Source organism: Pantoea sp. Fr-CA_6 (assembly GCF_024520895.1).
GTDB classification, from domain to species: Bacteria; Pseudomonadota; Gammaproteobacteria; order Enterobacterales; family Enterobacteriaceae; genus Pantoea; species Pantoea agglomerans.
Window position 1 is genome coordinate 1 of sequence record NZ_JALNPO010000018.1, and the last position, 53940, is coordinate 53940.

General features: G+C 56.3%; 49 protein-coding genes. 35 read left to right on the forward strand and 14 right to left on the reverse strand.

What is annotated here, in order from left to right; all coding sequences use genetic code 11:
- Positions 1-1110: 1110 nt before the first annotated feature.
- From hemY to hemC, 4 genes are read right to left on the reverse strand one after another with little or no spacing between them, the layout of a single operon-like run.
- The gene (hemY, locus tag NR201_RS20950) at positions 1111-2307 is read right to left on the reverse strand and encodes a protoheme IX biogenesis protein HemY (protein ID WP_010257339.1); all 1197 of its coding nucleotides are present in this window, start codon (positions 2305-2307) and stop codon (positions 1111-1113) included.
- Between the two features lie 2 nt (positions 2308-2309).
- A complete protein-coding gene (gene hemX / locus NR201_RS20955; protein WP_010257336.1) occupies positions 2310-3443 on the reverse strand; it encodes a uroporphyrinogen-III C-methyltransferase in 1134 nt (377 codons plus the stop codon).
- A 25-nt stretch (positions 3444-3468) separates the two neighbouring features.
- Positions 3469-4197, reverse strand: a complete 729-nt coding sequence (gene hemD / locus NR201_RS20960) for a uroporphyrinogen-III synthase (protein WP_256850131.1) — start codon at positions 4195-4197, stop codon at positions 3469-3471.
- Positions 4194-5135: a hydroxymethylbilane synthase gene (hemC, locus tag NR201_RS20965; protein WP_033780891.1), complete on the reverse strand. Its 942-nt coding sequence runs from the start codon at positions 5133-5135 to the stop codon at positions 4194-4196. The genes hemD and hemC overlap by 4 nt, the downstream gene beginning before the upstream one ends.
- Positions 5136-5450: 315 nt before the next feature.
- Between hemC and NR201_RS20970 the strand changes: the two genes are divergently transcribed.
- The 10 genes from NR201_RS20970 (at position 5451) to NR201_RS21010 (ending at position 16248) form a co-directional block, all read left to right on the forward strand.
- On the forward strand, positions 5451-8009 hold the full coding sequence (locus tag NR201_RS20970; protein WP_010257330.1) for a class I adenylate cyclase: 2559 nt from the start codon (positions 5451-5453) through the stop codon (positions 8007-8009).
- Positions 8010-8156: 147 nt separating this feature from the next.
- Positions 8157-8357 carry a lipoprotein gene (locus NR201_RS20975; RefSeq protein WP_010257328.1) on the forward strand — a complete coding sequence of 67 codons (201 nt, stop codon included), beginning with the start codon at positions 8157-8159 and terminating at the stop codon, positions 8355-8357.
- Between the two features lie 28 nt (positions 8358-8385).
- Entirely contained in the window at positions 8386-9210 is an 825-nt protein-coding gene (dapF, locus tag NR201_RS20980) for a diaminopimelate epimerase (protein WP_010257326.1), read from the forward strand.
- Complete coding sequence (locus NR201_RS20985; RefSeq protein WP_010257324.1) at positions 9207-9911, forward strand: DUF484 domain-containing protein; 705 nt, start codon at positions 9207-9209, stop codon at positions 9909-9911. Before dapF ends, NR201_RS20985 begins: the two co-directional genes overlap by 4 nt.
- Complete coding sequence (gene xerC, locus NR201_RS20990; RefSeq protein WP_010671674.1) at positions 9908-10813, forward strand: tyrosine recombinase XerC; 906 nt, start codon at positions 9908-9910, stop codon at positions 10811-10813. The genes NR201_RS20985 and xerC overlap by 4 nt, the downstream gene beginning before the upstream one ends.
- Positions 10810-11526 carry a 5-amino-6-(5-phospho-D-ribitylamino)uracil phosphatase YigB gene (gene yigB / locus NR201_RS20995; protein ID WP_033785783.1) on the forward strand — a complete coding sequence of 239 codons (717 nt, stop codon included), beginning with the start codon at positions 10810-10812 and terminating at the stop codon, positions 11524-11526. Before xerC ends, yigB begins: the two co-directional genes overlap by 4 nt.
- Before the next feature lie 155 nt (positions 11527-11681).
- Positions 11682-13844, forward strand: coding sequence for a DNA helicase II (uvrD, locus tag NR201_RS21000; RefSeq protein WP_256850132.1), 2163 nt, complete (start codon positions 11682-11684; stop codon positions 13842-13844).
- A gap of 67 nt (positions 13845-13911) precedes the next feature.
- Complete coding sequence (gene ysgD, locus NR201_RS22775) at positions 13912-13968, forward strand: YsgD/CorL family protein (RefSeq protein WP_353748370.1); 57 nt, start codon at positions 13912-13914, stop codon at positions 13966-13968.
- Between the two features lie 176 nt (positions 13969-14144).
- The gene (gene corA, locus NR201_RS21005; protein WP_003854370.1) at positions 14145-15098 is read left to right on the forward strand and encodes a magnesium/cobalt transporter CorA; all 954 of its coding nucleotides are present in this window, start codon (positions 14145-14147) and stop codon (positions 15096-15098) included.
- Positions 15099-15195: 97 nt separating this feature from the next.
- A complete protein-coding gene (locus NR201_RS21010; protein WP_256850133.1) occupies positions 15196-16248 on the forward strand; it encodes an AbrB family transcriptional regulator in 1053 nt (350 codons plus the stop codon).
- On the opposite strand, the gene rarD is transcribed toward NR201_RS21010, so the two are convergent.
- Positions 16219-17118: an EamA family transporter RarD gene (gene rarD, locus NR201_RS21015; protein ID WP_010257306.1), complete on the reverse strand. Its 900-nt coding sequence runs from the start codon at positions 17116-17118 to the stop codon at positions 16219-16221. The two genes, NR201_RS21010 and rarD, sit on opposite strands and share 30 nt — an antisense overlap.
- A 23-nt stretch (positions 17119-17141) precedes the next feature.
- Positions 17142-17612, reverse strand: coding sequence for a thioesterase family protein (locus NR201_RS21020; RefSeq protein WP_010257304.1), 471 nt, complete (start codon positions 17610-17612; stop codon positions 17142-17144).
- A gap of 194 nt (positions 17613-17806) precedes the next feature.
- On the opposite strand from NR201_RS21020, the gene pldA reads away from it, so the two are divergent.
- From pldA to NR201_RS21040, 4 genes are all read left to right on the forward strand, one after another.
- Entirely contained in the window at positions 17807-18685 is an 879-nt protein-coding gene (pldA, locus tag NR201_RS21025; RefSeq protein WP_010257301.1) for a phospholipase A, read from the forward strand.
- 24 nt (positions 18686-18709) lie between these two features.
- The gene (gene recQ, locus NR201_RS21030; RefSeq protein ID WP_064690474.1) at positions 18710-20539 is read left to right on the forward strand and encodes an ATP-dependent DNA helicase RecQ; all 1830 of its coding nucleotides are present in this window, start codon (positions 18710-18712) and stop codon (positions 20537-20539) included.
- A gap of 12 nt (positions 20540-20551) precedes the next feature.
- Positions 20552-21175: a threonine export protein RhtC gene (gene rhtC, locus NR201_RS21035; protein ID WP_010257296.1), complete on the forward strand. Its 624-nt coding sequence runs from the start codon at positions 20552-20554 to the stop codon at positions 21173-21175.
- Between the two features lie 223 nt (positions 21176-21398).
- On the forward strand, positions 21399-22208 hold the full coding sequence (locus tag NR201_RS21040) for a DUF1460 domain-containing protein (RefSeq protein WP_182505127.1): 810 nt from the start codon (positions 21399-21401) through the stop codon (positions 22206-22208).
- A gap of 53 nt (positions 22209-22261) precedes the next feature.
- On the opposite strand, the gene rhtB is transcribed toward NR201_RS21040, so the two are convergent.
- The gene (rhtB, locus tag NR201_RS21045) at positions 22262-22885 is read right to left on the reverse strand and encodes a homoserine/homoserine lactone efflux protein (protein WP_010257290.1); all 624 of its coding nucleotides are present in this window, start codon (positions 22883-22885) and stop codon (positions 22262-22264) included.
- A gap of 112 nt (positions 22886-22997) precedes the next feature.
- Between rhtB and pldB the strand changes: the two genes are divergently transcribed.
- Positions 22998-23990 (forward strand): lysophospholipase L2, encoded by a 993-nt coding sequence (pldB, locus tag NR201_RS21050; protein ID WP_010257288.1) that lies wholly within the window; start codon positions 22998-23000, stop codon positions 23988-23990.
- A 52-nt stretch (positions 23991-24042) separates the two neighbouring features.
- Positions 24043-24843 carry a sugar/pyridoxal phosphate phosphatase YigL gene (gene yigL / locus NR201_RS21055; RefSeq protein ID WP_256850134.1) on the forward strand — a complete coding sequence of 267 codons (801 nt, stop codon included), beginning with the start codon at positions 24043-24045 and terminating at the stop codon, positions 24841-24843.
- Positions 24844-24892: 49 nt separating this feature from the next.
- Here the strand turns inward: yigL and glpT are convergent, their stop codons facing one another.
- Positions 24893-26233 (reverse strand): glycerol-3-phosphate transporter, encoded by a 1341-nt coding sequence (glpT, locus tag NR201_RS21060; RefSeq protein ID WP_010257284.1) that lies wholly within the window; start codon positions 26231-26233, stop codon positions 24893-24895.
- A 373-nt stretch (positions 26234-26606) separates the two neighbouring features.
- Between glpT and NR201_RS21065 the strand changes: the two genes are divergently transcribed.
- The gene (locus NR201_RS21065) at positions 26607-27464 is read left to right on the forward strand and encodes a carboxylate/amino acid/amine transporter (RefSeq protein ID WP_033780862.1); all 858 of its coding nucleotides are present in this window, start codon (positions 26607-26609) and stop codon (positions 27462-27464) included.
- Positions 27465-27787: 323 nt separating this feature from the next.
- Here the strand turns inward: NR201_RS21065 and NR201_RS21070 are convergent, their stop codons facing one another.
- Positions 27788-28267 carry a DUF1456 family protein gene (locus tag NR201_RS21070; RefSeq protein ID WP_010257278.1) on the reverse strand — a complete coding sequence of 160 codons (480 nt, stop codon included), beginning with the start codon at positions 28265-28267 and terminating at the stop codon, positions 27788-27790.
- An 83-nt stretch (positions 28268-28350) separates the two neighbouring features.
- Entirely contained in the window at positions 28351-29277 is a 927-nt protein-coding gene (metR, locus tag NR201_RS21075) for an HTH-type transcriptional regulator MetR (protein ID WP_003854400.1), read from the reverse strand.
- Between the two features lie 144 nt (positions 29278-29421).
- Between metR and metE the strand changes: the two genes are divergently transcribed.
- Positions 29422-31692 carry a 5-methyltetrahydropteroyltriglutamate--homocysteine S-methyltransferase gene (metE, locus tag NR201_RS21080; RefSeq protein WP_191919408.1) on the forward strand — a complete coding sequence of 757 codons (2271 nt, stop codon included), beginning with the start codon at positions 29422-29424 and terminating at the stop codon, positions 31690-31692.
- 55 nt (positions 31693-31747) lie between these two features.
- Here the strand turns inward: metE and NR201_RS21085 are convergent, their stop codons facing one another.
- On the reverse strand, positions 31748-32581 hold the full coding sequence (locus NR201_RS21085; protein ID WP_167423732.1) for a dienelactone hydrolase family protein: 834 nt from the start codon (positions 32579-32581) through the stop codon (positions 31748-31750).
- A 303-nt stretch (positions 32582-32884) separates the two neighbouring features.
- Here NR201_RS21085 and udp point away from each other — a divergent pair, with 303 nt between their 5' ends.
- The 10 genes from udp to tatD all read left to right on the forward strand — a co-directional run bounded on the left by udp (position 32885) and on the right by tatD (position 42357).
- Positions 32885-33646, forward strand: coding sequence for a uridine phosphorylase (gene udp, locus NR201_RS21090; RefSeq protein WP_045140888.1), 762 nt, complete (start codon positions 32885-32887; stop codon positions 33644-33646).
- Between the two features lie 92 nt (positions 33647-33738).
- A complete protein-coding gene (locus tag NR201_RS21095; RefSeq protein WP_163640823.1) occupies positions 33739-35007 on the forward strand; it encodes a tetratricopeptide repeat protein in 1269 nt (422 codons plus the stop codon).
- 85 nt (positions 35008-35092) lie between these two features.
- Positions 35093-36592 (forward strand): DNA recombination protein RmuC, encoded by a 1500-nt coding sequence (gene rmuC / locus NR201_RS21100; RefSeq protein WP_256850135.1) that lies wholly within the window; start codon positions 35093-35095, stop codon positions 36590-36592.
- Between the two features lie 75 nt (positions 36593-36667).
- Complete coding sequence (ubiE, locus tag NR201_RS21105; RefSeq protein ID WP_008926452.1) at positions 36668-37426, forward strand: bifunctional demethylmenaquinone methyltransferase/2-methoxy-6-polyprenyl-1,4-benzoquinol methylase UbiE; 759 nt, start codon at positions 36668-36670, stop codon at positions 37424-37426.
- 11 nt (positions 37427-37437) lie between these two features.
- Positions 37438-38043 carry an SCP2 domain-containing protein gene (locus NR201_RS21110; RefSeq protein ID WP_010257253.1) on the forward strand — a complete coding sequence of 202 codons (606 nt, stop codon included), beginning with the start codon at positions 37438-37440 and terminating at the stop codon, positions 38041-38043.
- Entirely contained in the window at positions 38040-39677 is a 1638-nt protein-coding gene (gene ubiB / locus NR201_RS21115; protein WP_010257248.1) for a ubiquinone biosynthesis regulatory protein kinase UbiB, read from the forward strand. The genes NR201_RS21110 and ubiB overlap by 4 nt, the downstream gene beginning before the upstream one ends.
- 109 nt (positions 39678-39786) lie before the next feature.
- Positions 39787-40041: a Sec-independent protein translocase subunit TatA gene (tatA, locus tag NR201_RS21120; RefSeq protein WP_010257244.1), complete on the forward strand. Its 255-nt coding sequence runs from the start codon at positions 39787-39789 to the stop codon at positions 40039-40041.
- A gap of 3 nt (positions 40042-40044) precedes the next feature.
- Positions 40045-40728, forward strand: coding sequence for a Sec-independent protein translocase protein TatB (gene tatB / locus NR201_RS21125; RefSeq protein WP_256850136.1), 684 nt, complete (start codon positions 40045-40047; stop codon positions 40726-40728).
- Positions 40728-41486, forward strand: a complete 759-nt coding sequence (gene tatC / locus NR201_RS21130; protein WP_010257238.1) for a Sec-independent protein translocase subunit TatC — start codon at positions 40728-40730, stop codon at positions 41484-41486. Before tatB ends, tatC begins: the two co-directional genes overlap by 1 nt.
- 88 nt (positions 41487-41574) lie before the next feature.
- Positions 41575-42357, forward strand: a complete 783-nt coding sequence (gene tatD, locus NR201_RS21135; protein WP_010257234.1) for a 3'-5' ssDNA/RNA exonuclease TatD — start codon at positions 41575-41577, stop codon at positions 42355-42357.
- Here the strand turns inward: tatD and rfaH are convergent.
- The gene (rfaH, locus tag NR201_RS21140) at positions 42354-42842 is read right to left on the reverse strand and encodes a transcription/translation regulatory transformer protein RfaH (protein ID WP_010257230.1); all 489 of its coding nucleotides are present in this window, start codon (positions 42840-42842) and stop codon (positions 42354-42356) included. The two genes, tatD and rfaH, sit on opposite strands and share 4 nt — an antisense overlap.
- 206 nt (positions 42843-43048) lie before the next feature.
- On the opposite strand from rfaH, the gene pepE reads away from it, so the two are divergent.
- From pepE to fre, 3 genes are all read left to right on the forward strand, one after another.
- Positions 43049-43774: a dipeptidase PepE gene (gene pepE, locus NR201_RS21145; RefSeq protein ID WP_010257226.1), complete on the forward strand. Its 726-nt coding sequence runs from the start codon at positions 43049-43051 to the stop codon at positions 43772-43774.
- A gap of 80 nt (positions 43775-43854) precedes the next feature.
- The gene (gene ubiD, locus NR201_RS21150; RefSeq protein WP_256850137.1) at positions 43855-45339 is read left to right on the forward strand and encodes a 4-hydroxy-3-polyprenylbenzoate decarboxylase; all 1485 of its coding nucleotides are present in this window, start codon (positions 43855-43857) and stop codon (positions 45337-45339) included.
- Positions 45340-45380: 41 nt separating this feature from the next.
- Entirely contained in the window at positions 45381-46082 is a 702-nt protein-coding gene (gene fre, locus NR201_RS21155) for an NAD(P)H-flavin reductase (protein WP_010257219.1), read from the forward strand.
- Between the two features lie 81 nt (positions 46083-46163).
- On the opposite strand, the gene fadA is transcribed toward fre, so the two are convergent.
- A complete protein-coding gene (gene fadA, locus NR201_RS21160) occupies positions 46164-47327 on the reverse strand; it encodes an acetyl-CoA C-acyltransferase FadA (protein ID WP_010257216.1) in 1164 nt (387 codons plus the stop codon).
- Positions 47328-47337: 10 nt separating this feature from the next.
- Positions 47338-49521, reverse strand: coding sequence for a fatty acid oxidation complex subunit alpha FadB (fadB, locus tag NR201_RS21165; RefSeq protein ID WP_154210627.1), 2184 nt, complete (start codon positions 49519-49521; stop codon positions 47338-47340).
- A gap of 186 nt (positions 49522-49707) precedes the next feature.
- Between fadB and pepQ the strand changes: the two genes are divergently transcribed.
- From pepQ to hemG, 4 genes are read left to right on the forward strand one after another with little or no spacing between them, the layout of a single operon-like run.
- Complete coding sequence (pepQ, locus tag NR201_RS21170; RefSeq protein WP_256850138.1) at positions 49708-51039, forward strand: Xaa-Pro dipeptidase; 1332 nt, start codon at positions 49708-49710, stop codon at positions 51037-51039.
- Positions 51039-51656, forward strand: coding sequence for an IMPACT family protein (locus tag NR201_RS21175; RefSeq protein ID WP_010257205.1), 618 nt, complete (start codon positions 51039-51041; stop codon positions 51654-51656). The genes pepQ and NR201_RS21175 overlap by 1 nt, the downstream gene beginning before the upstream one ends.
- Before the next feature lie 32 nt (positions 51657-51688).
- Entirely contained in the window at positions 51689-53140 is a 1452-nt protein-coding gene (gene trkH / locus NR201_RS21180) for a Trk system potassium transporter TrkH (RefSeq protein WP_010257200.1), read from the forward strand.
- A 17-nt stretch (positions 53141-53157) separates the two neighbouring features.
- On the forward strand, positions 53158-53691 hold the full coding sequence (gene hemG / locus NR201_RS21185; protein WP_033773286.1) for a menaquinone-dependent protoporphyrinogen IX dehydrogenase: 534 nt from the start codon (positions 53158-53160) through the stop codon (positions 53689-53691).
- The last annotated feature ends 249 nt before the right edge of the window (positions 53692-53940 follow it).

The following is a 53940-nucleotide window of genomic DNA, read 5'->3' on the forward strand; positions in this document are numbered from 1 at the left end:
CATTTTAGAAACCTGTCTGAAAAGACAGGTTTTTTTTCGTCTGCAGAAAAGAGGATGAGGACCTCCGAAGGAGGTTTAGGTGGGTACAGCTAAATAAGTTTGCTGTAAATCCGAGCCTGCGAAGGGAACATGGTCAGATCGGAAAGTCGCTTAAGCCATCCATGGCCGCTCGGCCCACGCCGTCCCTGGCGTGGGACGCTTTCCTCTTCTGACCATGCTCCCTGCGCGTTGAGCTTATGCGCTGTCGTCAGATGCATCCGGGTTTAGATCTGTCATTTGTCTGAAGCGTCCTTGTAAGTATCAGATGCGTCTGCCATACGTGAAGCGAAGGGAGCATACGCCTGTGGTCAGAGCATCGCGCCGCCCGGATAAAAACGCCGGGAGCGTTTTTGAACAACGCAAAGCGTTGGCCCGACTACGGGCGCACCTCAGGGATGAGGTGCGTAATCGCCCGCGCTGAGGATGGCGTCTTTTGCGTCTTTGCGAAAGGCGTATGCTCCCTGAAGCCCGCACAGCAGTGAGAGCGGGCTGCTTGTTAGCTAATCCTTTGATGCCAGCTCACCCTTGATTTCGCCAGTTTTCAGATAAAGTTGCTTAAACAGTAGCAGCTGCGTCGTGAATTGCCGACAAATAAGTCATTGTTATTGTTGAGTTCACAGAGAGATTGACCTTGTTGTCTCCATTCAGAGACAGAGAAAATGCCAGCTGTCGCTGGATACCGACATTTCCCGACAGGCCTGTTGAATGAAGCTTTGAGCTAATTCTTTAACCTGCTGATTTATAGTGATTTTAAAAATAATCATAAACCTGGCACGGCTTGTGCAATACTTCTGCTGTAGATGCTCATTCCACCTCTTATGTCTGCTGATGCTACATAAACCTGGGAATGATGCAGAGCCAATTTTAGGTACCTGTTGTCTGCCTGCCTGTATCGCGAAAGCCTTACAGGGTTAACAGACACCACGTTGAGTCAGGTACCTCCCGGTTGTCTTACCGACCTGATCTTACACCTGCCACTGGCAGGTGTTTTTTTTGCCTGCGAAAGCGTGCTGCAGATTGCGGGCACAAAAAAGCCGGGCAAGCCCGGCTTTTTCAGGTATGAAAAGAGGATCAGGCGTTGGGATTGTTCTTCAAGGTGAGCAACAACCCTTCACGACGCATCTTCGCCGCTTCTTCCGGGCGACGCAGACGATCATAAACATCCGCCAGCCATGCATAATCAAACGCGTCAGGACGCTGTGCCAGCGCCTGCTGCAGTGCCTCAGCAGCCTGCTGCCATTCACCATGACGCATCAGCAACTGCCCCAGCGTACTGTGCAGCAGCGGTGTTGCGCCGTGTTGTTTGATTTGCTGGCGCAATACTTTCTCCAGCGCTTCCGGATTACCGCTTTTGATGCGAGGCATCAGCAGTACCAGACGATCGTCATAATGACGCTTGAGGCCCTCCAGCACGATCGATTGCGCGGTGTCGTGATCGTTGCATTCAATCAGATGATCCGCCATGGCCACCTGAAGCGTCGTTTCCTGACGGGTTTTGCGGCTCAGATCGTTCCACCAGCGCTTCAGCCCATCGCTGCCCTGGTCGGCCATCGCCTGATTCATCAGACCCAGCCAGGCCTGCTGCTGTAATGCATCACGATGCAGCTCATCGCCGACCTGCGCCTTCTGCATGGCGGGCAGAATATCCAGCAATGCACTCCAGGCACCAGTACGGACATACGCCTGTTCGGCCAGGCGCAGCACTTCAGGATGACGCGGTGCCACTTCCAGCAGACGGTCAATGCTATGACGCGCAGCATGATCTTCGTTACGTGCCAGCTGAATACGTGCGCGGGCAATTTCTACCGGAATGGTGTTGCTCTCCGACAGTTCTGCAGCACGTTCAAGATGCTGATTGGCACGGATTTCATCACCACGCTGTTGCGCAGCTTCTGCTGCCAGCAGGTAGTTCGCCACTGGCACATCAGCGTGATCGGCATCTTTAGAAAGCAGTTTTTCCACCTGACGGTGATCGCCTTCTGCCAGCTTCATCAGTGCCGACTGAGTATGACGCTGGGCGCGACGGCGTTTACGTCCGGTAAACCAGCCACGGGTACGCGCGCCGGTGTGCAGCACGCGGCGCAGCAGCCATTCCACGGCCAGAATCACCAGCAGGCTGAGGATGAGGATAATGACCAGGCCGGTGACGCTGGTTTCGATGTTCCAGTTATCGGTCTGAATCAGCACGTAACCCTGATGACCGGCAATCATCGGTCCCAGCACCACGCCAGCAATCAGCAGGATAAAGAGGATAAATACCTTAAGCATGCTTAGCCTCCCTGCTGATTAGCAGCGGCAGAAGGTTGCGCTAACAGGTTCCGGACGCGGGTCTGCATCAGCTGTTCCAGCAACGGCTGACTTTCCAGGTTATCCGGCAGGTCCATATTGATGTTCTGCTGGCTCAGCTCATCCAGCTGGGCAAGGAAGGCTTTGGTAGCGGCATCATTGGTGTCGTACCAGGCGCGAACCCACGCGGACACGGTGTCGATAGATTGTTTATAAATCTCATCCTGATGACGCGGTACCGCCTGAGCAGCAATCAGCAGACGCGAGCGGATATTCTCACGCAGGTAAACATCCTGATTAGGTGCCAGCAGCGGCTGGGCGGTGTTATCGCGGCGGCGGATGGTAATAAAATCATCCATAAAGTTATGCCAGCTTTTCACCAGATTCTGACGCCATTCGCGCACGGAACCTGACAGTTCACCGCCATCGCTGTCCATCGGCGCATCATCGCTGTCATTATCGGCCAGACGCAGATTATCAACGTTGTTCGACAGCTGGTTCAGTTTGAGGATCACGCCGTCATAATCGACCTGCGTAACCGAAGAGAGGTTACTGATATCCTGGGTCAGCGCACGACGCACATTCATGACGCTGGGATCGTTCATGTCGGCCAGGCTGGCATCGGCGCTTTTCAGCAGTGCAGCGGCGGTGGTGACATCCTGGTCGCTCCAGAGTTTGCGGCCAGCCAGTTTCACCAGATAGTCCGCCTGTGCCAGCAACCAGCTGCGCACGTCGTTGCCAGAAATCACGGCCACTTTTTCACGCAGGGTTTCCAGCTCTTTTGCTGACGCGTTCTGCTGTGTCTGTGCTGTCTGCAACGCGGTTTCAGCGCCGCTCAGTTGCTGAGTCAGCTGCTGTTTGTCGCTGCTGGCCTGCTGTTGCAACGCGCTTAATTGTTCGCTCAGCTTCTGATTGGTTTGTGCCTGTAAATCAGCCTGATGTTTCCCGTTAAGGTATAAACCCGCACCAATCGCCAGCGCAATGACAATCGCAACTGCACCCAACACCATGCCACCATTTTTCGCATTACGCGGTGGTGTGCTGTTGCTGGAAGGAGAGCGGTCGACCGCTGGGGTGGTTTCTTCAACCATGGCGGAGGAGTCTTTTTGTTCCGTCATATGTGGCACATCCCATTGTTAAAGTTCAGCGTAACGCGCGCAGCAGCGCATCGTTATCGGCACCATCGGCTACCTGAATATCCTGCCAACCCAATCCTGCGGCCAGGGTAGCCAAACGTTCACTGACGACAACCAGTCGGCAGTTGAGCAGCCATTCCTCGCGATCAACTGCGGGGAACAGCGAAAAAAGCTGTTGTAACATTTCACCGCTGGTCACCACCAGCACGGAGACACCGCGATCGCGCCAGCGGCGTCCTTCAACGGGTCCATCATAATACTTCTGGCAGCGCTGATAACAGGCTGCAAACGACACCTCAGCACCTCGCCGGGTTAACGTCTGTGCCAGCAACTCGCGTCCGGGATCGCCACGCAGGATCAGCGCACGTTTACCCGCAAGCTGCTGAAGGGTATTCAGCCGGATCAATTCTTCACTGGTTTCATGCGCATGAGGCCAGGTCACCTGCTGTCCGCTGGCGGTATGAAACGCCAGTGCGGTGCTGCGACCAATTGCATAATAGTCCAGCTCAGCGGGCCATGCTGTGACGGTGTGTTGTGCGTAATGTATAACCTGCTGAGAAAGGATAAAAACCAGGTCGCCAGGGCGAAGTGCGGCGAGCTTTTGTGGCAGAGAGGTGAGATCAGCGCCCGGCGCAAATTCGATCAGCGGCAGGCTCCACGCCTGTTTGCCAAGGGCATGCAGGCGTGACACCAGCTCTGCCGCTGCGGGTTCCGGGCGCGTCACCAGAATGGTCATGCCGGCGGCTGCCCCTGGTAAACTTCTTTCAGGATTTCACGCGCGCCGCCATTCAGCAGTTCATCGGCCAGTGAAATACCCATCTGTTCAGCCTGAGCGCGGGGACCACGGCGTTCGCCGCTGACCATGACCCGGCCATCCGGTGCGCCGACCATGCCGCGCAGCCAGAGGTCATCGCCTTCCAGCACCGCGAAACTGCCGATTGGCACCTGGCAGCCACCCTCTAAACGGGTATTCATGGCGCGCTCCGCTCTGACACAGACTTCGGTATCATCGTGATTCAGCGCCTGCAACAGGCCAATTAAGGTGGTGTCGTCCAGACGGCATTCAATGCCGACCGCACCCTGACCCACGGCGGGCAGGGAAACTTCGGCAGGCATCGCCTGACGAATGCGATCTTCCAGTCCCAGGCGTTTCAGCCCGGCGACAGCAAGAATAATCGCGTCATACTCTCCGGCATCAAGCTTGCCGAGGCGGGTGCCGACATTGCCCCGCAGCGAGCGGATCACCAGATCCGGACGGCGCGCACTAATCTGGCACTGACGGCGCAGGCTGGACGTGCCGACAATGGCACCCTGTGGCAGCGCGTCGATAGAGTCATAATGATGAGAAACGAACGCATCGCGCGGATCGTCGCGCTCGCAGATGGTTACCAGGCCCAGACCTTCCGGGAAATTGACCGGCACATCCTTCATCGAGTGCACCGCCATATCGGCACGGCCATCCTGCATCGCCAGCTCAAGCTCTTTGACAAACAGCCCTTTGCCACCCACTTTTGCCAGCGGCGTATCAAGGATGATGTCACCTTTCGTGACCATAGGCACCAGCTCAACGCGCAGTCCCGGATGGGCACTCATGAGTCGTTGCTGTACATAATGTGCCTGCCATAATGCGAGCGGGCTTTGTCTTGTAGCAATTCTGAAAATTTTGTCTAACATGCTGTTAACCATTTTTATCGTTCACTGAATATCCTATCATCTCTGGGTGAAGACTGTCAGTTTCAACGGATTGAAAACGGCCTGCGTGCGGTTTCAGGCCGGTTTATTAAGCCATAACGTGGGAACCAGAGCTGAAAAGGCGGGAAGCTGGTAAGAACGTGCTAAACTGTCAGGTAGCGCAACTTTCTTTACGGTCAATCTGCAGGGTGTTAGATTGATCACGTTTCCAGCAATTATCTGCCCACTTTTTTACTTTATAAGCGGCAGAGTGTGGAAACAGGGTGCTTAAACACTGGGACAATCAGGCGAAACGTCTTGTACCTCTACATTGAGACACTGAAACAGAGACTGGATGCAATCAACCAGCTGCGCGTTGATCGTGCGCTGGCTGCTATGGGACCCGCTTTTCAGCGCGTCTACAGTCTGCTGCCAACCTTATTACATTATCAACATCCGCAGATGCCGGGTTACCTTGAAGGTAGCGTTCCACATGGCATCAGCTTCTTCACGCCTGATGAAAATCAGCGTCAGCTGCTGGCCGATCTCACCGGCGACAGCGATCTGCGTCATGCCGATGCGCCGAAAGGCGAAATGCCGATTACGGCGATCTATTCTATGGGCAGCACCTCATCTGTCGGCCAGAACAGCGTCTCGGATCTCGATATCTGGGTCTGCCATCAATCCTGGCTTGATAATGAAGAGCGTCTGAATCTGCAGCGCAAATGTACGCTGCTGCAGAAGTGGTGCGTTTCAATGGGCGTAGAGGTGAGTTTCTTTCTGATTGATGAGAACCGCTTCCGCCACAACGAAAGCGGCAGTCTGGGCGGTGAAGATTGCGGTTCAACACAACACATTTTACTGCTGGATGAGTTCTACCGTACGGCAGTTCGTATGGCGGGTAAACGCATCCTGTGGAATATGGTGCCGGGCGAAGAAGAGCACAATTACGACGACTACGTAATGTCGCTCTACGCCAAAGGCGTGCTGACCCCTAATGAGTGGCTCGATCTTGGCGGCCTCGGCACGCTGTCGGCGGAAGAGTATTTCGGCGCCAGCCTGTGGCAGCTCTATAAAAGCATCGACTCCCCGTATAAAGCCGTACTGAAAACGCTGCTGCTGGAAGCCTACAGCTGGGAATACCCCAATACGCAACTGCTGGCGATGGATATTAAACAGCGCCTGCATGACGGTGAAATCATCTGCTTCGGGCTTGATCCTTACTGCATGATGCTGGAGCGCGTTACGCACTATCTGACCAGCGTTGACGATCAGCCGCGTCTTGACCTGGTGCGTCGCTGCTTCTACCTCAAAGTGTGTGAAAAGCTCAGCACCGAAGATCATCAGCACCGCACCGGCTGGCGTCGCGAAATTTTATCGCAGCTGGTCAAAGAGTGGGGCTGGAACGAAGAGAAGATTGCCATTCTGGACAACCGCGCTGAGTGGAAAATCGAGCGGGTGCGCGAAGCCCATAATGAATTGCTGGATGCGATGATGCAGAGTTATCGCAATCTGATCCGCTTTGCCCGTCGCAATAACTTAAGCGTCAGCGCCAGCCCGCAGGATATCGGTGTGTTGACCCGTAAACTGTATGCTGCGTTTGAAGCGCTGCCGGGCAAAGTGACGCTGGTGAATCCGCAGATTTCGCCCGATCTCTCCGAACCCAATCTGACCTTTATTCATGTGCCGCCTGGCCGCGCCAACCGTTCCGGCTGGTATCTCTATAACCAGGCGCCGGACATGGATTCGATTATCAGCCATCAGCCGCTGGAATATAACCGTTACCTGAACAAGCTGGTGGCGTGGGCGTGGTTCAATGGACTGCTGACCCGTAAAACCCGGCTGCATATTAAAGGCAATGAGGTTTGCGATCTGGCGCGTCTGCAGGAGCTGGTTAACGATGTTTCCAGCCACTTCCCGCTGCGTCTGCCCTCGCCGACGCCAAAAGCGCTCTACAGTCCATGTGAAATCCGGCACCTTGCGATTATTGTTAACCTTGAACACGATCCGACAGCGGCCTTCCGCAATCAGGTGGTGCACTTCGACTTCCGTAAGCTGGATGTCTTTAGTTTTGGTCAGCAGCAGCAGTGCCTGATTGGCAGCATCGATCTGCTCTATCGCAACTCCTGGAATGAGGTGCGTACGCTGCACTTCAGCGGCGAACAGGCGATGATCGAAGGGCTGAAAACCATTCTCGGCAAGATGCATCAGGATGCTGCACCGCCCGATACGGTGGAAGTGTTCTGCTACAGCCAGCATCTGCGCGGTCTGATTCGGACGCGGGTACAGCAACTGGTCTCCGAATGCATTGAGCTGCGCCTCTCCAGCACACGTCAGGAGCCGGGTCGCTTTAAAGCGCTGCGTATGGCGGGTGAGACATGGGGCCTGTTCTTTGAACGCATGAGCGTTTCGGTGCAGAAGCTGGAAAACGCGGTTGAGTTTTATGGCGCGATCTCCAACAACAAGCTGCACGGACTGTCGATCAAAGTCGAAACGAATCAGACGCCGCTGCCACCCGTGGTCAACGGTTATGCCAGCGAAGGCATTATTCAGTTCTTCTTTGAAAACACCACCGATGAGCGCGGCTTCAATATCTACATCCTCGATGAGACCAATCGGGTTGAGGTCTATCATCACTGTGAAGGCAGTAAAGAGGAGCTGGTGCGCGATGTCAGCCGGTTCTACTCCTCATCGCACGATCGCTTTACCTATGGTTCGAGCTTTATCAACTTCAACCTGCCGCAGTTCTACCAGATTGTGAACACCGGTGAGCGATTCCAGGTGATTCCGTTCCGTAGCCAGACGCTAACGCAGCTGTGTACCTCGCAGCCTGACAACGACAACAGCGACTATCAGCCACGCTATCAGGTGCACTGATGCTGACGGGCTGCCTGCGCTCTGCAGGTGGCCGCTATCTTCCCGGCTTGTCACCCGCTTCACGCTATTTGCGGGCATTTCCTGTTGCTTTTCCACCTTCAACTGCGATGATAAGCATCCAGGTAAAGGACATGAAGAGCATAAAGAATGAAGAAAGTAATAAGCCTGTTGGCCATGACACTGGCAGTAATCAGCCTTGCAGGTTGTGGTCTGAAAGGACCGCTCTACTTCCCGCCGAAGGATCAGCCGAAGAAACAACAAGCCCCAACCGACCGCCAGAAAGCGGATGCCTCTAAAGCCGATGTCGGCGGGCTGGTTACCGGCAATTCAGGCGTAAAAGCGAACTAATCTGATGGCTTATCCGGCGGAGCAAAAAATGCAGTTCTCCAAAATGCACGGTCTCGGCAACGATTTTATGGTTGTGGATGCGGTGACACAAAACGTCTTCTTTTCGCCGGAATTGATCCGCCGGCTGGCCGATCGTCATCTGGGGATCGGTTTTGATCAACTGCTGATTGTTGAACCGCCTTACGATCCCGATCTTGATTTCCACTATCGCATTTTCAACGCCGACGGCAGTGAAGTCGCACAGTGTGGCAACGGTGCGCGCTGCTTTGCCCGCTTTGTTCAGCTGAAAGGGCTGACCAACAAAAGTGACATCCGGGTCAGTACGCAGAATGGCCGCATGGTGTTGACCGTCACGCCTGACGACCAGGTGCGCGTGAACATGGGCGAGCCAAACTTTGAGCCTCAGCAGGTGCCGTTCCGTGCCAACAAAGCCGAAAATCTCTATCTGCTGCGCGTGGCCGAACAGACGGTGATGCTGGGTGCGGTGTCGATGGGCAACCCGCACTGCGTTATCCAGGTCGAAAGTGTCAAAACCGCGCAGGTTGAACTGCTGGGTCCGATTCTGGAGAGTCATGAACGCTTCCCGGATCGCGTCAATGTCGGTTTTATGGAGATCATCAATCCCGAACATATCCGCCTGCGCGTCTACGAACGCGGAGCGGGTGAAACGCAGGCGTGCGGCAGCGGCGCCTGTGCTGCCGTTGCATGTGGCATTCAGCAGGGCATTCTGGCACCCAAAGTCCGTGTCGACCTGCCTGGCGGAACGCTGCACATCACCTGGAAAGGCGCCGGTCAGCCGCTCTATATGACCGGGCCTGCGACACACGTCTACGATGGGTTTATTCATCTATGAAAAATATCGAAGAGCAGGCTGACAGTTCGGTTCTGCTGGACGATCAGGCCGTCAGTGATTATCTGCGGCAGAATCCCGATTTCTTTATCCGCAATGCCCGTGCAGTTGAACAGATGGCCGTGCCGCATCCGGTGCGTGGCAGCGTCTCTCTGGTCGAATGGCATATGGCGCGGCAACGCAACCATATTCAGCGGCTGGAAGAAGAGATCACGCTGCTGATGGAGCAGGCCAGCGCTAACCACGAACTGTTTGACCGTCTGCTGTCGCTGGAGAGCCATCTGGCCGCGGCTGACTCGCTGCAGGATATGCTCAACCGTCTGCATCGCTGGGCGCGTGAGCTGGGCCTGGCGGGTGCCAATGTGCGGCTGTTCAGTGATAAATGGCTGCTGGGCGCGCCCTCCGATTTCTTTCAGCTGAGCCTCTCGCGTCAGGCGTTTGAACCGCTGCGTATTCAGCGCTTCGGTAACCAGCATCACTATCTTGGCAACATTAACGGGCCGGAACTGCTGCTGCTGTTGCCGCAGGCCAAAGCGATCGGGTCGGTTGCCATGTCGCTGATGGGTGAGGAGGGCGATCTCGGCGTGCTGGTGTTCAGCAGTCGTGACAGCCAGCATTATCAATCGGGCATGGGGACACTGCTGTTGCAGCATCTGTCGCAGATGATGCCTGATCTGCTCTCCCGCTGGGTTGAACGCGCATGAGCAGCGCGCTGCAGGAGGCCGTCGACGGATTTCTGCGCTACCTGAAAGTGGAGCGCCAGCTCAGTCCGTTAACCCAGAGCAGCTATGCGCGCCAGCTTGCCGCGCTGGTGGCGATTGCTGATGAGATGAAGCTGAGCAGCTGGGCGCAGCTGGAACCGGCGCAGGTGCGCAGCATGGCGGCGCGCAGCCGTCGCGCCGGACTGGCCGCCAGCAGCCTCGCGTTGCGGCTCTCCGCCCTGCGCAGTTTTCTCGACTGGCAGGTGAGCCAGGGTTTGCTTTCTGCCAACCCGGCCAAAGGGGTGATGACGCCGCGTAAAGCACGCCATCTGCCTAAAAACATTGATGTTGATGAAGTAAATCAGCTGCTGGAGATCGACCTTAGCGATCCGCTGGCGGTGCGCGACCGGGCGATGCTGGAAGTGATGTATGGCGGCGGTTTGCGTCTCTCTGAACTGGTGAATATGGATTGTCGCCACGTCGATCTCGATTCAGGCGAAGTGTGGGTAGTCGGTAAGGGCAGCAAAGAGCGCCGGATACCGATTGGTCGCACGGCGGTCGCCTGGATCCAGCACTGGCTGCCGCTGCGTGAAACCTTTGGCGGCCAGGATGATGCGCTGTTTCTTTCGACGCGCGGCAACCGCATCTCGCCACGCAACGTGCAGAAACGCTTTGCCGAATGGGGCATCCGACAGGGCGTGGCCAGCCATATCCATCCGCATAAGCTACGACACTCATTTGCCACGCATCTGCTGGAATCCAGTGGTGACCTGCGCGCCGTGCAGGAGTTGCTGGGCCATGCAAACCTGTCGACGACCCAGATCTATACCCATCTCGACTTCCAGCATCTGGCTTCGGTGTATGACGCTGCGCATCCCCGCGCCAAACGAGGAAAGAACGAATGAAGTTTTATCGTCCGCTGTCGGCCATAAAAGCCATGACCTTCGACCTTGATGACACACTCTACGATAACTACCCGGTCATCCGTCGTACCACGCTGGAGTCCCATGCCGCGTTACAGGCTTTTCATCCGGCGCTGCGTGACTTCACGCCGCAGGATTATCAGCAGTTGCGCGATGAGCTGCTGCAGCGCGAACCTGATATCTATCATGATGTTTCGGAGTGGCGACGCCGTTCGGTTGAGCTGGCGATGCTGAATATCGGCCTCTCTGCCGCTGAAGCCTCCGCGGGTGCGGCAGAAGTGATGGCGGTCTTCCATCAGTGGCGGAGTCAGGTCGAGATGCCGGATGAGACGCACCAGACGCTGAAAGCCCTGGCGGAGAAAATCCCGCTGGTGGCGGTCACCAACGGCAACGCCTGCCCGGAAAAAATGGGCATTGCAGAATACTTCCGCTTCACGCTGCGGGCCGGGCCAGACGGGCGCGCCAAGCCATGGCAGGATATGTATCAGCTTGCCGCGCAACGCCTTGATATCGCGCCACACCATATTCTGCACGTGGGTGATGACCTGACCACCGACGTGGCGGGCTCACTGCGCTGCGGGCTGCAGGCCTGCTGGATTAACCTGCGGCAGGGTAACCTGATGCATATCCCGGATGCGCGCCTGTTGCCGCATGTCGAAATTTCGCGGTTGGCATCACTCACCTCACTGCTATAATGGCTGTAAATTTATCCAGTCGTCTCCTCTTTTCTGTTTTGCCGCCGTCCCTTATCCGGCGTCTGTGGCGCCGCCTGACTGGCAGCGATAATGCCTTACGGCAGGCGGAATAATCAGTGTGACGACGGCGTTTTTTTCTTTGGTAATCGGTGCTTATGGACGTTTCTGAACTGCTCGATGGTTTGAATGACAATCAGCGCGCTGCCGTTGCGGCACCGCGCAGTAACCTGCTGGTGCTGGCAGGCGCGGGCAGTGGTAAAACGCGGGTGCTGGTGCATCGCATTGCCTGGCTGATGTCGGTGGAGAACTGCTCGCCCTATTCGATTATGGCGGTGACCTTTACCAACAAAGCGGCAGCGGAGATGCGTCACCGTATCGAGCATCTGATCGGCACCAGTCAGGGCGGAATGTGGATCGGAACCTTCCACGGTCTGGCGCACCGCTTACTGCGCGCCCACCATCTTGACGCCGGTCTGCCACAGGATTTTCAGATCCTCGACAGCGAAGATCAGTTACGTCTGCTCAAGCGTTTGATCAAATCAATGAACCTTGATGACAAACAGTGGCCTGCGCGTCAGGGCATGTGGTACATCAATGGCAAAAAAGATGAAGGCCTGCGACCAAAGCATATCGAAAGCTACGGCAATCCGATTGAGCAGACATGGCTGCGCGTCTATCAGGCCTATCAGGAAGCCTGTGATCGCGCCGGTTTAGTCGACTTTGCCGAGCTGTTGCTGCGCGCCCATGAGTTATGGCTCAACAAGCCACACATTCTTAATCACTACCGCGAACGCTTTACCAACGTGCTGGTGGATGAGTTCCAGGATACCAACAACATTCAGTATGCCTGGATTCGGATGCTGGCGGGCGACAGTGGCCGGGTGATCATCGTGGGCGATGATGACCAGTCGATCTACGGCTGGCGCGGCGCACAGGTCGAGAATATTCAGCGCTTTCTGCAGGATTTCCCCGGCGCGGAAACGATCCGTCTGGAGCAGAACTACCGCTCAACCAATAACATCCTGAAAGCCGCCAACGCCCTGATCGCTAACAACAATGGTCGCCTGGGTAAAGAGCTGTGGACCGAAGGCAGCGATGGCGAACCGATCTCGATCTACTGCGCCTTTAATGAGCTGGATGAAGCACGCTTCGTGGTTAACCGCATCAAAGTCTGGATGGAGAACGGCGGCGCGCTTAACGACTGCGCCATTCTCTATCGCAGCAACGCCCAGTCGCGTGTGCTGGAAGAGGCGCTGCTGCAAAGCAGCATGCCGTACCGTATTTATGGCGGCATGCGCTTCTTCGAACGTCAGGAGATCAAAGATGCGCTCTCCTATCTGCGTCTGATGGCGAACCGCAATGACGACGCGGCATTTGAACGCGTGGTGAATACCCCGACGCGCGGCGTGGGCGATCGCACGCTCGACGTGGTGCGTCAGACGGCCCGTGAACGTCAGATGACGCTGTGGCAGGCAACGCGTGAACTGCTGCAAAGCCGTGCGCTGGCTGGCCGGGCCGCGTCTGCGCTGCAACGCTTCTGTGAACTGGTTGATTCGCTGGCAACCGAAACCGCCGAGTTACCGCTGCATGTTCAGACCGACCGGGTCATCAAAGACTCTGGCCTGTGGCTGATGTATGAGCAGGAAAAAGGTGAGAAGGGTCAGGCGCGTATCGAAAACCTTGAGGAGCTGGTGACCGCTACGCGGCAGTTCAGCTATCAGGATGAAGATGAAGATCTGATGCCGTTGCAGGCCTTTTTATCCCACGCCGCGCTGGAAGCGGGCGAAGGCCAGGCAGACAAATGGCAGGATGCAGTTCAGCTGATGACGCTCCACTCGGCAAAAGGGCTGGAGTTCAGCCAGGTGTTTATCGTCGGCATGGAAGAGGGCATGTTCCCGAGCCAGATGTCACTGGATGAAGGTGGCCGGCTGGAGGAGGAGCGTCGTCTGGCTTATGTCGGCGTGACCCGTGCGATGCTGAAACTGACGCTGACCTACGCCGAAACCCGCCGACTCTATGGTAAGGAAGTGTATCACCGCCCGTCCCGTTTTATCGGCGAACTGCCCGAAGCGTGCATAGAAGAAGTGCGTCTGCGCGCCAGCGTCAGCCGTCCGGTAAACCATCAGCGGATGGGTGCCCCGGTGACCAAAAATGACAGTGGATTCGCGCTGGGTCAGCGTGTTCATCACGCAAAATTTGGCGAAGGCACCATCATTAATCTGGAAGGCAGCGGCGAGCATAGCCGTCTTCAGGTGGCGTTTCAGGGGCAGGGAATCAAGTGGCTGGTGGCGGCTTACGCGAAGCTTGAAACGCTTTAGCGTGCGGTTGACGGCTTTTTCGTCTCAGCGTAACATGCGCCCACTATTATCATGAGAGGACAATGCCTTGGACACGCCCAGTCGATGCTGGCTCAATGACCTGGATTCCAGGAATAACATCTAAGGCTACCTCTTTACGCGGGTAGCCTTAGCGGTTATCAGCGACCTCCCTTTTTGATTCCGTCGCGAGTCAGCACTGATTTATCTCTGAAACTCTGTTTCCGTGTTCAGGCTGCCCGTTCCATGTTGAGGAACGGCGGACTGCCTTGTCCCATTTAGTCTGCAATGGGGAGTATTGCTATGCTGAGCGCATTTAAACTGGATCACAGCCGCCTGACGCGACTGGAGCTGGAAGACGAAAACGACAAACTGACGACCTCTGTCTGGGTCGATCTGATCGAGCCGGAAGAGGGCGAACGTGATCGCGTGCAATCTGAGCTGGGCCAGAGTCTGGCAACACGGCCTGAGCTGGAAGATATCGAGGCCTCGGCACGCTTCTTCGAAGATGAAGATGGTCTGCATATCCACTCCTTCTTCTTCTATGAAGACGCTGACGATCACGCCGGTAACTCCACCGTGGCGTTTACCATCCGTGAAGGCCGTCTCTACACGCTGCGCGAACGTGAGCTGCCTGCGTTCCGTCTCTATCGCATGCGCGCCCGTAATCAGACCCTGATCGACGGCAATGCCTTTGAGCTGCTGCTCGACCTGTTTGAAACCAAAATCGAGCAGCTGGCGGACGAAATCGAGAACATCTACAGCGCACTGGAGAAACTCAGCCGGGTGATCATGGAAGGTCAGCAGGGCGAAGAGTACGATCAGGCGCTGTCGCGACTAGCGGAACTGGAAGATATCGGCTGGAAGGTGCGTCTCTGTCTGATGGATACCCAGCGCGCCCTGAACTTCCTGGTACGCAAAGCACGTTTGCCGGGCAATCAGCTGGAGCAGGCGCGTGAAATTCTGCGCGATATCGAATCGCTGCTGCCGCATAACGAATCACTGTTTCAGAAGGTCAACTTCCTGATGCAGGCGGCGATGGGTTTCATCAACATCGAGCAGAACCGCATCATCAAGATCTTCTCGGTGGTCTCCGTGGTGTTTCTGCCGCCGACGCTGGTGGCCTCCAGCTACGGGATGAACTTTGAGTTTATGCCGGAACTGAAGTGGAGCTTTGGTTATCCGGCCGCGATCGGCCTGATGATTCTGGCCGGACTGGCGCCTTATCTCTATTTCAAGCGTAAAAACTGGCTTTAAAATAAGAACGGGCCATCGGAGATGGCCCGTTCTGCTGGCTCCTGTCCCCATTTCTGCGTAATCTTACCCTCCTGTTTTTACAAATTATTAACTTCTTATGGACGCTTTTTCGTTGCGCGCGCAGTGGACGCTGCTGCTGCTGATCTCGGTATTGCTGGGCGCGGTGCTGCACTATTTTCATGTGCCCGCTGCGCTGTTACTGGGACCGATGATTGTGGGTGTAGTGATGGGGCTGTCGGGTGCCACGCTGCGAATTGATAAGCGGCTGTTCCTGCTCGCTCAGGCCGTACTGGGCTGCATGATTGCGCAGAGTCTGTCGCCTTCGATTCTGGCCCCGCTGATTCAGGACTGGCCGATCGTGCTGGCGGTGCTGCTGCTGACGCTGGCGGCCAGCGGCCTGTCAGGTTTTCTGCTGGTGCGCTTCAGTCATCTGCCTGGCCCGACCGGCGCATGGGGATCGTCGCCGGGCGGTGCAACGGCCATGGTGGCGATGGCGGGTGACTTTGGCGCTGACGTACGGCTGGTCGCATTCATGCAGTATCTGCGGGTGCTGTTTGTCGCCTCGGCGGCCGCGCTGGTGGCGCGCATCGGACTGGGCGATGAGGCGCACAGCGTCTCGCTGCTCTGGTTTCCACCGCTGAATCAGGGCTTTGTTATCACCCTGGTGGTGATGCTGACGGGCGCGTGGCTGGGCACCCGACTGCGTATTCCTTCTGGCGCGCTACTGCTGCCTGCGCTGGCGGGTGCGGCACTGCACAGTAGCGACATCGCGGTGTTACAGGTGCCGGAATGGCTGCTGGCCGTGGCCTATGCAGTGATTGGCTGGAGCGTGGGATTACGTTTCACCCGCCCGATTTTTCTGCTGGCCCTGCGCACGCTGCCGCAGATGCTGGCCTCGATCTTTGGGCTGATGCTGTTGTGTGGCGGGCTGGCGTGGATGCTGACGCGAATGCTGGATATCGATCTGATGACGGCCTATCTCGCCACCAGTCCAGGCGGGCTGGACACGGTGGCGATCATTGCGGCAGGAACCCAGGTCAACATGGCGTTTGTGATGGCGTTGCAGACGTTGCGTCTGTTTACCATCCTGCTGACCGGCCCGGCTTTAGCGCGCTTTATTTCACGCTATGCGCGAACGGGAACGGAATGAAAACGCCACCGCATCGCAGACAAATACCAGCAGCGCCAGCCAGATGAAGCCAAAGGTCACCATCTTGTCTGGCGTGATGGTCTCACCGTAAAACGCGACCGCCAGCACAAACATCAGCGTCGGGCCGAGATACTGAAAGAAGCCTACGGTGGAAAGTCGCAGACGACTGCAGGCTGCCGCAAACAGCATCAGCGGAATGGTGGTCACAATGCCCGCCGCTATCAGCTTCAGGTTGAGACTCAGTGGGTTGGCGGATAAGTGGCTGGTGGCGCTGTCGGCAAAGCCAAACAGGTAAATCGCCGCCAGCGGAAACAGCCACAGAGTTTCAATCAGCATGCCGCTCTGCGCATCGACCTGAATCTTTTTACGCACCAGGCCATACAGGGCAAAACTCAGCGCCAGGCCCAGCGCGATGATCGGTAACGAGCCAAACTGCCACAGCTGCACCAGCACACCGACAGTGGCCAGCAGCACGGCGAGCCACTGCAAGCGGCGAAACCGTTCGCGCAAAAACAGCATGCCGAACACCACGTTGATCAGCGGGTTAATAAAGTAGCCCAGGCTGGCTTCCAGCATATGCTGATTGTTGACTGCCCAGATAAACAGCAGCCAGTTGCCGCCGATAGTCACGGCCGTCAGCGCCAGCAGCAGCACTTTTTTAGGCTGGCGCAACACGCTGCGAACGCCGGGCCAGCTGCGGCTCAGGGTAATCAGTAACAGCATAAACAGTGCAGACCAGATCACCCGGTGCGTCATGATTTCCGTGGCGGGAACCTGCTTTACCAGTTTGAAATAAGCGGGCGCAATGCCCCAGATAAAGTAAGCGCCCAGTGCAAAGCCAACGCCCTGGCGGGTTTGTTGCGTATCCATATGCGTTCCATTCAATGGCGTGGTTAGCCGATAAGATAGGTGGCGGTAGCCGTGGCGATATAATCGCCCTGTTGATTGTGCAGTTCCACGCGCGCCACGGCGACTTTGTTACCGGCGCGCAGCAGGCTGCTGGTGGCGGTGAAGCGTTCGCCGCGTCCGGGACGCAGATAGTCGACGCGCATATCAATGGTACCCATGCGTGACAGACGCTGGCGCAGATCCGCTTCGCTGATGCTTTCCTGACGGGTTAACGCATTACTGACGCAGACCATGCCCGCCGCCACATCCAGTACCGACGCGATAACGCCGCCGTGCAGAATCTGCTGCGCCTGGTTGCCCACCAGCATGGTTTTGTTATTGAAGCTGATCTCTGCGTAGTCTGCGTCAAGGCGCATCAGTTCCAGGCCCAGCGCCTGATTAAACGGCATGTGATAAACGAAAATTTCGCCGACCAGCTGGCGAGCGTCCTGCTGTGTCAGCACGGGTGATGACATGATGATGTGTCCTGAAAAAATCGGGCCAGAGGGGCGCGGAATATGAATGAGTTGTGTATTCTATGCCGCCTGCGAGGGTGTTTCCAGTTTAAGAAATCAGCACTCATGCTCACTGCCATTTGCGTGTAGAATGGCCTGCTTTTTACGACACCCTTTCAGTTACTTTGATACGCAGCTGCTCACCGGAGAATTTTATGCGTAAGCATCGCGCCTTGCTGGCGGCAATGTTGATATTTCCTGCGCTGGCGCAGGCGGATGAAGCCCATATTAAAGAGGTTCATGACGCGCCACAGGTTCAGGGCAGCATTATTGCTAACCTGCTGGAGAAGCATGACAACCCGTTTGTTCTCTATCCTTACGAGAACAACTATCTGCTTTATACCTATACCAGCGACCTCAATAAAGAGGCGATCTCCTCCTATAACTGGGGAGAGAATGCCCGCAAAGATGAAGTGAAATTCCAGCTCAGCCTGGCGTTTCCGCTGTGGCGCGGTATTCTGGGCGACAACTCGGTGCTGGCAGCCTCTTACACCCAGCGTTCCTGGTGGCAGCTGTCGAATAGCGCTGAGTCATCGCCATTCCGTGAGACCAACTATGAGCCGCAGATTTTCCTGGGCTGGGCGACCGACTATTCACTGGCGGGCTGGACACTGCGTGATGTCGAAGTGGGTCTGAATCACCAATCCAACGGACGAAGCGATCCCACCTCGCGCAGCTGGAACCGCGTCTATGCGCGTCTGATGGCAGAGAATGGTAACTTCCTGGCGGAAATCAAACCCTGGTATCGTATCCCTGAAGGGGCGAACAGCGATGATAATCCTGATATCACCAAATACATGGGTTACTACCGCACCCGTCTGGGCTATAAGCTCGGCGACAATATCTTCAGCGTAGAGGGCAACTATAACTGGAACAGCGGTTATGGCGGCGCGACCCTGGGCTGGAGCTACCCTATCACTGAGCACGTTCGCTTCTATACTCAGGTGTTTAGCGGTTACGGTGAATCACTGATCGATTACAACCATCGCCAGACGCGTCTGGGTGTGGGTGTAACACTTAACGACTTGTTCTAATCCATAACGTAAGACAGGAATCGCGTGGCAACCTCGGCAGTTCTTAATCAGGAAGCGCTGGCGCAGCAGGTATTGCAGGATACCTTCGGCTACCAGCATTTTCGTCCCGGTCAGCAGACGATCATCAATGAGGCGCTGAGCGGGCGCGATTGTCTGGTGGTGATGCCCACCGGCGGTGGTAAATCGCTCTGTTATCAGATCCCTGCGCTGGTGCGCGAGGGGCTGACGCTGGTGGTGTCGCCGCTGATCTCGCTGATGAAAGATCAGGTCGATCAGCTGCTGGCGAACGGCGTGGCGGCGGCGTATCTCAACTCCACCATGACGCGCGAGCAGCAGCAGACGGTGATGGCCGACTGCCGTACCGGTAGGGTTAAGCTGCTCTACATCGCCCCGGAACGCCTGATGATGGATAACTTCCTGGACAGTCTGGCGCACTGGCAACCGGCGATGCTGGCGGTGGATGAAGCGCACTGTATTTCCCAGTGGGGCCACGATTTCCGCCCGGAATATGGTGCACTCGGCAAGATGCGTCAGCGCTTCCCGGAATTACCGGTAATGGCGCTGACCGCGACCGCAGATGAAACCACCCGCAACGACATTGTTAACCTGCTGCATATGCAGGATCCGCTGATCCAGATCAGCAGCTTTGACCGCCCCAATATTCGCTACACGCTGGTGGAGAAATTTAAACCCACCGATCAGCTACTGCGTTACGTTCAGGATCAGCGCGGCAAGTGCGGCATTATCTACTGCAACAGCCGGGCGAAGGTGGAAGACACCGCCGCGCGACTGCAAAGCCGGGGGTTCAGCGTCGGGGCATACCACGCCGGTATCGACAGCGAGCAGCGTGGCCGGGTGCAGGAAGCGTTTCAGCGTGACGATCTGCAAATCGTGGTGGCGACGGTGGCCTTTGGCATGGGCATCAACAAGCCCAACGTCCGTTTTGTGGTCCACTTCGATATCCCGCGCAACATTGAGTCCTATTATCAGGAAACCGGGCGGGCCGGACGTGATGGTCTGCCTGCCGAAGCGATGATGCTTTACGACCCGGCCGATATGGCCTGGCTGCGTAAATGTCTGGAAGAGAAAGTGCCCGGGCCGCTGCAGGATATTGAGCGTCACAAACTCAACGCCATGGGCGCGTTTGCTGAAGCGCAGACCTGCCGCCGTCTGGTGCTGCTGAACTATTTTGGCGAGGGCCGCCAGCAGCCGTGCGATAACTGCGATATCTGTCTTGACCCACCTAAACGTTATGACGGCCTGGTTGAAGCGCAAAAAGCCCTCTCCGGCATCTACCGCGTGGGTCAGCGTTTTGGTATGGGCTATATCGTTGAGGTGCTGCGCGGGTCCAACAATCAGCGTATCCGTGAGCAGGGTCATGACAAACTGCCGGTCTATGGACTGGGCAAAGATCAGAGCCACGAACATTGGGTGAGCGTGTTACGTCAGCTAATCCATCTGGGGCTGGTGACGCAGAACATCGCTATGCATTCGGCTCTGCAGCTCACCGAAGCGGCGCGGCCGGTGCTGCGTGGTGAAGTGCCACTGATGCTGGCGGTGCCGCGTTTAATCACCGCAAAAACAAAAAGCAGCAGTCCGGCGAAGTTTCACGGTGGCAACTACGATCGCAAACTGTTCGCCAAGCTGCGTAAGCTGCGAAAAGCGATCGCCGATGAAGAGAATATTCCGCCTTACGTGGTGTTCAATGACGCCACACTGATAGAGATGGCAGAACAGATGCCGGTCAGCGCGTCCGAGATGCTCAGCGTCAACGGCGTGGGTCACCGCAAACTGGAGCGCTTTGGCAAACCTTTCCTGGTGATGATCAAAGAGCATCTTGATGATGAAGAGTAAAGGACACTGATTATGCTGATGTTATTCGCCACTGTGGCGCTGGTGCATCTGGTGGCGCTGATGAGCCCCGGCCCCGATTTCTTTTTCGTGTCACAGACTGCCGCCAGCCGCTCGCGCAAAGAGGCGATGATGGGTGTACTGGGCATTACGCTGGGCATTGTGGTCTGGGCGGGTGTGGCGCTGATGGGGCTGCATCTGATTCTGGAAAAAATGGCCTGGCTGCATCAGATCATCATGGTCGGCGGTGGACTTTATCTGTTGTGGATGGGCTGGCAGCTGATGTGCTCGGCACGTCAGCGTCATAAACAGCCGCAGCAGGATGAGCCGGTGGTTGCGTTGCCAAAACGCGGCATGAGCTTTCTCAAAGGCCTGCTGACGAACCTGTCGAATCCTAAAGCCATTATCTACTTCGGCAGCGTCTTCTCGCTATTTGTTGGCGACGATGTCGGTTCGGCGGAGCGCTGGGGTCTGTTCCTGCTGATTGTCGGTGAAACTTTTGCCTGGTTTACCCTGGTGGCGGCGATTTTTGCGCTGCCGTGGATCCGCGCTAAGTATCAGCGACTGGCGAAATGGGTCGATGGCATGGCCGGCGTACTGTTTGCCGGTTTTGGTATCCACCTGATTCTTTCGCGTTAAACAACGTTTCAGTCCTTATGCCGGCGTGCGCGTTGCGCCTCCGGCAGAAACCTCCCTTGCTGTCGCTTCCTCCAGAGAGTTCGCTTGTGTGACGGATGTCACATTCCAGGGCTCAGGGAGTTTTGCTGTTGCAACCGCAGATAAATCGTCACTCTTTATTAATCATTCATATCCATATCTCCATTAAAGTCGGGAAGCAGGCGCAACGTTTATGGAGAGGATGATGAGAGTGAAGTTCATATTACTGGTGTTGATGACGGCCTGTATCAGCGCCTGCGCCTCGCCTGATGCCGCCCGCAACCCTTTGCCAGCGCCGGGCCAGACCGATGAGGTCACCTCGATCCTGATGCAGACGCTGCCCGATGTCGATCAGACGCAGGGCGAAAGGATTAGCCGGATCTCTGCGACGTTTCTCGGGACACCCTATGAAGCGGATACGCTGATCGGTTCTCCCACGCGTCCGGAAGCGCTGGTGATCAATTTCAACGGTGTGGATTGTTACACGCTGCTTGATTACGTGCAGGCGCTGAGCCGCAGCCACGATCGTGCCAGCTTTGAGGCTAACCTGATTCGGACCCGCTACGCTGGCGGTGAGGTCAGCTACCGGAATCGTCGCCACTTTTTCTCCGACTGGTTTGCCGATAGCCCGCGCAATGCCGATGACGTGACCCGCACTCTTAGCCCGGATACGGTGACGGAGGTGAAGCACCTGAATCGTCAGGCCAGCGGAGCAGAACAGGTGCCAGGTCTGGGTGTGATTGCACGTCCTGTCACTTACATTCCGGCCCGGGCGATCACACCGCAGGTGCTGAACCAGATTCAGACCGGCGATTACGTGGGGGTTTACGCCACCAGTCAGAGCCTGGATGTTACGCATGTGGGGATTGCTGTCCGGCATGATGGCCGCTTGTGGTTCAGGAACGCCTCTTCGCTGGCCGTTAATCGAAAAGTTGTCGATGCGCCGTTCAGGGAATATATGCGCTCAAAGTCGGGCATCATTGTGTTGCGTGCGGTTCCACTGACAGCGCCGTAGCGGGGCCAGGGAAGAAGGGATAATCTTTCGCGCCGAATTCGGCGCGTCAGACGTTAAGCGATTTTTCTGGCGCTGGCCAGCAGCGCGCCTACTGCCATAAACAGCCCGCCAAAAATGCGGTTCATTAACTTCATCTGTTTTGGTCCCTTAATCCAGCCCGCAATCCGCGTTGCCAGCGTGGCGTAGCCAATCATCACGATGATATCGACCACAACGGTGGTGACGCCCAGCACCAGATACTGCATAAATAGCGGCTGATGCGGCTGAATAAATTGCGGGAACAGGGCGGCGAGGAAGACGATACTTTTCGGGTTGGTCAGGTTAACCAGCACGGCGCGTTTGAACAGGCGACGACGCGGCATCGCTCTGGCGACTGCATCCAGATCAATGCCACCCGCTGAGCGCCACTGCTGAATACCCAGCCAGACCAGATAGGCCGCACCGGCCCATTTCAGAATCTCAAACGCCAGCAGCGACTGAGAAAACAGCGCACCCAGACCGATGCCGACCAGCACGATATGCAGCGCCAGGCCGACCTGCAAACCGGAGATAGAGGCCACCGTGCCGCGATAGCCGTGGCTGATACCGGTACTCATGGTGTTGATTGCGCCGGAACCGGGCGACAGGCTGAGAATTGTAGTGGTAAGCAGATAGGTCAGCCACCATTCGATGGTCATGGGTCAGGCTCTCTTTAGTAGCGGAATTGTGACACAATACGCCAGAAATAAGCGCGGCGCTACGGCCTGCGCATGGCATTCAGGACTCTTTATCCGGTCATCAGGAGGGCGAATGAATCAACACAAAGCCAGCTGGCTGCGACGAGAAAAAGCCTTTGCTGCCTTTGCTACCGGGCCTCTGCTCGATTTCTGGCACAGCCGCGAAGAGCTTGAGTTTACCGGCGTGGGTAATCTGACGCTGCGCTACGTCCGCTTCACATCACCGCAACACAAGCGTGTGATCCTGATTGTGCCGGGACGCATCGAGAGTTACATAAAATATCCTGAGCTGGCGTACGATCTGTTTCACTGCGGATTTGATGTGGTGATCCTTGACCATCGCGGTCAGGGGCGTTCCGATCGCCTGCTGGAAGATTCACACCGCGGTCACGTGGCGGAATTTACCCATTATGTCGACGACCTTGAAACGCTCTATCTGAAAGAGATTATCAGCGGTCACTACCAGCAGCGCTATGCGCTGGCTCACTCCATGGGCGGCGCAATCTTAACGCTGTTTCTGGCGCGTCAGCCGCAGGCGTTTCATGCGGTCGCGCTGGTGGCGCCGATGTTTGGCATTGCTTTACCGTTGCCCTCTTTTCTGGCTCATCGGATCCTGGACTGGGCGGAGAAGCGTCCGGCCATGCGCGATGGCTATGCGCTCGGCACCGGCCGCTGGCGTGCGCATCCGTTTGGCATTAACCGGCTGACGCACAGCACCGAGCGTTACCGGCGAAACCTGCGCTTTTATGCGGACGATCCGGCGATTCGCGTTGGCGGGCCAACCTACCATTGGGTACGTGAAGGCATCCATGCAGGTCGCAACATCATCAGTCAGGTCGATAAGATCACCACGCCACTGCTACTGTTACAGGCCAGCGATGATCGGGTGGTCGACAATCGTTCGCAGGACCTTTTTTGTGCCGCGATGGCGGCGGCGGGTCATCCGTGTGAGGGCAATAAGCCACGGGTGATCGACGGTGCGCGTCATGAGATCCTGTTTGAAAAGGATGAGATGCGCGCCGAAGCACTCAATGCAGTGGTCGACTTCTTTTCCTCGCACCACTGACGTTATTTATCCGACCGGTTAAGGCCGGCAGAACCAGATACCCGAGGTTTTCATGTATCACATCGTTGCATCCGATCTGGATGGCACGCTGCTTTCTCCCGAACATCGTCTGACCCCTTTTGCGCGTGAAACGCTGCAGCAGCTGGTCGCGAAAGATATTCACTTTATATTCGCCACCGGCCGTCATCATATCGATGTCGGACAGATGCGCGACAGCCTGGCGATTCCGGCCTATATGATCACCTCAAACGGCGCGCGCGTGCACAACGCCGGGGGCGAACTGGTGTTCAGTCATAATCTGGATGAGGATATCGCCAGCGATCTGTTTGGCCTGCAATATCATCACAGCGATATCCTGACCCACGTTTACCGCGACGATGAGTGGTTTGTCAGCCGCTCAAGCCCGGCTGAGCAGGACTATTTCCGCGAGTCGGTGTTCAACTATCAGGTCTATGAGCCGGGTCTGCTGCCAACCGATAATATCAGCAAGGTCTTTTTCACCTGCGAAAATCCCGAGCATCTGATCCCGATGGAACAGGCGATTGAAGCGCGCTGGGGCGATCGGGTTAACGTCAGTTTCTCACTGCCTACCTGTCTGGAAGTGATGGCGGGCGGCGTGTCGAAAGGGCATGCGCTGGAAGCGGTCGCGAAAACGCTGGGCCATTCACTGGAAAGCTGTATCGCCTTTGGCGACGGCATGAACGATGTGGAGATGCTGAGCATGGCGGGTAAGGGCTTTATCATGCAGAACGCCCATCAGCGGTTGAAAGATACGCTGCCGGAGCTGGATGTGATCGGTTCAAATGCCGATGATGCCGTGCCGCAGACGCTGCGCACGCTCTATCTTGCTTAAGCCGTCAGCGCAAAAAAAGGGCCGGATATCCGGCCCTTTTTTATTGCCGTCAGGCAGGAGTCTTTTTATGTTTGTGTTCGCTGACCATGGTCAGTAACAGCAGGATAACCGCCAGCACACAGCCAGCAATCATCACCATGAAGCCGCCGTCCCAGCCGAAGTAATCGACGGTGTAACCGACAATGGCGCTGGCCGCCACCGATCCACCCAGATAGCCGAACAGGCCGGTGAAGCCCGCCGCCGTCCCCGCCGCTTTTTTCGGGGCCAGCTCCAGCGCGTGCAGACCAATCAGCATCACCGGACCGTAGATCAGGAAGCCAATCACAATCATACAGGCCATATCGACGCCAGGATTGCCCGCCGGGTTAAGCCAGTAGATCACGGTCGCGATGGTTACCAGCGTCATAAAGAACACCCCGGTCGCACCGCGATTACCGCGGAACACTTTGTCCGACATCCAGCCGCACAGCAGCGTTCCGGGGATCCCCGCATACTCATACAGGAAGTAAGCCCACGACGATTTATCCAGCGTGAAATGTTTTACTTCTCTGAGGTAGGTCGGCGACCAGTCGAGAATGCCGTAGCGCAGCAGATAAACAAATACGTTGGCCAGCGCGATGTACCACAGCAGCTTGTTCGGCAGTACATATTTCATGAAGATCTGTTTAGCCGTCAGCTCCTCTTCATGGCTGGCATCATAGTCGGGCGGATAGTCGTTTTTGTACTCCTCAATCGGTGGCAGACCACAGGATTGCGGCGTATCGCGCATCAGCGCAAAGGCCAGAATCGCAATGGCGATGGCGCCAAACGCCGGCATATAGAGTGCTGCTTTCCAGTCGTTGAACCATGCCATACCGAGCAGGAACAGCAGAGGCGGAATACCGCCGCCGACATTATGGGCGCAGTTCCAGACCGAAACGATCCTGCCGCGCTCCTTCTGCGACCACCAGTGAACCATGGTACGTCCACAAGGTGGCCAGCCCATGCCCTGGAACCAGCCGCAGATAAACAGCAGCACGAACATCACCATAATGCTGGAGGTAGCCCAGGGAACGAATCCCATGATCAGCATCACTGTCGCAGCCAGAATCAGGCCTGCCGGTAAGAAGACGCGCGGGTTTGAGCGGTCAGAGACCGATCCCATGATGAATTTTGAAAAGCCGTAGGCGATGGATATGCCGGATAAGGCAAAACCGAGATCGCCACGTGAAAAACCCTGCTCTACCAGGTAGGGCATGGCGAGTGCGAAGTTTTTTCTGACCAGATAGTAGGCGGCGTAACCAAAGAAGATCCCGATGAAAATTTGCCAGCGCAGACGACGGTAGAGCGGATCAACGTGATCCTCCGCCACCTGCGGCTGACGTGGTGCAGGTTTAAAAATGCTCAGCATCAGTGAGGCCCTCCAGGGCACATTATGGTTTTTAATTCCCAGCAGGTTGGGGCAGGAAAAGAGCAGAAGAAAATGGACGCAGAATGTTCCATTTCGCGCAAAGAATAGTGTTAGTTGCGCAACGTTACTGTGATGAATGACACATTTGTTACACTTTTATTACATTCTGGAGCGGAAGTGATCATGCGATGGATCATTTCGCGCATTTTATCTGGCTGAAAGATCTTTATGCAGACAGTTATGTCAGGAAGCGAAAGCCCTTTCCGATGGCTATTCTGATCGCCTGGTTTGTAATCAGATGTCAACCAGATTTCACAGCCTGATGGCAGCACATTGTTTACACTGACGGCCTGTTAATTTCGGGGTCGTCACCGTGTTTTTATTGATTATTACCACCATTCTGTGGGCCTTTTCGTTCAGTCTGATTGGCGAATACCTTGCCGGGCAGGTGGACAGTTGGTTCTCTGTACTGATGCGACTGGCGCTGGCTGCGCTGGTATTTTTACCTTTCCTGCGCTGGCGTGGTCATCGCCCTTCAACGCTGTTGCTTTACATGCTGGTCGGGATGCTGCAGCTGGGCGTGATGTATCTGCTGAGTTTCGAAGCCTATCTCTACCTTAGCGTGTCGGAATTCCTGCTGTTTACGGTGATGACGCCGCTTTATGTGACGCTGATTTACGATCTGATCAGCCGTCGTCCACTGCGCATGGGTTATATCTTCAGTGCACTGCTGGCTGTGGCAGGTGCGGCCATTATTCGCTATGACAAAGTCAGCGATCATTTCTGGTTTGGTCTGCTGTTAGTGCAACTGGCAAACATCTGCTTTGCGGCGGGAATGGTGGGCTATAAGCGTCTGCAGGAGACCCGCCCGATGCCGCAGCACACGGCCTTCTCCTGGTTCTATCTGGGTGCGGTGTTGATTGCGGTGATCGCCTGGTGTGCCTGGGGCAATCCGCAGAAGTTGCCGACCACCTCATTGCAGTGGGGCATTCTGGTCTGGCTGGGCATTGCGGCTTCCGGTCTCGGCTATTTTATGTGGAATTATGGTGCGACCCAGGTCGATGCCGGCACGCTGGGCATTATGAATAACATGCACGTTCCTGCCGGGCTGCTGGTGAATCTGGCTATCTGGCAGGAGAAACCGCACTGGCCAAGCTTTATTGCGGGCGCGCTGGTGATCCTCGCCTCGCTGTGGGTGCATAAGCGCTGGGTGGTGGGGCGCGGTGACTAATGATCAGGTGCCAGGCTATCAATAGCGGCTGTTGCATGGGTGCGGCCTCCCGGGCTGGCGCGTCCGATCGCGAAGGAATCTCACATCCCTGTGGATCGGCCGGGCCATCCCTGGCCCGGACGCTTCGCTCTTCAGACGCGCCAGCCCTGGAGACTTAACAGCATCATCGCAGTTGAACCAGGGGCTCAGAGCGAATATGAAGGAGGGGATGGCGGGTTGAGAAGTAAAGCGTCCGCCGCAAGGATGCGGCGGTCGAGGCTCCAGGGATGGATTTACGCCGTCTTTACGCAGCAACCCGCTATTTCCGACTGGATGGCACGATATCAGGCAGGCTTCTCACTCTTAGGACGCTGAATCATCGCCAGCCCTTTCAGGAAGTTACGCAGAATCTGATCGCCGCATTCGCGATAGTTCTTATGATCAGGTTTGCGGAAAATCGCACCAATCTCAGCCTGTGAAACGGTAAAATTCACGCGTTTCAGTACATCAGGAATGTCGGTGGTTTTCAGATCAAAAGCGATACGCAGCTTTCTCATGAAGATGTTATTGGTCATCTTGCGCTCAATCGACGGCGCGGGCGCATCTTCACTTTTGCCGCGACGGTAAAAGATCAGGCCATTCAGGAAATAACCCATCAGCACATCGGGGCAGGGACGGAACGCAGCATCGTCATCTTTTTTCAGCCACGCCTGAATATCCGCCAGCGGCACGTCACATTGCGCCAGCGCAAAAATCTCCACCATTTTGGCATCGCTCAGGTTGAGCATATAGCGCACGCTGCGCAGAATATCATTGTTAGTCATGGTGAAATCTTCTCGTGGTCAGTCGACAGGCTGCGCATTATAGGGGATTTTGCCCGCCTTCGCGCAGGTTTGTGCCCGCCAGATTATCGCTGCAACACCGCACCGGGCAGCGCGGCGTCGCGCACAAAAGGCAGATGCTCACAGGCGTGCTGACGGGCAAAGCGGATAAACGCTTCCAGCACCGGCTGACGTTGCTCCCCTTCGCGCACGGCCGCATAAAGACGGCTCCACAGGCCATCGCCCAGCGTGCGGGTGACCACCAGACCCTGCTTCTCAAAACTCTCCACCACCCAGTGCGGCAGCGCGGCAATCCCCATACGTGCCGAGACCATCTGAATCATCAGCAGGGTATTATCCACACTTTTCAGTGCCGGACTGACGCCTGCGGGCTGCAGGAAGTGACGCCAGATATCCAGACGCTGACGCTGCACCGGATAGATCATCAACACCTCATCGGCTAGATCTTCCGGCGAAATCTGCTCAACCTGCGCCAGCGGGTGATCCGTTGCCAGCACCAGCCGCACTTCATAATCAAACATCGGGGAGTAGAACAGACCCGAGCGCGCCAGGATATCGGAGGTCAGCACCACATCCAGCTCACCCTGTTGCAGGGCGGGTTGAGGATCAAAGGTCACGCCCGATTTGAAATCCATCACCACCTGCGGCCAGCTCTGGCGGAATTTATCCAGCGCGGGGGTCAGCCACTGGATGCAGCTATGACACTCTATCGCCACCCGCAGCGTGGTCTGATGTGGCTCATGGCAGGCCTGCAATGCCTGCTGAATCTGCGGCAGCACCTGCTCTGCCAGCTGCAGCAGAATATCGCCCTGCGGCGTAAAGCGCAGCGGCTGACTTTTACGCACGAACAGGCGGAATCCCAGCCGCTGCTCCAGATCGCTGAACTGATGAGACAACGCCGATTGCGTCTGATGAAGCTGGGCCGCCGCCGCCGCCAGCGATCCCGTATTGCGCAGAGCCTGAAGCGTCCGCAGGTGCTTGAGTTCGATCATGAGAGTCCTTCACATCGAAAATGAACATATTGCGCTTGAGCAATATACAGTACCCGCAGAGTATAGCAGTGTAAACATCTGGACGGCTAAACATCTTTGGCTGCCCATTTAAGCCAAAGTGAAAGATTATCTGGAGAACAGCACATGACTATCCTGAACCATACCCTCGGCTTTCCCCGTATTGGCCTGCGCCGTGAACTGAAAAAAGCGCTGGAGAGCTACTGGGCTGGCGACAGCACGCAGCAGGCATTACTGGCGACGGGCCGTGAGCTGCGTGCACGACACTGGCAACAACAGAAAGAGGCGGGCGTCGATCTGCTGCCGGTCGGCGATTTCGCCTGGTATGACCATGTGCTGACCACCAGCCTGATGCTGGGTAACGTGCCCGCGCGTCATCAGAACAAAGCCGGCACAGTGGATCTCGACACCCTGTTCCGCCTGGGACGCGGTCGTGCGCCGACCGGTGAGCCTGCGGCGGCGGCAGAAATGACCAAATGGTTTAACACCAACTATCACTACATGGTGCCGGAATTTACCCAGGGTCAGACGTTTAAACTGACCTGGACCCAACTGCTGGACGAGGTGGATGAGGCACTGGCGCTGGGACACAACATCAAGCCAGTGCTGCTGGGGCCGGTGACGTATCTGTGGCTGGGTAAAGTGAAGGGTGAGCCGTTTGAACGTCTGTCGCTGCTGGAGGGAATTCTGCCGGTCTATCAGCAGGTGCTGGCGGAACTGGCTAAGCGCGGCATCGAATGGGTACAGATTGATGAACCCGCTCTGGCACTGGAGCTGCCGCAGACGTGGCGCGAAGCCTTCCAGCCGGCGTATGACGCACTGCAGGGTCACAGCAAACTGCTGCTGACCACCTATTTTGACAGCATCGGTCAGAACATTGATGTGATTCGTGCGCTGCCGGTGCAGGGGCTGCATGTCGATCTGGTCCATGGTCGTGATGATATTCAGCAACTGAATCAGCAACTGCCCGCCAGCTGGCTGCTGTCGCTCGGCGTGATCAACGGACGCAACGTCTGGCGCGCCGATCTGAGCCGCTGGTTCAGCCGCTTGCAACCGCTGACCAGAGCGCGTGAACAGGTGTGGATCGGCTCCTCCTGCTCGCTGCTGCATAGCCCTATCGACCTGAGCGTCGAGACCCGTCTGGATGATGAAGTCAAAAGCTGGTTCGCCTTTGCGCTGCAGAAATGTGCCGAGCTCTCGCTGCTGAGTCAGGCACTCAACAACAACGATGCGACGGCGCTGGAAGCCTGGAGCGCACCGGTACACGCCCGTGCTCACTCCCGCCGCGTGCATAATGCGGCGGTGGGCCAGCGTCTGCAGGCCATTACCCCACAGCACAGTGAACGCCAGAGCGCTTATCCGGTGCGGGCTGTCCTGCAGCGTCAGCGTTTTAATCTGCCAGCCTGGCCTACCACCACCATCGGCTCTTTTCCGCAGACCACTGAAATTCGCGGCCTGCGCCTCGACTTTAAACAGGGCCGGCTCGACAGTAACCATTACCGCACCGGCATCGCGGAGCACATTAAGCAGGCGATTCTCGAACAGGAGCGGCTGGGGCTGGATGTGCTGGTGCACGGTGAAGCGGAACGTAACGACATGGTTGAGTACTTCGGCGAACATCTGGAGGGGTTTGTCTTCACACAGAATGGCTGGGTTCAGAGCTACGGTTCACGCTGTGTGAAACCGCCTGTCATTATTGGCGATGTCAGTCGTCCGGAGGCGATCACCGTTGAGTGGGCCAGATATGCCCAGTCGCTGACCAACAAGCCGGTAAAAGGGATGCTGACCGGTCCGGTAACCATCCTCTGCTGGTCATTCCCGCGTGAAGATGTGTCACGCGAAACCATCGCGAAACAGATCGCGCTGGCGCTGCGTGATGAAGTCGAAGACCTGGAGAATGCCGGCATCGGGATTATCCAGATTGATGAGCCTGCGCTGCGTGAAGGTCTGCCACTGCATCAGTCAGAGTGGGCCGCCTACCTGAACTGGGCGGTGGAGGCCTTCCGACTGAATGCGGCGGTGGCGCGGGATGAAACCCAGATTCACACCCATATGTGTTACTGCGAGTTCAACGACATCATGGACGCTATCGCGGCGCTGGATGCCGATGTGATCACCATCGAAACCTCGCGATCTGACATGGACCTGCTGGAGGCGTTTGAAAACTTCGACTACCCGAATGAAATCGGCCCCGGCGTCTACGACATCCATTCGCCTAACGTCCCCAGCGTGGAGTGGATAGAAGCACTGTTGCTTAAGGCGGCGAAACGTATTCCGGAAGCGCGTCTGTGGGTGAACCCGGACTGCGGTTTGAAAACACGGGGCTGGACGGAAACGCGTCAGGCGCTGGCGAACATGGTGACGGCGGCGAAGAAATTGCGTGGAGAAACGGCGTAGGGAATCGGGTCTGGTGGACGAAAAAATCAGGGGCGCATAAGCGCCCCTTTTTCATTTACTGCGATGCAACACCATACTGCCTGAACCAGGCCAGCATCCGCTGCCAGCCATCATTGGCAGATTCAGCATGGTAGCTTGCACGATAGTCAGCATTAAAGGCATGACCCGCTTCGGGATAGACGATGATCTCTGCGATTGCATTGGCGGCATGCAGTGCCTGACGCATCTGCTCGACGCTCTCCAGCGGGATACCCTCATCCTGGCCACCATACAAACCTAATACCGGCGCATTCAGGTCGACCGCAATATCAATAGGATGTTTCTGCTGCTTCAGCGTACGCTCACCGGTCAGTCGTCCATACCACGCCACGGCGGCGCGCAGTTGCGGGTTATGCGCGGCGTAGAGCCAGCTGATGCGACCACCCCAGCAAAAACCGGTGATGCCCATGCGACGAATATCGCCGCCGTTGCGTGCGGCCCAGTTGGCGGCATGATCGAGATCGGCCAGCACCTGGCTGTCAGGCACTTTGCTGACCAGCTCGCTGAACAGCGTCGGGATATCGTTATACTCAGCGGGATCGCCCTCGCGGAAATAGAGCTCAGGCGCAATCGCCAGATAGCCTTCCAGCGCCAGGCGGCGGCAGATATCCCGGATGTGTTCATGCACACCAAAGATCTCCTGCACGACCAGTACGACAGGCCATGGGCCTTCCGCGGACTGGGGTTTTGCAAAGAATGCCGGCATGTTTTCGCCCTGACTGGGCACTGAGGTTTCTCCCGCGTGAATCGCCGGGCTGTCGGTAATGATGGTGGTGGAGGCGGTGGGCTGCACGGCAGGGGCAAAGCCGCCCGTCGCCGGTTTTTGTGCCATATTATCACTGGGTTTCATTATTCTCTCCGTGCAAGCATTTGCGCAATCACGTAACTATAGCCTGGCCGGAAAGCGTATGCGCCAGGTGTCGGGTCACAGAATCAACAGCGAATAAAATCATCCTTCTCTTTAACATTGCGCTGACCCTGGCACAGCCCCACTGAGAGCTATCCGCACCAGGAAGATGCTATTGTGTGATTGTTGTCACAATTTATCTTTCGGGAAATGTAACTTTCATTTTCTTAAGTGAATGTTGTCACATATTTATTGGGCGTGCTGGCGTAGAGTGGCGCGCTACCTTCCCTTAACAGGAGTCTGAAAATGACACAGTCTGACGTTTTCCATCTTGGCCTGACCAAAGCCGATCTGCAGGGCGCCACCCTGGCGATTGTGCCGGGCGATCCGGAGCGCGTGAAGAAAATTGCCGGACTGATGGAAGATGCCACGCATCTCGCCTCACACCGTGAATTTACCTCCTGGCTGGCAAAAATTGATGGTAAGCCGGTCGTGGTCTGCTCAACCGGCATTGGCGGTCCGTCTACCTCGATTGCGGTCGAAGAGCTGGCACAGCTTGGCGTACGTACCTTCCTGCGTGTCGGTACCACGGGCGCTATCCAGCCGCATATCAATGTCGGCGATGTGCTGGTGACCACCGCATCCGTTCGCCTGGACGGGGCCAGCCTGCATTTTGCGCCGATGGAGTTTCCGGCAGTGGCTGATTTCGCCTGCACCACCGCGCTGGTTGCCGCCGCAGAAGCCTGTGGCGCGAAAACACATATTGGCATCACGGCCTCTTCTGACACCTTCTATCCGGGTCAGGAGCGCTACGACACCGTCTCGGGCCGCGTAGTCAGTCGCTTCAGGGGATCGATGAAAGAGTGGCAGGATATGGGCGTTCTCAACTATGAGATGGAATCCGCTACACTGTTAACCATGTGCGCCAGCCAGGGTCTGCGAGCCGGCATGGTGGCGGGCGTGATTGTGAACCGCACTCAGAAAGAGATCCCGGATGCGGTCACCATGAAACAGACAGAAAGTGACGCAGTGAAGATTGTGGTCGAAGCGGCGCGTCGCTTACTATAACGACCGCGTCTGGCAGCAGGTTTTTTGTCCAGACTCAAAACCTGCTGCCGGTAGTTAACGGCGCGTAATATCAGTGAAACCTGAGAGTTTTTATGCGCAATACTATTCCCGTCCGACGTCCTGCCCCTGGTGCTAATCCGGCCGCACTCAAAGCCATGCTGGAACGCAGTGCCGAACGTTTCCGTGCCGCCATGCAACAGGGCGACTATGCGCTGGCCGCTCAATGCTGTGAAGAGGTATTGCGCACGATGCCCAATCAGATGCAGGTGCTGAGCGACTACGCGCTCTGCCTGCTGCGTCTGGGTCAGTACAATAAATCGTACAAAATCTACCAGAAGATTTATCAGTCACCGCCCGCGGTGCAGGCTACCGCCTCTGAAACCTGGCTGGATGGCCTGACCGAAGTGTGTGGCTGGCTGGATAAAAAGGATGAGGTGGCGCGTCATGGGCTGGCCTCGCTGATGCGCTCTGATGCGCGTTTCAGTCAGGGGCAGCGCGCCACGTTTCCCGCTCCGCAACCGGAGCCTGTCGATCTCACTCATCCGCACCAGAATGTCATCGCTTTCTGCCTCTATGGCGATCAGCCGCGCTACTGTGAAACCTTAATCAAAAACGTTGAAGTGGCGCCTGAGCTCTATCCCGGCTGGGTCTGCCGCATCTATCTCGATGACAGCGTGCCGCAGCATGTCTGGCAGCGCCTTGACCAGCCGCACGTCCAGCTGATCGATATGTCTCACGAGAAAACGCTGTTTCCGACCCTGTGGCGTTTCCTGGTAATGGACGATCCGGGCGTGAAGCGTTTTATCGTGCGTGATGCCGACTCGCTGCTCTCGGAGCGCGAAGCGGCAGCGGTAAACGCCTGGCTGGCGTCGCCTTACTGGTTCCACCATATGCGTGACTACTTCTCCCATACTGAGCTGCTGCTGGCAGGGATGTGGGGCGGCTGTCACGGCGTCTTCCGGGATGTGGAACAGGCGATGCGCGATTTCATTGCGCAGTATCAGGGCAGCCAGCGCTTCACCGATCAATATTTCCTCAAGGTGGCGTTGTGGCCGACGGTGCGTGAAAGCCTCCTGAGCCACGATGAGTTGTTTCATTTTCATCAGGCCCAGCCGTGGCCTGACCATGCCCCCGTGCGCTGGCAGACGCCGCATTTCCATGTGGGCAGCAATGCCGGTTTTGCCAGTATGACCGGCAAATCCAGCGCCGCTGAGGGAAGCAGACAGCGCGTCGCGATCACCTCGGGCGGGACAACCTGGCACTATCTGGCGCAGGTTAAAAAGGGTGAATGGCTATTGCCCATGCCGTTTTTCCTGATTGATGAGTGGCAGGCTGGCAAGCTTACGGTGACGGCGCTGTAAGGCGCTGAATCCTGCTAAAATTATCTGGACATTCATACAGTGCGACTCTACCTTTCCCTCAGCAGCCTGAGTCGCGGGGGAAATCATGGATCAGCACATCATTATCAGCGCCTGTCTGGCGCTTGCCGGGTTAGGGATTGGCTGGATGCTGGCACAGTTACGTGCCGGCCATCAGGTCGCCAGTTTCCAGACCGAGCGCCGTCTGCAGGAAGAGGCGCAACAGCGTCAGCAGCAGCAAATCGAACAGCTTCAGCAGCAGACGCAGCAGCGTGAGCAGGAGTTTCGTCAGCTGCACGGCGCGCTGAGCGGCGCCAATGAGCGACTGCAACAGCTTGATTACTGGCGTAATGAAAGTGAGCAGCTTAATCGTGAACTGCGCAATCAGCTGGAGGTCAACAGCGCACAGGAGGCGGAGCTGCGCGAGGTGACCATTCGCCTTGAAGAGACCCGTTTCGCCGCAGAAGAGAAACAGCGCCTGCTGACCAACAGCGAACAACGCCTTAGCGCCCAGTTTGAAAACCTCGCCAACCGTATTTTCGAAAACAGCGGCCGTCGCGTCGATGAACAGAACCGGCAAAGTCTGGACGGGCTGATTGGTCCGTTGCGTGAACAGCTTGATGGCTTCCGTCGTCAGGTTCATGAAAGCTTTGGCGCAGAAGCGCGTGAGCGACATACCCTGACCCATGAAATCCGGCAGTTACAGCAGCTGAATGCGCAGATGGCGCAGGAGGCGCTTAACCTGACCAAAGCGCTGAAGGGCGATAATAAAATCCAGGGTAACTGGGGTGAAGTGGTGCTGAGCCGGGTACTGGAAGCTTCCGGACTGCGTGAAGGCTACGAATATGAAACCCAGGTGAGCATTCAGTCAGAACAGCAGGGCAGGATGCAGCCGGATGTGATTGTGCGCCTGCCGCAGGGCAAAGATGTGGTGGTGGACGCCAAAATGACGCTGGTGGCCTATGAGCGCTACTTCAATGCGGATGATGAGATCGAACGAGAGCAGGCTATTCAGGAACATGTCGCTGCCATGCGGGCGCACATCCGCCTGCTGGGACGAAAAGATTATCAACAATTGCCCGGCTTACGATCGCTGGATTATGTGCTGATGTTTATCCCGGTGGAGCCCGCCTTTTTGCTGGCCATTGACCGCCAGCCTGAGCTGATTGGTGAGGCGCTGCAGCAGAACATCATGCTGGTCAGCCCCACCACGCTGCTGGTGGCGTTGCGTACCATTAATAATCTGTGGCGCTATGAGCATCAGAGCCGCAATGCACAGCGTATTGCCGATCGGGCAACGCGGCTCTATGACAAGATGCGGCTGTTTGTCGATGACATGAGCGGCATTGGTCACAGCCTGGACAAGGCGCAGAACAGCTATCGCGAGGCGATGAAAAAGCTGTCAGAAGGGCGCGGCAACCTGATTGCGCAGACTGAAGGATTTCGTGCGCTGGGTGTGGAGATCAAACGACCAATTAATCCTCAGCTGGCCGAACGAGCCATGCCGGAAAACCGGGCGGCTGATGACGCAGATGATGACAGTGATGCGGATGAGAGTGAGATGCATGTGAGGCGCCTCCACGAATAGTATGGGCGCAGCGTGCCTGACTTCCGTGACTCTGATACACTTCGGGAAGTATTGTTTGTGGAGCAGGTAAAACCGATGGCAGATGAATCACAGCAGGAAACTACCCATTTTGGCTTTCAGACGGTTGCCAAAAGCGAAAAAGCTGACAAAGTCGCGGACGTGTTTCACTCCGTAGCGGCAAAATATGACCTGATGAACGATTTGATGTCGTTTGGCGTCCATCGTATCTGGAAGCGTTTTACCATTGACAGCAGCGGCGTACGTCGCGGTCAGCGCGTGTTGGATCTGGCGGGTGGTACCGGCGATCTGACGGCTAAGTTTTCTCGCCTGGTGGGCGAAACGGGTCAGGTTGTACTGGCCGATATCAACAGTTCCATGCTGAAGATGGGCCGCGAAAAGCTGCGCAATCAGGGCGTGGTCGGCAACGTGAGTTACGTACAGGCCAACGCCGAAGCCCTGCCTTTCCCCGATAACTATTTCGACTGCATTACCATCTCTTTTGGCCTGCGTAACGTTACGGAAAAAGAGAAGGCGCTGGCCTCTATGTTCCGGGTACTCAAGCCGGGCGGACGCCTGCTGGTGCTGGAGTTCTCTAAACCCGTTCTGGATCCGCTGAGCAAAGCGTATGACGCCTACTCGTTCCACATTCTGCCGCGTATCGGACAGCTGGTGGCGCAGGATGCAGAGAGCTATCGCTATCTGGCCGAATCGATCCGCATGCATCCCGATCAGGAGACCCTGAAAGCGATGATGAACGATGTTGGTTTTGAAAATACCACTTACTCCAATATGACCGGCGGCATTGTGGCGCTGCATCGTGGATTTAAGTTCTGAGTGAGATGGTAATGAACCTGACGCCCTTGATTACCGCGGGCCTGGAAACGGCGCTGAACCGTATTCTCTATCGCGATCGTGGCCTGAAACCGGCGCGGCAACGCCTGAATGGCAAAGTGCTGACGCTGCGCCTGAATGAGTTCTCTCATCCGCTGGTGCTGGTCTTCAGTGAACAGCAGGTCGATGTGTTGGCTGACTGGCAGGATCGCAGTGACTGCACGGTGATCACCTCGCTGAAAACCCTGCCGAAGCTGCGCGATCGCCAGCAGCTGACGCCGCTGATCCGTAGCGGTGAACTGCAGGTTGAAGGTGACCTGCAGGTGGTGCAGCAGTTCTCTGCGCTGATGGATCTGGCTGAGCTGGATCCGGCAGAATATCTGGCTCCCTGGGTCGGCGATATCGCCGCACAGGGGATCAGCCAGCGCTCACAACAGGCATTACGCTTTTTCAAAGGTGAAGTGCAGCGTCGCCAGGATTATCTCGGACAGGCCATAACCGAAGAGTGGCGTGTTGCGCCTGGCTCGCTGGAATTAGCCTGGTTTTCTGAGGAGGTCGACGCGATGGAACGTTCGCTTGAGGCGCTTGATGCGCGTCTGGCGCAGCTGGAGGCAAAATGAGTTTTGGAGAGATCCGCCGCTTATATCTGATCATGAAGGTGTTTCTGACCTATGGCCTTGATGAACTGATTCCTCAGACACGCCTCACTTTCCTGTTTCGCCTGTGGCGTCGCTCTGTTTTCTGGATCCCTAATCTGCATCAGCATGAACCGATCGGCGCACGTATGCGCATGGCGATGGAGCAGCTGGGTCCGGTCTGGATCAAGTTTGGCCAGATGCTGTCGACCCGTCGTGATCTCTTCCCGCCGCTGATTGCCGATCAACTGGCGATCCTGCAGGACCGTGTTGCGCCGTTCGATGGCGTCAAAGCCAAAGCGCAGATTGAAGCTTCAATGGGCGCGCCGATTGAAACCTGGTTTGATGATTTTGATATCAAGCCACTGGCTTCGGCATCCATTGCGCAGGTGCACACCGCCACGCTGAAATCAACTGGCAAGAAAGTGGTGATTAAAGTGATTCGCCCCGATATTTTGCCGGTGATTCGGGCGGACATGAAGCTGATCTATCGCCTGGCCCGCTGGGTCCCGCGCCTGTTGCCGGATGGCCGTCGTCTGCGTCCGGTCGAAGTGGTGCGCGATTATGAGAAAACCCTGCTTGATGAGCTGAATCTGTTACGTGAAGCGGCCAACGCCATTCAGCTGCGCCGGAATTTTGAAGATAGCCGCATGCTCTATGTGCCGGAAGTCTATTCCGACTACTGCAGCGAAACCATGATGGTGATGGAGCGCATCTACGGCATTCCGATTTCAGATGTTGCCACGCTGGAGCGTCATGGCGTTAATATGAAGCTGCTGGCAGAACGTGGCGTGCAGGTCTTCTTCACCCAGGTCTTCCGCGACAGCTTCTTCCATGCGGATATGCATCCTGGCAATATTTTTGTCAGCTATGAACATCCCGAAGATCCACAATATATCGGCATCGATTGCGGTATCGTGGGTTCACTGAACAAAGAAGATAAGCGCTATCTGGCTGAAAACTTTATCGCTTTTTTCAACCGTGACTACCGTAAGGTCGCGGAGTTGCACGTTGACTCAGGCTGGGTGCCGCCCGATACCAACGTAGAGGATTTCGAGTTTGCGATTCGTACGGTCTGCGAGCCGATTTTTGAAAAACCGCTGGCTGAAATCTCCTTCGGGCATGTGCTGCTGAACCTGTTCAACACCGCACGCCGCTTTAATATGGAAGTGCAGCCGCAGCTGGTCCTGCTGCAAAAAACGCTGCTCTATGTTGAAGGCATCGGCCGTCAGCTCTATCCGCAGCTCGACCTGTGGAAGACAGCCAAGCCCTTCCTGGAAGAGTGGATCAAAGATCAGGTGGGATTACCGGCTATTATCCGTGCGGTAAAAGAGAAAGCGCCATTCTGGGCTGAGAAACTCCCTGAGCTGCCGGAGCTGTTTTACGACAGCATGCGCCAGCACAAACTTTTGCGGCACAGCGTCGATAAATTAGTGGGCGATATGAATGCGCAGCGCGTCCGGCACCATCAGGCGCGTTACCTGTTCGGCGTCGGTGCAACGTTGCTGTTAAGCGGAACGGCTGTGCTGCTCACCCGACCGGATTGGGACTTTTTCCCGGCGGTGTTGATGGCAGCAGGAATTGTCTCCTGGTTAATCGGCTGGCGTAAGACAAACTGATTGTCACGTCCGTCTAAAAAAAGGTAATGTCGCTGGCTCAGGCCCGGTTGAAAAGGGCACTCTGTGGTGCATTACCTCATCGTTTTCACAGAATATTAGAGGCTATCTCATGGGCGGTATCAGTATCTGGCAATTGTTAATCATTGCCGTGATTGTTGTACTTCTGTTCGGTACCAACAAATTACGTAATCTGGGTTCAGATTTGGGTTCTTCGATTCGTGGCTTCAAAAAAGCCATGGGTGACGAGGACGACAAAAAGGATCAACCGAAAGAGCAGGACGCTGACTTCGCTGCCAAAACGCTGGCGGACAAACAGCAAACTTCGGCTAACAAAGAAGAAGCCAAGAACGACAAGCAGGTGTAAACCGTGTTTGATATTGGTTTTAGTGAACTGGTATTGGTGTTCGTGATCGGGCTGATTGTACTCGGCCCGCAACGTTTACCGGTTGCGGTGAAAACCGTGGTCGGCTGGATCAGGGCGATTCGTTCGCTGGCAGCCAATGTACAACATGAACTGGCGCAGGAGCTCAAGCTGCAGGAGTTGCAGGAGAGCCTGAAAAAGGTGGAAGAAGCGGGCCGTGGCACGCTCTCACCCGAGCTGAAAGAGTCGATGGAAGAGCTGCGTAAAACTGCGGATTCAATGAAACGCTCGGTCAGTCAGAGCATCGACATTGAAAAAGAGGAAGACGAGGCAAACACCATCCATTCGGCTCAGCACAGGCCCGCGCCTGCTCCGGTCTCTGAGCCTGCTGCGTCTGAGCCTTCGGCGACACCGGCTACAGCAGAACACCAGGCCAGTGCCCCGGCACAGACGCCGTCTGCGGTTTCAGACTCAGGTCCGGCGGTGCAATCCTCTGCCGCACCCTCTGCCGTCGCCACTGCTCCGGCACCGGCTTCTTCAGCGGTTTCATCAGGTCCGGCGGCGCAGTCCTCTGCCGCACCAACCGCTGTGGCCAGCGCACCGGCACAGGCGCCCGCTGGCGACGTTGCCAGGCCAGCCGATCCTGCGCGTCAATCCGCTACCCCCTCTTCTGCAAGTGATGAACGATAATGGCCGTTGAAGATACCCAACCGCTCATCAGTCATCTGATTGAGCTGCGTAAGCGACTACTGAACTGCATCATTGCCGTATTAGCGATTTTCCTGGTGCTGGTTTATTTCGCCAACGACATCTACCAGCTGGTCGCGGCACCGCTAATCAGCCAGATGCCGGTGGGCTCCAGCATGATCGCGACCGATGTGGCCTCACCGTTTTTCACCCCGATTAAGCTGACCATTATAGTGTCGGTGTTTCTTGCGGTGCCGGTGATCCTCTATCAGGTCTGGGCATTTGTCGCCCCGGCGCTTTACCGTCATGAGCGCAGGCTGGTTATGCCGCTGCTGTTTTCCAGCACCTTCCTGTTCTACTTCGGCGTGGCCTTTGCCTATTTCGTGGTCTTCCCGCTGGCATTTGGTTTTTTCACCAAGACAGCGCCGATCGGCGTGACTGTAGCAACGGATATCTCCAAATACCTCGATTTTGTCATGACGCTGTTTATGGCATTTGGCGTGGCGTTTGAGGTGCCGGTGGCGATTGTGTTGCTGTGCTGGACCGGTATCACCAGCCCGGAAGAGTTGAAGAAGAAACGTCCCTATATTCTGGTGGGCGCCTTCGTGGTCGGGATGTTGCTCACACCGCCGGATGTTTTTTCCCAAACTTTGCTCGCTATTCCGATGTACTGCCTGTTTGAAGTCGGCGTATTCTTTTCCCGTTACTATGTGGGTAAAGGCCGCCGGTTACAGGATGAAGAAGAGAATACCGACTCCTGATGCGGACAGCTTTACCCGCACTGGCGGGAAGCGATCAATCCAAACCGCCCTGATGGGCGGTTTTTGTTTATAAACTGTGGGAAAAATTATGTTTGATATCGGTGTAAACCTGACCAGCACGCAATTCGCCTCCGACCGGCAAAAGGTGGTTAAACGCGCGCGTGATGCGGGCGTCACCGGCATGCTTATTACCGGCACTAACGCGCTGGAGAGCCAGCAGGCTCAGCGACTGGCTGAAGATCAAGCGGGCTTCTGTTGGTCTACCGCGGGCGTCCATCCTCATCATGCCAGCGAATGGTCAACGGAAATTGCCAGCACCCTGCGTCGCCTGGCTGAAAAACCGGAAGTGGTTGCCATCGGTGAATGCGGACTCGATTTCAATCGCAATCTGTCGGCTCATGAGCAGCAGGAGTATGCGTTTGATGCGCAGCTGGCTCTGGCGGCGGAACTCAATATGCCGGTCTTTCTGCACTGCCGCGAAGCCCATGCGCGTTTCGCCGCAGTACTGGCGCCCTGGCTGCCAAAATTGCCTGGCGCGGTGATCCACTGCTTTACCGGCACGCGTGATGAACTGGAAGCCTGTCTGGGCATGGGATTATCGGTAGGGATTACGGGCTGGGTATGCGATGAGCGCCGTGGTCTGGAGTTGCGCGAGCTGCTGCCACTGATTCCGGCCGACCGCCTGCTGCTGGAAACGGATGCCCCATATCTGCTGCCGCGCGACATGCGTCCACGCCCGACTTCGCGCCGTAATGAACCCTGCTTTTTACCGCATATTGTGCACCAGGTGGCGACATGGCGTGGTGAGAGTGCTGAGGAACTGGCGACCCGCATCGACCATAATGCGCGGACGTTATTCAGACTGGCTTAAATCTTGCGGAACTGCTTGTTGTCGACGCTGCGCATTACCTGCTTGTTCAGCAAATTAAGCAACAGAATTGAGCGCGTTTCACCATCCGGCTCGGCAAAGATGGCGCGCAGCCCTTCAAACGTCCCGTCGGTGATGACCACTTCATCACCGCTTTGCGGCGTTTCAGGGTCAAGCAGGATTTGCGGGACGTCTGTTTCCAGCGCTTCAATCACGGCTGAAGGCACGGTCGCGGGCGTCGTGCCAAAGCGCACGAAGTGGCTGACGCCACGGGTGCTGCTGATCGTCGTGGTGTGAATGGCTTCCGGATCAAACTCGATAAACAGATAATTCGGGAACAGTGGCTCACTCACGGTGGTGCGTTTACCGCGCACGATCTTTTCCAGAGCGATCATCGGGCTGAGGCAATGCACTTCCTGCCGCTCCAGATGCTCCTTCGCGCGCAGTAGCTGTCCACGTTTGCAATAGAGTAAGTACCAGGATTCCATAACTGCTCCCATTGAATGGACGCTAAGAATAGCAAACCTGTTGCCAGAGTTATAGCGCAGGGGCAGGGTAAAGCGTCCCGCAAAGAAAATAAACTGAGACTTTTCTTAAGATGCCCGATGGCAGCAGAAAAGGTGACTGAAAATTGACGTCTGCTATTGCTCTGTATCAGACTCAATGACCATCACATCTGCAAAAGGATCCTCTGATGGAACTCTTTCTGTTGAGCAACGGCAAGCTGGCGGATGATGCGCCGCTGCTGGGCTATGCGCAGCCGCAGCTGCACGCCATGATTGCCCGACGCGCTATCCGCTCGGCGGTACTGATCCCCTACGCGATTATTCGTGGCGATCAGCAGCAACGCGCCGCCGAACTCAGTGCCTCTCTGGGCATTCAGGTTGAGCGGGTTCAGGCATTCGCCTCACCGGCTGAAGCGATTGCGCAGGCAGAGCTGATTTTAGTCAGCGGCGGCAACACCTGGTTCCTGAATCAGATGCTGCATGAGCAGGGTCTGATCGGGGCGATTCAGCGCGCGGTGCGGGAGCGGCAGGTACCTTATGTCGGCTGGAGCGCAGGCTGCAACGTGGCGACGCCCTCAATCCGTACCACGAACGATATGCCGGTGCGCAGCAGCGTGGTGCTGCCTGCGCTGGGACTCTTTCCGGTGCAGATTAATCCCCACTATCTGGATGCCAGCGTCAGCGGTCATATGGGCGAAACCCGTGACGAACGGCTGGCAGAGTTCTGTGCAGTTAATCCGACTGAATCGGTGATTGCACTGCGTGAAGGCAGTTTTCTGCACGTTCACGACAATCAGCTGCGCTATCACAGTGTGCGAAACGAAGATTTTAAACTGTTTCGCCACGGCGAGCCGATTCAGGGGTATCACGATGCCCGCGCGTTACAACCGCTGGTTCCCTTTCAGTGCGTATGACGCTGCCATATAAACCTCAGCATAACCGCTTAATCAGACCTATAATGGCCGATTCACTCTGGCCGGAAAGCTAAAGCCGCATGAAATATCACGATTTAAGAGACTTTCTCGCGCTGCTCGAACAGCGCGGTGAGCTAAAGCGCATTACCCAGTCGATCGATCCTGAACTGGAAATGACCGAAATCGCCGACCGCACTCTGCGTGGCGGTGGCCCGGCTCTGCTGTTTGAAAACCCGAAAGGGTACGACATGCCGGTGCTGTGCAATCTGTTCGGCACACCAAAGCGTGTGGCAATGGGCATGGGCCAGGAAGAGGTCAGCGCACTGCGTGAAGTGGGTAAACTGCTGGCCTTCCTGAAAGAGCCGGAGCCGCCAAAAGGCTTCCGCGATCTGTTCGACAAGATGCCGCAGTTTAAGCAGGTCCTGAACATGCCGACCAAACGCCTGCGCAATGCACCCTGTCAGGAAGAGGTGTTCAGCGGCGATGAAGTCGATCTGACGCGGATTCCGGTGATGAAGTGCTGGCCGGGCGATGCGGCACCGCTGATTACCTGGGGGCTGACCGTGACGCGCGGCCCGCACAAAGAGCGGCAGAATCTCGGTATCTACCGGCAGCAGGTGATCGGCAAAAATCGGCTGATCATGCGCTGGCTGTCGCACCGTGGCGGCGCGCTCGACTATCTGGAGTGGACGAAAGCGCATCCGGGTGAGCGTTTTCCGGTCTCGGTGGCGCTGGGTGCCGATCCTGCCACTATCCTTGGGGCCGTAACGCCGGTGCCCGATACGCTGTCAGAATATGCGTTTGCCGGTTTACTGCGCGGCAATAAAACCGAAGTAGTGAAATGCCTCTCGAACGATCTCGAAGTTCCCGCCAGCGCGGAAATCGTGCTGGAAGGGTATATCGAAGCGGGCGATATGGCGCCGGAAGGACCTTACGGCGACCACACCGGCTACTACAATGAAGTAGATAGCTTCCCGGTGTTTACCGTTACGCATATTACGCAGCGCCATAAGCCTATCTATCACTCCACCTATACCGGCCGTCCGCCAGATGAACCTGCGGTGCTGGGGGTGGCGCTGAATGAAGTGCTGGTGCCGATTCTGGTGAAGCAGTTCCCGGAGATCGTGGACTTCTATCTGCCGCCAGAAGGATGTTCATACCGGCTGGCGGTCGTGACGATTAAAAAGCAGTACGCGGGGCATGCCAAACGTGTCATGTTTGGCGTCTGGTCGTTTCTGCGGCAGTTCATGTACACCAAATTTGTTATTGTGTGTGACGATGACGTTAATGCGCGTGACTGGAACGACGTGATCTGGGCGATCACCACGCGTATGGATCCGGCCCGCGATACGGTATTAGTGGAAAATACCCCAATCGATTATCTCGATTTCGCTTCGCCCGTTTCCGGGCTGGGATCGAAGATGGGGATGGATGCGACCAATAAGTGGCCAGGTGAAACGCAGCGCGAATGGGGTACACCTATCGTCAAAGATCCTGCGGTCACCGCGCGCATTGATGCTATCTGGGATGAGCTAGGTATTTTTGATCAGCCGCCACAGCGTTGATGGCGAGCACAACCATAAAGACGACCCGACAGAGGGAACGCATGACAACGTTAAGCTGTAAAGTAACTTCGGTTGAGGCGATTACCGACACGGTCTATCGCGTTCGCCTGATCCCTGAAGCGGAATTCAGTTTTCGCGCGGGACAGTATCTGATGGTAGTGATGGACGAGCGTGACAAGCGTCCGTTCTCACTGGCCTCAACGCCGATGGAAAAAGATATCATTGAGTTGCATATCGGCGCGTCCGATCTGAACCTCTATGCCATGGCCGTCATGGATCGCATCCGTAACGATCGCCAGATCACGGTTGATATGCCGCACGGCGATGCCTGGCTGCGTGAAGAGAGCAGCAAGCCGCTGATCCTGATTGCAGGCGGCACCGGTTTCTCCTATGCCCGTTCGATTCTGCTCACTGCACTGGCGGAACAGCCAGAGCGCGATATCGCCATTTACTGGGGCGGACGTGAGCTCAAGCATTTGTACGATCTGGAAGAGCTGGATGCGCTGGCGGTGAAGCACCCGAACCTGAAGGTGATCCCGGTTGTCGAGCAACCTGAAGCGGGCTGGCAGGGCCGTTCAGGCACGGTATTGACGGCAGTAATGCAGGACTTCAGTACGCTGAGCGAGCATGAGATCTACATCGCCGGACGTTTTGAGATGGCGAAGATTGCCCGCGATCGTTTCTGTGCCGAGCGTGGCGCGGTGGAGTCACAGATGTACGGCGATGCGTTTGCCTTTATCTGATGCGCTGAAGCAGCCTGTAGCAGACAGAAAAAACCCGCCGGTTTACTGGCGGGTAAATCTGACAAAGTAAGACTCAACGTATTACAGACGCTCGAATACGGTCGCAATGCCCTGACCCAGTCCGATACACATGGTGGCGAGGCCAAAACGGGCATCGCGTCGCTCCATAATATTCAGCAATGTCGTGCTGATGCGTGCGCCGGAGCAGCCCAGCGGATGGCCTAACGCAATCGCGCCGCCATTCAGATTGACCTTATCATCCATCCGTTCCAGCAAACCTAAGTCCTTGATGCAGGGCAGCGTCTGCGCGGCAAAGGCTTCATTCAGCTCAAACACATCGATATCACTGACGCTCAGTCCCGCCCGTTTTAATGCCAGTTTGCTGGCCGGTACCGGTCCATAGCCCATAATCGAAGGATCACAGCCCACCACCGCCATGCTGCGGATGCGCGCGCGCGGTGTCAGCCCCAGTTCACGGGCGCGTGATTCACTCATGACAAGCATGGCGGCCGCGCCATCTGACAACGCCGACGATGTACCCGCCGTGACGGTGCCGTTAACCGGATCGAAGGCGGGTTTGAGTGCCGCCAGTCCTTCGGCGCTGGTCTCCTCGCGAATCACCTCATCGAAGTCATAGCGTTTAAGAATGCCGTCGCTGTCGTGACCATAGGTGGCGACAATCTCTGTTGCAAAGTCCCCACGCTGGGTGGCCTGCCAGGCCCGCTGGTGTGAACGCAGGGCAAATGCATCCTGCTGCTCACGGCTGATATGATGCATTCGCGCCAGCATTTCAGCCGTTAAGCCCATCATGCCTGCTGCTTTTGCCACGGTTCGGCCCAGACCGGGATGAAAGTCGACGCCGTGATTCATCGGCACATGTCCCATATGCTCCACGCCACCGATCAGACAGCATTGCGCATCACCGACCATAATGGCGCGGGCCGCATCATGCAGCGCCTGCATTGAAGAGCCACACAGTCGGTTGACGGTGGTGGCCGGCACTGAATGCGGGATTTCGGCCAGCAGCGCGGCGTTACGCGCGATATTAAATCCCTGTTCCAGCGTCTGCTGTACGCAGCCCCAGACGATATCGTCCAGTGATGTCGGGTTCACCGCCGGGTTGCGGCTCAGGAGTTCGCGCATCAGGTGCGCAGAGAGATCTTCAGCGCGCACGTGACGAAAGGCGCCGCCTTTTGAACGTCCCATTGGCGTGCGCACCGCATCAATAATCACCACATTTTCCATCTTTTTGCCCTCAGGCGCTTTTCAGCGCGGCTTCATCAATCGGTTTGGCGGCGGGATACCAGCTTTCATGCTGATGGGCTTTCTGCACCAGCAGCGCAGGCAGGGCATATAAGCCACCGAGCGCGCTATAACGCCGGGCCTGATCCACCACATTGCTGTTGCCCAGGGTATCGAGATAGCGGAAAGCGCCGCCACGGAAAGGCGGGAAGCCGAGACCATAGACCAGCGCCATATCCGCTTCCGCTGGCGAGGCAATAATCTTCTCTTCCAGGCAGCGCACTACTTCATTCAGCATTGGCAGCATCATGCGATTCAGAATCTCTTCATCGCTGAAGACCCGCTTAGGCTGGCAGACCTGCTCCAGCAGCGTATCCACTTCGGTATCAGCCACTTTTGTCAGTTTGCCCTTTTTATCTTCTTCCCAGCGCCAGAAGCCTTTGCCATTTTTCTGGCCAAAACGACCGGCATCAAACAGCAGATCGATCGCATCACGATAGTCATGCTTCATACGATCCGGGAAACCGTCAGCCATGACGCTTTGCGCGTGGTGCGCGGTATCGATGCCGACCACATCCAGCAGCCATGAGGGGCCCATCGGCCAGCCAAACTGTTTTTCCATCACTTTATCAATCTGACGGAAATCGGCGCCGTCGCGCAGCAGCAGGCTGAAAGCGGCGAAGTAAGGGAACAGCACCCGGTTAACAAAGAAGCCCGGACAGTCATTCACTACGATCGGGGTTTTGCCCATTTTGCTGGCCCAGGCCACCACTTTGCTCAGGGTCGCTTCACTGGTTTTCTCGCCACGAACCACCTCTACCAGCGGCATACGCGGTACCGGATTGAAGAAGTGCATGCCGCAGAAGTTTTCAGGACGCTGCAGCGCCTGCGCCAGCTGGCTGATGGGAATGGTCGAGGTATTGGAGGCCAGAATCGCATCTTCACGCAGATGCTGTTCGGTTTCCGCCAGCACTTTTGCCTTGATCAGCGGGTTTTCTACCACCGCTTCAACCACCACATCAGCCTGTTCAAAACCGGCGTAATCCAGCGTGGGCTGGATAGTGGCGATCACACTGGCGAGTTTGTTGCCGTCGATTTTGCCGCGTTCCAGCAGCTTATTGAGCAGCTTGCTGGCTTCGTTCATCCCCAGCGTTAACGCCTGTGGATTAATATCTTTCATTCTGACCGGCACGCCTTTCCACGCAGACTGGTAGCTGATGCCGCCACCCATGATGCCTGCGCCCAGTACCGCTGCCTGAGCGGGTGCGCCGCTTTCGCTGCCGCGCTTTTTCGCCAGACCTTTCACGTACTGGTCGTTGAGGAAGATGCCGACCAGCGCGCGTGCTTCATCAGACTGGGCCAGCGGCACAAACGCTGCGGTTTCAAGCTTCAGCGCGTCATCGCGGCCAAGGCTGGCTGCGGCTTCAATGGTTTTTACCGCCATCAGCGGAGCGGGATAATGCTTGCCTGCGGTTTGCAGCACCATGGCTTTCGCGATAGTGAAGCTCATGGCCGCTTCAATCGGGCTGAGTTTCAGCGGAGCCAGCTTAGGGGCCCGGCGTGCGCGCCAGCTGCCATCAGTGGCAGCGGCCTTAAGCATGATGATCCCCGCCTCACGCAGTTTCTCGCGAGACACCACCGCATCGACCAGACCGAGTTTAAGAGCGGCATTGCCATCGACATCTTTTCCCGCCGCAATAATTTCCAGCGCACTGTCGGCACCCAGCAGGCGCGGCAATCGCACGCTGCCGCCAAATCCCGGCATGATGCCGAGTTTGGTTTCCGGCAGGCCAATACGGGCGTCCGCAGTAGCGATACGCAGATCGGTTGCCAGTACGCATTCACATCCGCCGCCCAGTGCATAGCCGTCAATGGCGGCCAGAGTCGGTACCGGCAAATCTTCCAGACGATTGAAAATGCTGTTGGCGTAACTCAGCCACTGGCTCAGCTTTTCGGTGGGTGCATCAAACAGTGAAAGGAACTCGGTGATATCTGCCCCTACAATAAATGCAGGTTTAGCGGAGCTCAGCAGCAGGCCGCGCAGTTCTGGCTGCTGCTCCAGCACAGCTATTGCCTCGCCCAGGCTGGCGACAGTTTGCGTATCGAGCTTGTTGACCGAGCCCGTAGCGTCAAAAACCAGCTCGGCGATGCCATCGTCCAGCCAGTGAAGAGTAAGGTTAGCGCCTTGGTAGAGCATGTGCGTCTCCTGAAACCGCGAAAGGTGATCTGGTCATACCAGATGATCGTGAGTGTGGGAGCGATGTTAATTTTTTGCAAACTGGTCTTTGCTTATTTGCTAACAAGATCACAGCTGCGCCGACTTCGGCATCTGCGCAAGGGGTATGCTAAACTGCGGCCATTTCGCGACACTGGAGAGACGTCAATGGATTCACTGAGTACCTTGTATCACGCGCACATCGCCACGTTGCAACAACGGGCGCAGCAGGTGCTGGCACGCAATAAACTGGATGCGATGTTGATCCATTCCGGTGAGTTGATGACGGTGTTTCTGGATGATCACACTTATCCGTTTAAGGTGAATCCGCAGTTCAAGGCCTGGGTGCCGGTGACGCAGGTGCCCAACTGCTGGCTCTGGATTGATGGGGTAAACAAACCGAAACTGTGGTTCTACTCTCCGGTGGATTACTGGCATAACGTTGAACCGTTGCCGGATAGCTTCTGGACCGGGGATGTTGACGTTATCGGCCTGAAAAATGCGGACGAGATTGCGCAGTTGCTGCCTGCACAGCGTGATAACGTCGCCTATATCGGCCCGGTTAACGCGCGTGCATCTCAGCTCGGCATCGCCTCTGGCAATATTAATCCCAAAGCGGTCATCGACTTCCTGCACTTCCATCGCAGCATCAAAACTGATTATGAACTCGCCTGTCTGCGCCAGGCGCAGAAGCTGGCGGTTGCCGGTCATCGCGCGGCGAAAGAGGCGTTCTCGGCGGGCTTAAGCGAGTTCGATATCAATCAGGCTTATCTGACCGCTACCGGTCATCGCGACACCGATGTACCTTACGGCAATATCATTGCGCTGAATGAGCACGCTGCGGTGCTGCACTACACCCGGCTGGATCATCAGCCACCGGCGAAACGCCATAGCTTTTTGATTGATGCGGGTGCCGAGTATCTTGGCTATGCCGCTGATTTGACCCGCAGCTATGCGGCGCAGAGCAGTTCGCTCTATGCCAGAATGGTTGAGGCGATGAACACTGAAGAGCTGGCCCTGATAGCCACGCTGAAACCGGGCGTACGCTACACCGATTACCATCTTCAGATGCATCAGCGTATTGCGAAGATGTTGCTGAAGTTTGATCTGGTTCAGGGAATCAGCGAAGAAGCGCTGGTGGCTGAAGATCTGACCGGTCCGTTTATGCCACATGGCCTGGGGCATCCGCTGGGTCTGCAGGTCCATGACGTTGCCGGTTTTATGCAGGATGAGCAGGGCACCCATCTCGCCGCGCCAGCGCAATATCCTTATCTTCGCTGCACCCGCGTGCTGCAACCGGGCATGGTATTAACCATTGAGCCGGGCTTCTATATTATTGACTCGTTACTGAAGCCGCTGCGTGAAGGCCGTTTCAGTCAGCACTTTAACTGGCAGGCCATTGATGCGCTTCGGCCTTATGGCGGGATTCGTATCGAGGATAACGTGGTGATCCATGCGCATCGCGTTGAGAACATGACCCGCGATCTGCATCTGGCCTGATGGAGGCCTTTGATATTCCCGCTGTGCCAGTAAGCAGCAGTGAGGAGACAATCAAAAAGAGTCGCTTCATTACGCTACTGGCGCACACCGAGGGTGCAGAGGCGGCGCGCGCGTTTGTCCAGCAGGTTAAAAGCGAGCATCCCACTGCCCGGCATCACTGCTGGGCCTGGGTAGCGGGCGCACCGAATGATTCTCAGCAACTCGGTTTCTCTGATGATGGTGAACCTTCGGGTACGGCAGGGAAACCGATGCTGGCGCAACTGATGGGCGCGGATATTGGCGAGATTACCGCTGTGGTGGTGCGTTACTACGGTGGCATCATGCTGGGAACCGGCGGCTTAGTGAAAGCGTATGGTGGTGGCGTCCAGCAGGGACTTAAGCAGCTGCCACGGCAGCGCAAAGTGCCGATGAAGCTGTTCACTTTGCAATGCGACTATGCACAGCTCAGTGATATTGAACGGCTGGTACAGCGTTTTGAAGGTAAGGTGACCGACAGCCAGTTTCAGGATCGTATTGCGTTGACGCTGGCTGTACCTTACGGACAGATCGACGGGTTCAAAAAAAATCTGTCAGACTTTAGTCGGGGCGCGTTATCGCTGATCCCGCTCACACCATGATGTTCATCTCTTTTATTTAAAGGAACGGCTGAATGCACTTTCGCGCCATTACCCGCATAGTCGGTCTGCTGGTGATCCTCTTTTCAGTGACGATGATTTTGCCCGGCCTGGTCGCCTTAATTTATCGCGATGGCGCAGGGCGGGCGTTTAGCCAGACTTTTATGATGGCGCTGGTGATCGGCTCGCTGCTGTGGTGGCCGAATCGCAAAAAGAAAACCGAACTCAAACCGCGGGAAGGGTTTCTGATTGTGGTCCTGTTCTGGACGGTGCTGGGCAGCGTAGGGGCGATGCCCTTTATCTTTGCCGAACAGCCGCATCTTTCGGTGACGGATGCGTTCTTTGAATCTTTCTCTGGCCTGACAACCACCGGTGCCACCACGCTGGTGGGGCTGGACTCGTTGCCTAAGGCGATTCTCTTCTATCGGCAGATGCTGCAGTGGCTGGGCGGTATGGGGATCATCGTATTAGCCGTGGCGATACTGCCGATTCTGGGCGTCGGGGGCATGCAGCTCTATCGCGCTGAAATGCCGGGGCCGCTGAAAGATAATAAAATGCGACCGCGTATCGCCGAGACGGCTAAAACACTCTGGCTGATCTACGTCCTGCTGACGATAGCCTGTGCGCTGGCATTGTGGCTGGCGGGAATGCCAGCGTTTGATGCTATCGGCCACAGTTTCTCGACTATCGCCATTGGCGGCTTCTCAACCCATGATGCCAGTATCGGCTATTTTAACAGTGGCACCATCAATACCATCGTGGCGGTGTTTCTGCTGATCTCAGGCTGTAACTACGGCCTGCACTTTGCCATGTTAAGCGGACGCAATCTGCGTGTGTACTGGCGCGACCCTGAGTTCCGCATGTTTATTGGCGTTCAGCTGACGCTGGTGTTGATCTGTACCCTGGTGCTCTGGTTCCATAATGTCTATGAAAGTGGCTGGCAGACGCTGAACCAGGCCTTTTTCCAGGTGGTCTCCATGGCGACGACGGCGGGATTCACGACCGACAGCATCGCACGCTGGCCATTGTTCCTGCCGGTACTGCTGTTGTGCTCCGCCTTTATCGGCGGCTGTGCCGGTTCAACCGGCGGTGGTCTGAAGGTGATTCGCATACTGCTGTTATGCAAGCAGGGTAACCGTGAGCTTAAGCGTCTGGTTCACCCCAATGCGGTCTACACCATTAAGCTGGGCAACCGGGCGCTGCCGGAACGTATCCTTGAAGCCGTATGGGGATTCTTCTCGGCTTATGCGCTGGTGTTCCTGATCAGCATGCTGGCGATCATCGCCACCGGCGTTGACGACTTCTCGGCTTTTGCTGCCGTTGCCGCGACGCTCAATAACCTCGGCCCTGGCTTAGGGGTCGTAGCTGATAACTTCACTTCAATGAATGACGTGGCGAAATGGATTCTTATTTCCACCATGTTATTCGGGCGTCTCGAGGTATTCACCTTGCTGGTGCTGTTTACGCCTACTTTCTGGCGTGAATAATTAATAAGGATGCTGACATGAAAGCGCTGATTCTCTATTCCACTCGCGACGGACAAACCAAGAAGATTGCCTCTTCTATTGCTGATGTGATCCGTCAGCAGCAGCAGTGTGATGTACTGAACATTCAGGATGCCACTCTGCCTGACTGGGCACAGTATGATCGCGTGTTAATTGGCGCATCTATCCGCTATGGCCATTTTCAGCCGGTCGTCGATAAGTTCGTTAAACAACACCTTCATGAGTTGCAGCAGCGTACCAGCGGTTTCTTTTCGGTGAACCTGACGGCGCGCAAACCTGAGAAGCGCTCTCCTGAAACCAATGCCTATACGCAGAAGTTCCTGGCACACTCGCCGTGGCAGCCTGATTGCTGTGCCGTGTTCGCAGGCGCGCTCTATTATCCGCGCTATCGCTGGTTCGATCGCGTCATGATCCAGTTGATTATGCGCATGACCGGTGGTGAGACAGATTCGACGAAAGAAGTGGAGTACACGGACTGGCAGCAGGTAAGCACTTTTGCCAATGATTTTGCACAGTTACCAGGCAAATCGTAGCGAAATAGCGCGATTTGATGAAAATTACTGCGAACGATAATCTTTTCGTAATAAACACTTGTCAGCCCGCGCGAACTCCCTATAATGCGCCTCCATCGACACGGAACACCGGCAACGGGAATCGGGTTGAGAGGCACAGGAGACTGCGCCGCCGGAGAAAAACTTCTGAAATAGAGGTTGACTCTGCAGGAGGAAAGCGTAATATACGCCACCTCGCGACAGGACGCTAACGCACTGTTCGCACTGCTC

What these genes read in the sequence shown, in the direction of transcription:
- yigB (WP_033785783.1), top strand. Translation starts at nt 10,810, where the DNA reads ATGAAGTTTTATCGTCCGCTGTCGGCCATAAAAGCCATGACCTTCGAC.
- NR201_RS21175 (WP_010257205.1), top strand. Translation starts at nt 51,039, where the DNA reads ATGGAGGCCTTTGATATTCCCGCTGTGCCAGTAAGCAGCAGTGAGGAG.
- ubiB (WP_010257248.1), top strand. Translation starts at nt 38,040, where the DNA reads ATGAGTTTTGGAGAGATCCGCCGCTTATATCTGATCATGAAGGTGTTT.
- udp (WP_045140888.1), top strand. Translation starts at nt 32,885, where the DNA reads ATGACACAGTCTGACGTTTTCCATCTTGGCCTGACCAAAGCCGATCTG.
- rmuC (WP_256850135.1), top strand. Translation starts at nt 35,093, where the DNA reads ATGGATCAGCACATCATTATCAGCGCCTGTCTGGCGCTTGCCGGGTTA.
- tatD (WP_010257234.1), top strand. Translation starts at nt 41,575, where the DNA reads ATGTTTGATATCGGTGTAAACCTGACCAGCACGCAATTCGCCTCCGAC.
- fadB (WP_154210627.1), bottom strand. Translation starts at nt 49,521, where the DNA reads ATGCTCTACCAAGGCGCTAACCTTACTCTTCACTGGCTGGACGATGGC.
- tatA (WP_010257244.1), top strand. Translation starts at nt 39,787, where the DNA reads ATGGGCGGTATCAGTATCTGGCAATTGTTAATCATTGCCGTGATTGTT.
- hemD (WP_256850131.1), bottom strand. Translation starts at nt 4,197, where the DNA reads ATGACCATTCTGGTGACGCGCCCGGAACCCGCAGCGGCAGAGCTGGTG.
- hemC (WP_033780891.1), bottom strand. Translation starts at nt 5,135, where the DNA reads ATGTTAGACAAAATTTTCAGAATTGCTACAAGACAAAGCCCGCTCGCA.
- metE (WP_191919408.1), top strand. Translation starts at nt 29,422, where the DNA reads ATGACTATCCTGAACCATACCCTCGGCTTTCCCCGTATTGGCCTGCGC.
- pldA (WP_010257301.1), top strand. Translation starts at nt 17,807, where the DNA reads ATGCGTAAGCATCGCGCCTTGCTGGCGGCAATGTTGATATTTCCTGCG.
- pepE (WP_010257226.1), top strand. Translation starts at nt 43,049, where the DNA reads ATGGAACTCTTTCTGTTGAGCAACGGCAAGCTGGCGGATGATGCGCCG.
- fadA (WP_010257216.1), bottom strand. Translation starts at nt 47,327, where the DNA reads ATGGAAAATGTGGTGATTATTGATGCGGTGCGCACGCCAATGGGACGT.
- rhtC (WP_010257296.1), top strand. Translation starts at nt 20,552, where the DNA reads ATGCTGATGTTATTCGCCACTGTGGCGCTGGTGCATCTGGTGGCGCTG.
- yigL (WP_256850134.1), top strand. Translation starts at nt 24,043, where the DNA reads ATGTATCACATCGTTGCATCCGATCTGGATGGCACGCTGCTTTCTCCC.
- uvrD (WP_256850132.1), top strand. Translation starts at nt 11,682, where the DNA reads ATGGACGTTTCTGAACTGCTCGATGGTTTGAATGACAATCAGCGCGCT.
- NR201_RS21110 (WP_010257253.1), top strand. Translation starts at nt 37,438, where the DNA reads ATGAACCTGACGCCCTTGATTACCGCGGGCCTGGAAACGGCGCTGAAC.
- hemX (WP_010257336.1), bottom strand. Translation starts at nt 3,443, where the DNA reads ATGACGGAACAAAAAGACTCCTCCGCCATGGTTGAAGAAACCACCCCA.
- pepQ (WP_256850138.1), top strand. Translation starts at nt 49,708, where the DNA reads ATGGATTCACTGAGTACCTTGTATCACGCGCACATCGCCACGTTGCAA.
- rfaH (WP_010257230.1), bottom strand. Translation starts at nt 42,842, where the DNA reads ATGGAATCCTGGTACTTACTCTATTGCAAACGTGGACAGCTACTGCGC.
- pldB (WP_010257288.1), top strand. Translation starts at nt 22,998, where the DNA reads ATGAATCAACACAAAGCCAGCTGGCTGCGACGAGAAAAAGCCTTTGCT.
- rhtB (WP_010257290.1), bottom strand. Translation starts at nt 22,885, where the DNA reads ATGACCATCGAATGGTGGCTGACCTATCTGCTTACCACTACAATTCTC.
- NR201_RS21095 (WP_163640823.1), top strand. Translation starts at nt 33,739, where the DNA reads ATGCGCAATACTATTCCCGTCCGACGTCCTGCCCCTGGTGCTAATCCG.
- NR201_RS20975 (WP_010257328.1), top strand. Translation starts at nt 8,157, where the DNA reads ATGAAGAAAGTAATAAGCCTGTTGGCCATGACACTGGCAGTAATCAGC.
- fre (WP_010257219.1), top strand. Translation starts at nt 45,381, where the DNA reads ATGACAACGTTAAGCTGTAAAGTAACTTCGGTTGAGGCGATTACCGAC.
- hemY (WP_010257339.1), bottom strand. Translation starts at nt 2,307, where the DNA reads ATGCTTAAGGTATTTATCCTCTTTATCCTGCTGATTGCTGGCGTGGTG.
- NR201_RS21070 (WP_010257278.1), bottom strand. Translation starts at nt 28,267, where the DNA reads ATGACTAACAATGATATTCTGCGCAGCGTGCGCTATATGCTCAACCTG.
- trkH (WP_010257200.1), top strand. Translation starts at nt 51,689, where the DNA reads ATGCACTTTCGCGCCATTACCCGCATAGTCGGTCTGCTGGTGATCCTC.
- hemG (WP_033773286.1), top strand. Translation starts at nt 53,158, where the DNA reads ATGAAAGCGCTGATTCTCTATTCCACTCGCGACGGACAAACCAAGAAG.
- tatC (WP_010257238.1), top strand. Translation starts at nt 40,728, where the DNA reads ATGGCCGTTGAAGATACCCAACCGCTCATCAGTCATCTGATTGAGCTG.
- xerC (WP_010671674.1), top strand. Translation starts at nt 9,908, where the DNA reads ATGAGCAGCGCGCTGCAGGAGGCCGTCGACGGATTTCTGCGCTACCTG.
- NR201_RS21040 (WP_182505127.1), top strand. Translation starts at nt 21,399, where the DNA reads ATGAGAGTGAAGTTCATATTACTGGTGTTGATGACGGCCTGTATCAGC.
- NR201_RS21010 (WP_256850133.1), top strand. Translation starts at nt 15,196, where the DNA reads ATGGACGCTTTTTCGTTGCGCGCGCAGTGGACGCTGCTGCTGCTGATC.
- ubiD (WP_256850137.1), top strand. Translation starts at nt 43,855, where the DNA reads ATGAAATATCACGATTTAAGAGACTTTCTCGCGCTGCTCGAACAGCGC.
- ubiE (WP_008926452.1), top strand. Translation starts at nt 36,668, where the DNA reads ATGGCAGATGAATCACAGCAGGAAACTACCCATTTTGGCTTTCAGACG.
- NR201_RS21020 (WP_010257304.1), bottom strand. Translation starts at nt 17,612, where the DNA reads ATGTCATCACCCGTGCTGACACAGCAGGACGCTCGCCAGCTGGTCGGC.
- rarD (WP_010257306.1), bottom strand. Translation starts at nt 17,118, where the DNA reads ATGGATACGCAACAAACCCGCCAGGGCGTTGGCTTTGCACTGGGCGCT.
- NR201_RS20985 (WP_010257324.1), top strand. Translation starts at nt 9,207, where the DNA reads ATGAAAAATATCGAAGAGCAGGCTGACAGTTCGGTTCTGCTGGACGAT.
- NR201_RS21085 (WP_167423732.1), bottom strand. Translation starts at nt 32,581, where the DNA reads ATGAAACCCAGTGATAATATGGCACAAAAACCGGCGACGGGCGGCTTT.
- dapF (WP_010257326.1), top strand. Translation starts at nt 8,386, where the DNA reads ATGCAGTTCTCCAAAATGCACGGTCTCGGCAACGATTTTATGGTTGTG.
- metR (WP_003854400.1), bottom strand. Translation starts at nt 29,277, where the DNA reads ATGATCGAACTCAAGCACCTGCGGACGCTTCAGGCTCTGCGCAATACG.
- glpT (WP_010257284.1), bottom strand. Translation starts at nt 26,233, where the DNA reads ATGCTGAGCATTTTTAAACCTGCACCACGTCAGCCGCAGGTGGCGGAG.
- corA (WP_003854370.1), top strand. Translation starts at nt 14,145, where the DNA reads ATGCTGAGCGCATTTAAACTGGATCACAGCCGCCTGACGCGACTGGAG.